Annotated in this window: 53 protein-coding genes (2 of these 53 only partly in view); 30 read left to right on the top strand and 23 right to left on the bottom strand. The window is 71.7% G+C overall.

What is annotated here, in order from left to right:
* Positions 1-101: the 5' portion of an alpha/beta hydrolase gene (locus Sm713_RS19310; RefSeq protein ID WP_212910835.1), read on the bottom strand. Its footprint begins 781 nt before the window's first position; the window shows 101 of its 882 coding nt (coding positions 1-101); the start codon lies at positions 99-101; its stop codon lies beyond the left edge, outside the window.
* A 34-nt stretch (positions 102-135) separates the two neighbouring features.
* Here Sm713_RS19310 and Sm713_RS19305 point away from each other — a divergent pair, with 34 nt between their 5' ends.
* Both Sm713_RS19305 and Sm713_RS19300 read left to right on the top strand, forming a co-directional pair.
* Positions 136-744 carry a TetR/AcrR family transcriptional regulator gene (locus Sm713_RS19305; protein WP_249416390.1) on the top strand — a complete coding sequence of 203 codons (609 nt, stop codon included), beginning with the start codon at positions 136-138 and terminating at the stop codon, positions 742-744.
* Between the two features lie 184 nt (positions 745-928).
* Positions 929-1,699, top strand: coding sequence for an SDR family NAD(P)-dependent oxidoreductase (locus tag Sm713_RS19300; RefSeq protein ID WP_212910834.1), 771 nt, complete (start codon positions 929-931; stop codon positions 1,697-1,699).
* 43 nt (positions 1,700-1,742) lie between these two features.
* Here the strand turns inward: Sm713_RS19300 and Sm713_RS19295 are convergent, their stop codons facing one another.
* Both Sm713_RS19295 and Sm713_RS19290 read right to left on the bottom strand, forming a co-directional pair.
* Positions 1,743-2,909, bottom strand: coding sequence for a hypothetical protein (locus Sm713_RS19295; RefSeq protein WP_212910833.1), 1,167 nt, complete (start codon positions 2,907-2,909; stop codon positions 1,743-1,745).
* Positions 2,910-2,938: 29 nt separating this feature from the next.
* Positions 2,939-3,874: a 5-dehydro-4-deoxyglucarate dehydratase gene (locus tag Sm713_RS19290; protein ID WP_249416389.1), complete on the bottom strand. Its 936-nt coding sequence runs from the start codon at positions 3,872-3,874 to the stop codon at positions 2,939-2,941.
* Positions 3,875-4,114: 240 nt separating this feature from the next.
* On the opposite strand from Sm713_RS19290, the gene Sm713_RS19285 reads away from it, so the two are divergent.
* The 14 genes from Sm713_RS19285 (at position 4,115) to Sm713_RS19220 (ending at position 16,858) form a co-directional block, all read left to right on the top strand.
* A complete protein-coding gene (locus Sm713_RS19285; RefSeq protein WP_212910831.1) occupies positions 4,115-4,939 on the top strand; it encodes an NAD(P)-dependent oxidoreductase in 825 nt (274 codons plus the stop codon).
* A gap of 321 nt (positions 4,940-5,260) precedes the next feature.
* The gene (locus Sm713_RS19280; RefSeq protein WP_212910830.1) at positions 5,261-6,070 is read left to right on the top strand and encodes a DeoR/GlpR family DNA-binding transcription regulator; all 810 of its coding nucleotides are present in this window, start codon (positions 5,261-5,263) and stop codon (positions 6,068-6,070) included.
* Between the two features lie 208 nt (positions 6,071-6,278).
* Positions 6,279-7,649 (top strand): sugar ABC transporter substrate-binding protein, encoded by a 1,371-nt coding sequence (locus Sm713_RS19275; RefSeq protein WP_212910829.1) that lies wholly within the window; start codon positions 6,279-6,281, stop codon positions 7,647-7,649.
* Complete coding sequence (locus Sm713_RS19270) at positions 7,646-8,590, top strand: carbohydrate ABC transporter permease (RefSeq protein WP_212910828.1); 945 nt, start codon at positions 7,646-7,648, stop codon at positions 8,588-8,590. Before Sm713_RS19275 ends, Sm713_RS19270 begins: the two co-directional genes overlap by 4 nt.
* Positions 8,587-9,459 (top strand): carbohydrate ABC transporter permease, encoded by an 873-nt coding sequence (locus tag Sm713_RS19265; protein ID WP_212910827.1) that lies wholly within the window; start codon positions 8,587-8,589, stop codon positions 9,457-9,459. The genes Sm713_RS19270 and Sm713_RS19265 overlap by 4 nt, the downstream gene beginning before the upstream one ends.
* Positions 9,456-10,445: a zinc-dependent alcohol dehydrogenase family protein gene (locus Sm713_RS19260; protein WP_212910826.1), complete on the top strand. Its 990-nt coding sequence runs from the start codon at positions 9,456-9,458 to the stop codon at positions 10,443-10,445. The genes Sm713_RS19265 and Sm713_RS19260 overlap by 4 nt, the downstream gene beginning before the upstream one ends.
* 448 nt (positions 10,446-10,893) lie before the next feature.
* Complete coding sequence (locus tag Sm713_RS19255) at positions 10,894-12,117, top strand: TerD family protein (protein ID WP_212910825.1); 1,224 nt, start codon at positions 10,894-10,896, stop codon at positions 12,115-12,117.
* A gap of 527 nt (positions 12,118-12,644) precedes the next feature.
* Positions 12,645-13,217 (top strand): bifunctional 2-polyprenyl-6-hydroxyphenol methylase/3-demethylubiquinol 3-O-methyltransferase UbiG, encoded by a 573-nt coding sequence (locus tag Sm713_RS19250; protein WP_249416388.1) that lies wholly within the window; start codon positions 12,645-12,647, stop codon positions 13,215-13,217.
* A 122-nt stretch (positions 13,218-13,339) separates the two neighbouring features.
* Positions 13,340-14,665, top strand: a complete 1,326-nt coding sequence (locus Sm713_RS19245; RefSeq protein WP_212910823.1) for an MFS transporter — start codon at positions 13,340-13,342, stop codon at positions 14,663-14,665.
* 195 nt (positions 14,666-14,860) lie between these two features.
* A complete protein-coding gene (locus Sm713_RS19240) occupies positions 14,861-15,085 on the top strand; it encodes a hypothetical protein (protein WP_212910822.1) in 225 nt (74 codons plus the stop codon).
* A 250-nt stretch (positions 15,086-15,335) separates the two neighbouring features.
* Positions 15,336-15,509 (top strand): hypothetical protein, encoded by a 174-nt coding sequence (locus Sm713_RS19235; RefSeq protein ID WP_212910821.1) that lies wholly within the window; start codon positions 15,336-15,338, stop codon positions 15,507-15,509.
* A 165-nt stretch (positions 15,510-15,674) separates the two neighbouring features.
* Positions 15,675-16,121, top strand: a complete 447-nt coding sequence (locus tag Sm713_RS19230) for a hypothetical protein (RefSeq protein ID WP_212910820.1) — start codon at positions 15,675-15,677, stop codon at positions 16,119-16,121.
* A gap of 222 nt (positions 16,122-16,343) precedes the next feature.
* On the top strand, positions 16,344-16,592 hold the full coding sequence (locus Sm713_RS19225; RefSeq protein ID WP_249416387.1) for a hypothetical protein: 249 nt from the start codon (positions 16,344-16,346) through the stop codon (positions 16,590-16,592).
* 95 nt (positions 16,593-16,687) lie between these two features.
* A complete protein-coding gene (locus Sm713_RS19220; RefSeq protein ID WP_212910819.1) occupies positions 16,688-16,858 on the top strand; it encodes a hypothetical protein in 171 nt (56 codons plus the stop codon).
* Positions 16,859-17,098: 240 nt separating this feature from the next.
* On the opposite strand, the gene Sm713_RS19215 is transcribed toward Sm713_RS19220, so the two are convergent.
* Positions 17,099-18,577 (bottom strand): alkaline phosphatase PhoX, encoded by a 1,479-nt coding sequence (locus Sm713_RS19215; protein WP_212910818.1) that lies wholly within the window; start codon positions 18,575-18,577, stop codon positions 17,099-17,101.
* 375 nt (positions 18,578-18,952) lie between these two features.
* Positions 18,953-20,467 carry a hypothetical protein gene (locus Sm713_RS19210; RefSeq protein WP_212910817.1) on the bottom strand — a complete coding sequence of 505 codons (1,515 nt, stop codon included), beginning with the start codon at positions 20,465-20,467 and terminating at the stop codon, positions 18,953-18,955.
* A 706-nt stretch (positions 20,468-21,173) separates the two neighbouring features.
* Here Sm713_RS19210 and Sm713_RS19205 point away from each other — a divergent pair.
* Complete coding sequence (locus Sm713_RS19205; RefSeq protein WP_212910816.1) at positions 21,174-23,042, top strand: endonuclease/exonuclease/phosphatase family protein; 1,869 nt, start codon at positions 21,174-21,176, stop codon at positions 23,040-23,042.
* 310 nt (positions 23,043-23,352) lie between these two features.
* Here Sm713_RS19205 and Sm713_RS19200 read toward each other — a convergent pair whose 3' ends face one another.
* The 4 genes from Sm713_RS19200 to lipB form a co-directional block, all read right to left on the bottom strand.
* On the bottom strand, positions 23,353-24,078 hold the full coding sequence (locus Sm713_RS19200; protein WP_212910815.1) for an SRPBCC domain-containing protein: 726 nt from the start codon (positions 24,076-24,078) through the stop codon (positions 23,353-23,355).
* Positions 24,079-24,178: 100 nt separating this feature from the next.
* Positions 24,179-24,856, bottom strand: a complete 678-nt coding sequence (locus Sm713_RS19195) for a winged helix-turn-helix domain-containing protein (protein WP_212910814.1) — start codon at positions 24,854-24,856, stop codon at positions 24,179-24,181.
* A gap of 286 nt (positions 24,857-25,142) precedes the next feature.
* On the bottom strand, positions 25,143-25,877 hold the full coding sequence (locus Sm713_RS19190) for an antibiotic biosynthesis monooxygenase (RefSeq protein WP_212910813.1): 735 nt from the start codon (positions 25,875-25,877) through the stop codon (positions 25,143-25,145).
* Between the two features lie 152 nt (positions 25,878-26,029).
* Entirely contained in the window at positions 26,030-26,926 is an 897-nt protein-coding gene (lipB, locus tag Sm713_RS40495) for a lipoyl(octanoyl) transferase LipB (RefSeq protein ID WP_249416386.1), read from the bottom strand.
* Between the two features lie 239 nt (positions 26,927-27,165).
* Here lipB and dapA point away from each other — a divergent pair, with 239 nt between their 5' ends.
* From dapA to Sm713_RS19170, 3 genes are all read left to right on the top strand, one after another.
* Entirely contained in the window at positions 27,166-28,155 is a 990-nt protein-coding gene (dapA, locus tag Sm713_RS19180; protein WP_212910812.1) for a 4-hydroxy-tetrahydrodipicolinate synthase, read from the top strand.
* Between the two features lie 120 nt (positions 28,156-28,275).
* Positions 28,276-29,016, top strand: a complete 741-nt coding sequence (locus Sm713_RS19175; protein ID WP_249416385.1) for a hypothetical protein — start codon at positions 28,276-28,278, stop codon at positions 29,014-29,016.
* A gap of 439 nt (positions 29,017-29,455) precedes the next feature.
* Positions 29,456-32,134, top strand: a complete 2,679-nt coding sequence (locus Sm713_RS19170) for a glycoside hydrolase family 2 TIM barrel-domain containing protein (RefSeq protein WP_212910811.1) — start codon at positions 29,456-29,458, stop codon at positions 32,132-32,134.
* A gap of 222 nt (positions 32,135-32,356) precedes the next feature.
* Here the strand turns inward: Sm713_RS19170 and dapD are convergent, their stop codons facing one another.
* The 11 genes from dapD to Sm713_RS19115 form a co-directional block, all read right to left on the bottom strand.
* On the bottom strand, positions 32,357-33,346 hold the full coding sequence (gene dapD, locus Sm713_RS19165; RefSeq protein ID WP_212910810.1) for a 2,3,4,5-tetrahydropyridine-2,6-dicarboxylate N-succinyltransferase: 990 nt from the start codon (positions 33,344-33,346) through the stop codon (positions 32,357-32,359).
* Positions 33,347-33,472: 126 nt separating this feature from the next.
* Complete coding sequence (locus Sm713_RS19160) at positions 33,473-34,018, bottom strand: TetR/AcrR family transcriptional regulator (protein ID WP_212910809.1); 546 nt, start codon at positions 34,016-34,018, stop codon at positions 33,473-33,475.
* Positions 34,018-34,338: a multidrug efflux SMR transporter gene (locus Sm713_RS19155; protein WP_212910808.1), complete on the bottom strand. Its 321-nt coding sequence runs from the start codon at positions 34,336-34,338 to the stop codon at positions 34,018-34,020. Before Sm713_RS19155 ends, Sm713_RS19160 begins: the two co-directional genes overlap by 1 nt.
* A 344-nt stretch (positions 34,339-34,682) precedes the next feature.
* The gene (locus tag Sm713_RS19150; protein ID WP_212910807.1) at positions 34,683-35,018 is read right to left on the bottom strand and encodes a metal-sulfur cluster assembly factor; all 336 of its coding nucleotides are present in this window, start codon (positions 35,016-35,018) and stop codon (positions 34,683-34,685) included.
* Complete coding sequence (sufU, locus tag Sm713_RS19145) at positions 35,015-35,473, bottom strand: Fe-S cluster assembly sulfur transfer protein SufU (protein ID WP_212910806.1); 459 nt, start codon at positions 35,471-35,473, stop codon at positions 35,015-35,017. Before sufU ends, Sm713_RS19150 begins: the two co-directional genes overlap by 4 nt.
* Before the next feature lie 16 nt (positions 35,474-35,489).
* Positions 35,490-36,758, bottom strand: a complete 1,269-nt coding sequence (locus Sm713_RS19140; RefSeq protein WP_212910805.1) for a cysteine desulfurase — start codon at positions 36,756-36,758, stop codon at positions 35,490-35,492.
* The gene (sufC, locus tag Sm713_RS19135; protein ID WP_212910804.1) at positions 36,755-37,519 is read right to left on the bottom strand and encodes a Fe-S cluster assembly ATPase SufC; all 765 of its coding nucleotides are present in this window, start codon (positions 37,517-37,519) and stop codon (positions 36,755-36,757) included. The genes Sm713_RS19140 and sufC overlap by 4 nt, the downstream gene beginning before the upstream one ends.
* 5 nt (positions 37,520-37,524) lie before the next feature.
* Positions 37,525-37,857, bottom strand: coding sequence for a non-heme iron oxygenase ferredoxin subunit (locus Sm713_RS19130; RefSeq protein ID WP_212910803.1), 333 nt, complete (start codon positions 37,855-37,857; stop codon positions 37,525-37,527).
* Entirely contained in the window at positions 37,854-39,089 is a 1,236-nt protein-coding gene (sufD, locus tag Sm713_RS19125) for a Fe-S cluster assembly protein SufD (RefSeq protein ID WP_212910802.1), read from the bottom strand. The genes Sm713_RS19130 and sufD overlap by 4 nt, the downstream gene beginning before the upstream one ends.
* Positions 39,090-39,248: 159 nt before the next feature.
* On the bottom strand, positions 39,249-40,670 hold the full coding sequence (gene sufB / locus Sm713_RS19120) for a Fe-S cluster assembly protein SufB (RefSeq protein ID WP_212910801.1): 1,422 nt from the start codon (positions 40,668-40,670) through the stop codon (positions 39,249-39,251).
* On the bottom strand, positions 40,667-41,467 hold the full coding sequence (locus Sm713_RS19115) for a metalloregulator ArsR/SmtB family transcription factor (protein ID WP_249416384.1): 801 nt from the start codon (positions 41,465-41,467) through the stop codon (positions 40,667-40,669). Before Sm713_RS19115 ends, sufB begins: the two co-directional genes overlap by 4 nt.
* Before the next feature lie 216 nt (positions 41,468-41,683).
* On the opposite strand from Sm713_RS19115, the gene Sm713_RS19110 reads away from it, so the two are divergent.
* The 3 genes from Sm713_RS19110 to Sm713_RS19100 all read left to right on the top strand — a co-directional run bounded on the left by Sm713_RS19110 (position 41,684) and on the right by Sm713_RS19100 (position 44,552).
* The gene (locus Sm713_RS19110) at positions 41,684-42,607 is read left to right on the top strand and encodes an ABC transporter ATP-binding protein (protein WP_212910799.1); all 924 of its coding nucleotides are present in this window, start codon (positions 41,684-41,686) and stop codon (positions 42,605-42,607) included.
* Between the two features lie 112 nt (positions 42,608-42,719).
* Positions 42,720-43,463, top strand: coding sequence for an ABC transporter permease (locus tag Sm713_RS19105; protein WP_212912116.1), 744 nt, complete (start codon positions 42,720-42,722; stop codon positions 43,461-43,463).
* A gap of 84 nt (positions 43,464-43,547) precedes the next feature.
* A complete protein-coding gene (locus Sm713_RS19100) occupies positions 43,548-44,552 on the top strand; it encodes a heme A synthase (protein ID WP_212910798.1) in 1,005 nt (334 codons plus the stop codon).
* 385 nt (positions 44,553-44,937) lie between these two features.
* On the opposite strand, the gene Sm713_RS19095 is transcribed toward Sm713_RS19100, so the two are convergent.
* Both Sm713_RS19095 and Sm713_RS19090 read right to left on the bottom strand, forming a co-directional pair.
* Positions 44,938-45,354 carry a hypothetical protein gene (locus Sm713_RS19095; protein WP_249416383.1) on the bottom strand — a complete coding sequence of 139 codons (417 nt, stop codon included), beginning with the start codon at positions 45,352-45,354 and terminating at the stop codon, positions 44,938-44,940.
* A gap of 79 nt (positions 45,355-45,433) precedes the next feature.
* On the bottom strand, positions 45,434-46,408 hold the full coding sequence (locus tag Sm713_RS19090; RefSeq protein ID WP_374196007.1) for a heme o synthase: 975 nt from the start codon (positions 46,406-46,408) through the stop codon (positions 45,434-45,436).
* A 431-nt stretch (positions 46,409-46,839) separates the two neighbouring features.
* On the opposite strand from Sm713_RS19090, the gene tkt reads away from it, so the two are divergent.
* From tkt to Sm713_RS19060, 6 genes are all read left to right on the top strand, one after another.
* The gene (gene tkt / locus Sm713_RS19085) at positions 46,840-48,927 is read left to right on the top strand and encodes a transketolase (RefSeq protein WP_212910796.1); all 2,088 of its coding nucleotides are present in this window, start codon (positions 46,840-46,842) and stop codon (positions 48,925-48,927) included.
* Between the two features lie 54 nt (positions 48,928-48,981).
* Positions 48,982-50,103, top strand: coding sequence for a transaldolase (tal, locus tag Sm713_RS19080; protein ID WP_212910795.1), 1,122 nt, complete (start codon positions 48,982-48,984; stop codon positions 50,101-50,103).
* A gap of 5 nt (positions 50,104-50,108) precedes the next feature.
* Complete coding sequence (zwf, locus tag Sm713_RS19075) at positions 50,109-51,656, top strand: glucose-6-phosphate dehydrogenase (protein ID WP_249416382.1); 1,548 nt, start codon at positions 50,109-50,111, stop codon at positions 51,654-51,656.
* Entirely contained in the window at positions 51,653-52,732 is a 1,080-nt protein-coding gene (gene opcA / locus Sm713_RS19070; RefSeq protein WP_212910794.1) for a glucose-6-phosphate dehydrogenase assembly protein OpcA, read from the top strand. Before zwf ends, opcA begins: the two co-directional genes overlap by 4 nt.
* Entirely contained in the window at positions 52,729-53,514 is a 786-nt protein-coding gene (pgl, locus tag Sm713_RS19065; RefSeq protein WP_212910793.1) for a 6-phosphogluconolactonase, read from the top strand. Before opcA ends, pgl begins: the two co-directional genes overlap by 4 nt.
* Before the next feature lie 548 nt (positions 53,515-54,062).
* Entirely contained in the window at positions 54,063-54,545 is a 483-nt protein-coding gene (locus Sm713_RS19060; RefSeq protein WP_212910792.1) for a hypothetical protein, read from the top strand.
* 102 nt (positions 54,546-54,647) lie between these two features.
* On the opposite strand, the gene pgi is transcribed toward Sm713_RS19060, so the two are convergent.
* Positions 54,648-56,300 carry a glucose-6-phosphate isomerase gene (gene pgi, locus Sm713_RS19055; RefSeq protein ID WP_212910791.1) on the bottom strand — a complete coding sequence of 551 codons (1,653 nt, stop codon included), beginning with the start codon at positions 56,298-56,300 and terminating at the stop codon, positions 54,648-54,650.
* Between the two features lie 359 nt (positions 56,301-56,659).
* Between pgi and Sm713_RS19050 the strand changes: the two genes are divergently transcribed.
* Positions 56,660-56,986: the start of a chitinase gene (locus Sm713_RS19050; RefSeq protein WP_212910790.1), read on the top strand. It continues 1,203 nt past the right edge of the window; the window shows 327 of its 1,530 coding nt (coding positions 1-327); its start codon is at positions 56,660-56,662; its stop codon lies beyond the right edge, outside the window.

The raw sequence follows: 56,986 nt of genomic DNA, 5'->3' as shown, positions 1-56,986 counted from the left end.
TCGAGGACGATGTTCCTGGCCGATGGGCCTGATGAGCCCCTCCGCTGGATGAGCGTCCTCTTGGGTTCAGCGTCCTCTTCAGATACTATGTAGGTCAGCATACATGTGATGCGGAGAGGATGCATGGGAGGGTGCATGGTGGGAAAGCGAACGGATGCCAAGCAGAAGATGGTGCAGGCCGCCAAGCAGCTGATCCGGCAGCGCGGCTACAACGCGACGGCCTTCTCCGACGTGCTCGAACTCAGCGGCACGTCCCGCGGCTCGGTCTACTTCCACTTCCCCGGCGGCAAGACGCAGCTGGCGATCGAAGCGGCCGAAGCCCACGCGTTCGAGCAGGTCGAGATCATCGACCGGGCCGCCGGCCAGGCCACGTCCGCGGGCCGGCTGATCGAGCTCTACGTCGATCTGGGTCGCGACGGCATGATCGCCAGTGACTACGGGCGCGGCTGCGGGATCGCCCCGCTGATCACCGAGGGCGCTACGCAGGACTCGGCCGAGATCGCCGAGACCGGCCGCCGGGCCTTCTCCGAGATGACCGACAGGCTGGCCTTCCACTTCGTCGCCTTCGGCGTGGAGCGCGCCCCGGCGAGGGTGCTCGCCGAGGCCGTGATCGCGGGCATCGAGGGAGCGATGATCACCTCCCGCGCTCTGCGCAGCCCCGCTCCGTACGAGTCGTTGCGCACCGTGCTGGCCGGTCACGCCGCGAGCGTGTCGCCGAAGGGTGCCGGGCGCGTCCGCACCTGAAGCCTGCCCCACGCGCACCCGGTCCACCACCTAACCCGGCCCGCCGCCCCGCGGGTCGGGCCGCTCGATGCTTGCCGCGTCCCCCCGGATCGCCGGCCCGATCCAGACGTCCTTGACACCCACAAACTATGTATGCTGCCCTACATAGCATCTGTTTGCCGCCAGCGAAAAAGGGGTTCCACCAATGGCTCGCGTACTCATCACCGGGGCGTCCCGGGGCATCGGAAAGGGCACCGCGGCAGCGCTGCACGAACAGGGCCACGAGGTCATCGCCACGGCCCGCGACGTGTCGATGCTCGAAGACCTGCCGGTGGCGCGGAAGCTTCAACTCGACGTCACCGACCAGGCCTCGGTCGACCGGGCACTGGCCGAGGCCGGCCACGTCGACGTCCTGCTCAGCAACGCCGGAGCGACCGTGCGAGCACCGGTCGAGACGATCCCGCTCACCGTGCTGGACGACCTGTTCGAGCTCAACGTGTTCGGGGCCCTGCGGGTCGCGCAGGGCGTCCTGCCCGGGATGCGCCGGCGCGGGACAGGGCAGCTGATCTTCATGTCCAGCATCCAGGGCCGTCTGGTGATCCCGCTGATCGGCGCCTACGGCGCGACCAAGCACGCCCTGGAGGCCCTCGCCGAGGTCCTCGCCATCGAGGCCGGCCGCTTCGGCGTGTCCGTCCACGTCGTGCAGCCGCCCGCGGTGGCCTCCGGGGGTGCCGAGCGCGCCCGGGTCCACCTCGACGACGGCAACCCCTACCGCCCGCTGCTGGACAAGCTCGGCCCGTTCCGCGCGGCACCCGTCTCCGTCGAGGAGGTCGCCGACGTCGTGGCGGCGACGATCGCCGAGGGCGGCAAGGCCCCCTTCCGCATCCCCGTCGGCGAAAGCGCGAAGTCCGTCCTGAGCGCGCGCAAGGCCGCGCCCGACCACACGCCCTTCCTCGCCGCGCACCTGGACTGGTAGCCGCGCCGCGGTCGCCGCTGGGGACCGGTGGCGCCGGCCCCCGTCAGCCCAGCCGCGCCAACCCCGCCCGCACCGCCGCGAGATCCGCGTCGGACGCCAGCCCCGCGTGGTAGAGCCGCAGCTCCGTGGCGCCGAGGCCCGCCGCCCTGGCCGCGTCCTCCGCGAGGGTGCCGGGGCTGCCGCCCATCCCGGAGACCACGGTGAGGTTGGCGGCGAGTACGCCCCGCTCTCCGCGGTGACCGGCGAACGGGGCGAGGAGGCCGGGGCCGCCGGTGCAGGGCACGACCACGCCGTCCGCCGCCGCCAGGATCCGCGCGGGCTCCACGCCGGCGTTGGCGCCGCAGTGGTACGGCACCGGGTCGGCGTGCAGCAGGACCTGGAAGCCGTCCGGCGCCGCGTCCCGCACGGCCGCCACCGCCGCCTCCTGGAGGGAGCCCGCGGTCCCGGTGCGCCAGGCGAGGGTGGCCGCGGCGCGCTCCTCGCCGAGCAGCTTCTCGACCGTGCCCCAGCCCTCGTCGTTCACCTCACCGCGCCACACGGGGTCCAGCGCGTCGCGCACGGCGGCGACGAGCGCCTCGGGGTCCTGCCCGGCGTCCGCGTAACCGCTGCGGCAGGACCCGCAGAAGCAGAGGGACATGAGGTACTGGCCGGCCTCGCCGAGCGGCACGCCGCCGATCTTGTCGTGGGCGTGCAGGTGCGCCAGGCCGTACCAGCCGAGCGACTCCAGCTCGCAGCCGCCGGCGCCCGGCCGCGCTGCGGCCTCGGCCGCGAGGTCGGTCAGGTAGGCGCGGGTCGCGGGCTGGGCGATGCAGGGTGCCCAGGGGTAGCGGTCGCCGTAGGCGTTGACGACGGAGGTGTCCGGGTGCTGGGCGCCGAGCCGGGAGTTGTGCGCGAGCACCACCCAGGTGTGCACGTCGAGCCCGGCGCCGGCGAGCGCCGCCGCGGCCTCGCCCCAGGCGTCGCCGCTCGCCCAGCCGCCGGCCTCGTAGGGGCGCAGGGTGCGGCCCTGCCAGCGTTCGCCGGGCGGGTAGAGCACCGCGGAGTGCTCGGCCGTCACGATGCGGTGGCGGGGGTGGCGCGGGGTGAGCGCACGGGTCGAGTGGTAGGCGGCGGCCAGCGTCACCTGCCGGACGCCGAGGGCGGTCAGGCGTGCGGCGGCGTCGGGATCGCCGACGACGTCCCAGGGGTAGACGAACGCGGAGGTCTTCACCACGGCTCCAGGAAGTCGGTGGGCGGCGGTCAGCCGTCGGCCAGCAGAGCGTAGCCGCGCTCGATCAGCTCGGCGAGCTGCTCGACGTGCTCCGGGGCGCACTCGTGCAGCGGTGGCCGCACCTCCCCGGCGTCCAGGCCGCGCAGCCGCACGCCCGCCTTGACCAGGGCGACGGCGTAGCCCTTGCCCTTGGCGCGCAGTTCGACCAGCGGGCGGTAGAAGCCGTCGAGCAGCCGCTCGACCGTCCTGTCGTCGCCGGAATTGATGGCCTTGTGGAAGGCGAGCGCGATCTCCGGCGCGAAGCAGAAGACGGCGGACGAGTAGAGCGTGACGCCGATGCCGCGGTAGGCGAGGCCGGTGAGCTCCGCGGTGGGCAGGCCGTTGAAGTAGAGGAACTCCGAGGCGCCGGGGCGGTCGGAGGAGCGCACCGCGCTGATGATGCGCTGCATCAGGTCGAGGTCGCCGAGGCCGTCCTTGAGCCCGATGATGCCGTCCGTGGCGGCCAGCTCGACCACGGTCTCGGGGGTGAACACGACGTTGTCGCGCTGGTAGACGATGACGTCCAGGGAAGTGGCGGCGGCCAGCTCGCGGTAGTGCCGCAGCAGGCCCTGCTGGTCGGCGACGACCAGGTACGGCGGCATGGCGAGCAGCCCGTCGGCGCCCGCCTCCTCGGCCAGGGCGGCGAACCGCACGGCGAGCGCGGTGCCGTACCCGGCGCCGGCGACGACCGGCACGCGCCCGCCGGCCTCCTCCACCGCGGCGGCCACGCAGTCCCGGAACTCCTCGGGCGTGAGCGCGTGGAACTCCCCCGTGCCGCAGCAGGCGAAGACGGCCGCCGCGCCCGCCTCGATGCCGCGCCGCACATGGGTGCGGTAGGTGTCGAGGTCGACGGAGCCGTCGGGGCCGTACGCGGTGACGGGGAAGAACAGCAACCCGTCGAGTCGAGCGGCGAGGGGGACTGTCACGGGCTCTCCCTGAGCTAGCACGCAAGCAAGCGTGCACGTTTATGATTCACGTCCATATTTCTGAACAACACCACGCTAAGGCGCCACCCAGGGGCCGGTCAAGCGCAGAAAACAGCATCAGACGGGCGAATTCGTACAGTTCACGGGACACTTGACGGAGCACTCCCGCGATCTCTAGGTTGTCCACGAATGTGAATTCTGTGCATGCATACGTCCCCAGCGCGCCCTGAGGAGACCTGAATGCCCGCTCCCCTCACCATCCTGCTCACCGGCGCAGCCGGGGGCGTCGGTACCCACCTGCGGAAGCTGCTGCCCGACTACGGCTACACGCTGCGGCTGTTCGACGTGGTCCCGATCGAGGGCGAGCCGGACGCGATCACGGCCGACCTCGCCGACCGGGACGCCCTGCGGGAGGCGGTACGCGGAGTGGACGCCGTGATCCACCTGGCGGGCATCTCCCTGGAGTCCACCTTCGAGAAGATCCTCAAGGCGAACATCGAGGGCACCTACAACCTCTACGAGGCCGCACGGGAGGCGGGCGTGCGCCGCGTGCTGTTCGCCTCCTCCAACCACGCGGTCGGGTACACCCCGTTCCCCCAGGGCACTCCCCCGCTGCCCGCGGAGGCGCTGATCCCGGTGGAGACAGCCCGCCGCCCCGACACCTTCTACGGCCTGTCGAAGGGCTTCGGCGAGGACCTGGCGCAGCTGTACTGGGACAAGCACGGCGTCGAGACCGTGTCGGTGCGCATCGGGTCCTGCTTCGAGCGGCCCAGCAACGTGCGGATGCTGTCGATCTGGATGAGCCCGGCCGACTGCGCCCGGCTCTGCCACGCCGCCCTCACCGCCGAGGAGGTCGGGCACACGGTGGTGTACGGCTCGTCCGCCAACACCCGGCTGTGGTGGGACCTGTCCTCCGCACGGGCACTCGGCTACGAGCCGCAGGACGACTCCGAGGCGTTCGCGGCCGAACTGATCGCCGAGTTCGGGGAGTTGGACGCGGCCAAGCCGGAGCAGGGGTACCTGGGCGGCGGTTTCCTCACCAACCCTCCGATCTGGCCGCACTGAGCGCCAACCGCGCGAATCCACCCCGCACCGGCCGGCCGGCACGGCACCACGCCGGCCGCCTCGGACACTCCCGCCACGAGCCCGAACCCCCGCTCCGGACCACACTTCGATACGCGTATGACCGGTGCGGGCAACGGCGCGGGCATCGACCCGGGCAGCGAACGGGCACCCGTGATCCCCGAACGGGCATCGCCCCGCCGGCGTCCGGCCCCGAACGGCAGGTCGTCCCGGACCTCGCCTCGGGTAAACGGGCAGATACGGGCAGACACAGACAGCCAATAAGCCTGGTCAACGCCATCACCCCGCTGTAGAACATCCCCCATGGCCCGAACGGGCACCGCAGGGGACACGGCGAGGAGAGGTGACAGGGTGAGCGCGGAGGAGCGTCAACGGCAGATCGTCCGCGCCGCGCGCCGCGCGGGCTCGGTCGACGTCGCCGCGCTCGCGGCCGAACTGGGCGTCGCCAAGGAGACCGTCCGCCGGGACCTGCGCGCCCTGGAGGACCACGGCCTGATCCGACGCACCCACGGCGGCGCCTACCCCGTGGAGAGCGCGGGGTTCGAGACCACGCTCGCCTTCCGCACCACCATGCACGTCCCCGAGAAGCGCCGGATCGCTACCGCGGCCGCCGAGCTGCTGGGCGACGCGGAGACCGTCTTCGTCGACGAGGGCTTCACCCCCCAGCTCATCGCCCAGGCGCTGCCCAGGGACCGGCCGCTGACCGTCGTCACCGCGTCGCTGGCCACCGCGGGCGCGCTCGCCGAGGCCGGGAACACGACCGTGCTGCTGCTCGGCGGCCGGGTGCGGCACGGCACGCTCGCCACCGTCGACCACTGGACGACGAAGATGCTCTCCGGATTCGTCATCGACCTGGCGTTCATCGGTGCCAACGGCATCTCCCGCGAACACGGCCTGACCACCCCGGATCCCGCCGTCAGCGAGGTGAAGGCACAGGCGATGCGGGCGGCGCGGCGCACCGTGTTCGCCGGCGTGCACACCAAGTTCGGCGCGGTCAGCTTCTGCAGGTTCGCCCGGATCAGCGACCTGGAGACCATCGTCACCAGCACCCAGCTCCCGGCACCGGAGGCGCACCGCTACTCACTCCAGGGCCCCCAGGTCATCAGAGTCTGAGAACCCCCCGACACACGAGGCGACTTCCCCCCCACCCACCCCGAACGGCCGGACGGTCGCCCGCACCTCCGCCGCACCCCATTCATCCTTATTCGTCCTTTGATATTTCTAAACATCCATAAATATCCTCCTGAAGATCCCCCTCGACAGATCCCCTCTCGACCCGGTGATCCCCCCGATCCCCATCCCACCCTCACCAGGAGCACTCATGCGAACCCAGAGCCGACGGAGGCCGCGCGCAGCGTTTGTCGCGGTCGCCGCAGGGGCGCTGCTCACCCCACTGCTCTCCGGCTGCTGGGCCGGAGCCGGAGGCGCCGGTGCCGGCGGCGACTCCATCAACGTCCTGATGGTCAACAACCCCCAGATGGTGGAGTTGCAGAAGCTCACCGCCTCGCACTTCACCAAGCAGACCGGCATCAAGGTGAACTTCACCGTCCTGCCGGAGAACGACGTCCGCGACAAGATCAGCCAGGACTTCGCCAACCAGGCGGGCCAGTACGACGTCGCCACCCTGAGCAACTACGAGATCCCCATCTACGCCAGGAACGGCTGGCTGCACGAGATGAACTCGTACATCTCCAAGGATCCCGGCTTCGACCAGAAGGACATCGTGGCGCCGATGCGCCAGGCCCTCACCGCGGACGACGGCAAGACCTACGGCGAGCCGTTCTACGGTGAGTCGTCCTTCCTGATGTACCGCAAGGACGTGTTCGCCAAGAAGCACCTCACCATGCCCGCGCACCCCACCTGGCAGCAGGTGGCGGACCTCGCGGCCAAGGCGGACGGCGCGCAGCCCGGCATGCGGGGCATCTGCCTGCGCGCGCTGCCCGGCTGGGGCGAGATGGCGGCGCCGCTGACCACCGTGGTGAACACCTTCGGCGGGACCTGGTTCGACAAGGACTACAAGGCCCGACTGACCGACAAGCCGTTCAAGGACGCCGTCAAGTTCTACGTGAACCTGATACGCAAGCACGGGGAGTCCGGCGCCGCGCAGTCCGGGTTCGCCGAGTGCCTGAACACCATGACGCAGGGCAAGACGGCCATGTGGTACGACGCCACCTCCGCGGCCGGGTCCCTGGAGGCGGCCAAGTCGCCCGTCAAGGGCAAGATCGGCTACGCGGCGGCGCCCACCGTGCGCACCAAGTCCTCCGGCTGGCTCTACACCTGGGCGTGGGGCATGCAGAAGGCCTCCCACAACAGCGACAAGGCCTGGAAGTTCATCTCCTGGGCGTCCAGCAAGGACTACGAGAAGCTGGTCGGCAAGGAGTTCGGCTGGGCGGACGTGCCGGCGGGCAAGCGCGTCTCGACGTACTCCATCCCGGAGTACCGCAAGTCGGCCGGGGCCTTCGCGGACGTCACCCAGGCCGCGATCAACAGCGCGCGCCCGAACGATCCCGGGGTGCAGCCCCGGCCCGTGCCCGGCATCCAGTTCGTCGACATCCCCGAGTTCACCGACCTGGGCACCAAGGTCTCCCAGGAGCTGAGCGCCGCCGTCGCGGGCCGGCAGTCGGTCGACACGGCGCTGGAGAAGTCCCAGCAGCTCGCCGAGCCGATCTCGAAGGAGTACGAGGGACGATGACCGCCACCACGACCGCACCGCCCGTCACCGCCGCGCCCCGCTCCGCGCAAGGGGCCCAGCGGCTGCGCGCCTGGGTCACCCGGGCGCCCCTGCTGCCCGCGCTGGTCTTCATGATCATCGTGACGCAGCTGCCGTTCGTGGCCACGCTGGTGATCTCGTTCTTCGACTGGAACGCGCTCTACCCGGCCGCCCGCCGCTTCACCGGCCTCTCCAACTACTCCGACGTCCTCTCCCAGCCCGACCTGCGCAAGTCCGTGCTGACGACGATCGTGCTGACGGTCGCCGTGGTGCTGGTCAGCCTGGTGATCGGGCTGCTCCTGGCGCTGCTGCTGGACCGGAGGTTCCGCGGCCGGGGCTTCGTGCGGACCCTGCTGATCGCCCCGTTCCTGGTGGTTCCCGTGGCCGCCGCGCTGCTGTGGAAGCACGTCCTCTACAACCCCGAGTACGGCCTCCTCAACGGCGTGCTGCACTGGATCGGCGGCAACGGCGCACCCCAGCCCGACTGGGTCTCGAACACCCCGCTGCTCGCCGTCGAGGCCTCGCTCGTCTGGCAGTGGACGCCGTTCATGATGCTGATCCTCCTGGCCGGCCTTCAGAGCCGGGACCCGGAGCTCATCGAGGCGGCCCGGATGGACGGCGCGAGCAACTGGCAGATCTTCCGCCATATGACGCTTCCGCACCTGCGCCGCTACCTGGAGCTGGGCGTCCTGCTCGGGTCCATCTACATCGTGCAGAACTTCGACGCGGTGTTCACCATCACCTCGGGCGGCCTCGGCACCGCCAACCTCCCGTACACCGTGTACCAGACCTTCTACCAGGCCCATGAGAACGGCCTCGCCTCCGCGGCGGGTGTGCTGGTCGTCATCGGCTCGATCATCATCGCGACCTTCGCCCTGCGGGTCGTCTCGTCCCTGTTCCGCGAGGAGGTGTCCCGCGCATGACGACCGTAGCCACCACCGCCGCCGCGCGACCCGCGCCCAAGACCGTGCGCAGGCGCAAGGGCGCCGCCCTGGGCGTCATCGCCTGGGTGGCCGGGATCCTGTTCTTCCTGCCCATCGCCTGGATGGCGCTGACGTCCTTCCACTCGGAGGCCTCCGCGGCGACCAACCCGCCGTCGGTCGCCGCCGCCCTGACACTGGACGGCTACCGCGACTTCTTCGGCGTGGGCGGCGGCGCCAGCCCCTGGCCCGCGCTGATCAACTCCGCCGTGGCGTCCATCGCCTCCACCGTCCTCGTGCTGCTGCTGGCACTGCCCGCGGCGTACGCGCTCTCCATCCGCCGGGTGCGCAAGTGGACGGACGTGCTGTTCTTCTTCCTCTCCACGAAGATGCTCCCGGTCGTCGCCGGCCTGCTGCCGATCTACCTGTTCGCCAAGAACACCGGGATGCTCGACAACATCTGGCTGCTGGTCATCCTGTACACCTCGATGAACCTGCCGATCGCGGTCTGGATGATGCAGTCCTTCCTCGCCGAGGTGCCGGTCGCGGTGATCGAGGCGGCGCAGATCGACGGGGCACGGCTGCCGGTCGTGCTGAGCCGTGTGGTGGCGCCGATCGCCATGCCCGGGATCGCCGCCACCGCACTGATCTGCTTCATCTTCAGCTGGAACGAACTGCTTTTCGCACGGGTACTCACCGGTGTCATCGCCGAGACCGCGCCCGTCTTCCTGACCGGGTTCATCACCAGCCAGGGCCTGTTCCTGGCGAAGGTGTGCGCCGCGTCGCTCGTGATCTCCCTGCCGGTGCTCGCCGCGGGGTTCGCCGCCCAGGACAAGCTGGTCCAGGGCCTGTCGCTGGGAGCCGTGAAATGAAGGCCGCCGTCATCGAGTCCGTGGGCAGCGCCGTGCTGACCGAGGTTCCGGACCCGACGCCAGGGCCGCGCGAGGTCGTCGTCCAGGTCGCCGCGTGCGGCCTGTGCGGCACCGACCTGCACATCCTCCAGGGCGAGTTCGCGCCCAGCCTGCCGATCGTGCCGGGCCACGAGTTCGCCGGGGAGGTCGTCGGTGTCGGCACCGGGGTCACCGAGGTCGCGCTCGGCGACCAGGTGGCCGTCGACCCGTCGCTGTACTGCTACGAGTGCCGCTACTGCCGTGACGGCCACAACAACCTCTGCGAGCGGTGGAACGCCATCGGGGTGACCCGCGCGGGCGGCGCCGCGCAGTACGCCGTCGCGCCGGTCGCGAACTGCGTCAAGCTGCCCGAGCACATCCGCACCCAGGACGCCGCCCTGATCGAGCCGCTGTCCTGCGCGGTGCGCGGCTACGACATCCTGCGGGCCCGGCTCGGCACCCATGTGCTGATCTACGGCTCCGGCACCATGGGCCTGATGATGCTGGAGCTGGCCAAGCTCACCGGTGCCGCCAGCATCGACGTGGTCGACCTCAACCCGGACCGGCTGGAGACCGCTCGCAGGCTCGGTGTCTCCAGCGCGGGCGCCAACCCCGACGAGCTGGACCGGCCGGGCGGCTGGGACCTGGTGATCGACGCCACCGGCAACGCCGCGGCCATCCAGGACGGGCTGGGCCGGGTCGCCAAGGCGGGCACGTTCCTCCAGTTCGGCGTGGCCGACTACGCGACCCGGGTCAAGATCGACCCGTACCGCATCTACAACCAGGAGATCACCATCACCGGCTCGATGGCCGTGCTGCACAGCTACGAGCGGGCGGCGGAGCTGTTCGCGAACGGCGTCCTGGACCCGGACGTGTTCATCAGCGACCGGCTTCCGCTGGACTCCTACCCGCAGGCGCTGGAGCAGTTCGCGGCGGGCACCGGCCGCAAGATCGTGGTCGTGCCGTAGCGGCCGCTCCCGCCCGTGAGGGGCACGGCGGCTCGTAGCCGGCGGACCCGGCGCAACCGTGTGCGCCGGGTCCGCCGAGTGCGGGCCGCCGTGCTGCGTTTCGCCGTGCTGCGTTTCGGGGCCCCGACGGTCGGGGGCTCCGGGGGCCTGCCCCGGGGGGCCGAAGGAGGCGGTGCGGGGAGCCGGGGTGGGGAGCCGGGGTGGGGAGCCGGGGTGGGGAGCCGGGGTGGGGAGCCGGGGTGGGGCGCGCCCGAGCCGGCGCGGGGAGCCCGTGCGGGGCGCGCCCGAGCCGGCGCGGGGGCCCGTGCGAGGCGCGCCCGCTGCCTGGGAGGCTCCCGGTCGGTCCCTGCGCTCCCGGCCGGGGCTCCGGTCGGGCCGGGCCGCCGCCATTCGGGCAGGGTAAGGGAACGGTAAAGCGGGGTCGTTCGTTACGCCTGGCATGACAGCCATGAGCCCTGGTTCGAACATCCCGCTGACCGTCGCCCGAGTGACGGTCGACGTCACAGCTCCCGTGCGGCTCGACGTCTCCGGCCTGCTGCTCACCGCCGACGGCAAGGTCCGCTCCGACGCCGACTTCATCTTCTACAACCAGCCCACAGGCCCCGGGGTCGGCTATGTCTCGGGCGGCGGCCGTGCGCCCGACGCGATCACGGTGGACACGGCCGCCGTGCCCGCCGCCATCGAGAAGATCGTGGTCACGGCGAGCCCGGACGCGCAGGGCCAGACGTTCCAGGGCATCGAGCCCACGGCGACGCTCCGCGACACCGACGGCTCGGCGGTGCTCGGCACCTTCACCCCGCCGGGGCTCGGTGCCGAGACCGCGCTCGTGGTCATCGAGATCTACCGCCGCGGCGACGCGTGGAAGGCCCGCGCGGTGGGCCAGGGCTACGCCAACGGCCTGGCCGGCATCGCCACGGACTTCGGCGTCTCGGTGGAGGAGCCCGCGCAGGCCACGGCCACCCCGGCACCGGCCGCGCCGCCGGCCGCTCCCCCGGCGCCTCCGATGCCGCCGGCGCCCCCGGCGCAGCCGCCCTTGGCCGCGGCCCCCGCACCCCAGGCGGCTCCCGCCCCGCCGGCCCCGGCCCCCGGCGCCGGGAAGATCAATCTGGACAAGGGCCGGGTCAGCCTCCAGAAGAACCAGACGGTGTCCCTGGTCAAGGGCGGCCGCCCGCTGCTCTCCCGGGTCCGGATGGGCCTCGGCTGGGAGCCCGCGTTCCGCGGCGGCGACATCGACCTGGACGCCTCGGTCATCGCCTACGGCGCCCAGCGCAACCACCTGGACAGCTGCTACTTCGGCAAGCTCAGCATCCTGAACGGCGCCATCAAGCACTCCGGTGACAACCTCACCGGCGAGGGCGCGGGCGACGACGAGACCATCGTGGTCGACCTGGGCCGCATCCCCGAGGGCGCCACCGGCCTGGTCTTCACGGTGAACTCCTTCTCGGGCCAGAAGTTCACGGACGTCGCCAAGGCGTACTGCCGCCTCGTCGACGACGCCACCGGCGCCGAGCTGGTCCGCTTCGACCTCACCCACGCCGAGGCCCAGACCGGCGTCCTGATGTGCAAGCTCGTCCGGCAGTTCTCCGGGGAGTGGGACATGACGGCCATCGGCACCTTCGTGAAGGCCCGCACGGTCCGGAACATGGTCGCACCGGGGGCGCAGGCGCTGTAAGAACGCGCAGGTCAGATGGGTACCGAGGTCGATGGGTGAGGTATCCGGCACCTGCACGGCGCTCTTGCGGGCACGAGCTCCGCACGGGGCGGGCTTGGCGAACCCTGCCGCCGCCTCAGCCGCGGTCGGCGCCGGGGTGCTGATCAGCCAGTCATCGGCGGCAGCAGGCTTCGCCGACAAAGCCGACTTCAGTGATGCGGGTGTCCTGGGAAACGCGGGCAACCAACCGGCCCAATACACAAGAGAGGAGAAGACGCCTCGGCGCGTCCGGGTGCCAGGCGGCACGGAGGGCCTTGACCTAAGAATTGACAGTCCTCGGACAAAGCGACTATAGTTATTTAGGAATTATTCTCGCATTGCTCTTCGGTTGCTCTTTGGCGAATTGAACTGTTCAGTGGGGGAAGTTCATGAATCGTGCAGAGTCGAATCGATACAGCGCCGCTGGATCGGGTCCGGGCCCGCTTACTCCGGACGGTTGCCCGGTCGAACTCTACGCGCTCCTTCCTCCGCAAGGCGAGGCGGAGATCGTGCACGCCGCGGTGCCGGACGGCGCGACAATCGTCGAGCTGGGCGCCGGTGCCGGGAGGGTCACCCGCGGGCTGCTCGAACTCGGCCATGAGGTGGTCGCGGTGGACGAGTCGCCGGAGATGCTCGCCCACATCCGGGGCGCGCGGACGATATGCGCTTCGATCGAGACCTTGTCGCTGGCCGAGCGGTTCGACGTCGTACTGCTGGCTTCCTATCTGGTGAACGAGACGAACGACTCGCTGCGGGCTTCCTGGCTCGCGGCCTGTGAGCGACAACTGGCGCCGGACGGCTGCGTGATCGTCCAGCGGCACGGCCTGTCCTGGTTCGACCGGGCCCAGCCTTACGAGCGGGTCACTGGTGGGATCACCCTGCGGCTGCGGGAAGTGTCACGCCCCACGCCGGACCTGCTCGCCGCGACGATGGAGTACGAGCATGACGGCCGGCGCTGGACGCACTCGTACACCCACTGCCGCATGGACGACGACAGGCTTGAGGCCGAACTGGCCCGTGCGGGCCTGCGGGTGGATTCCTACTTGACCGACGACCGCGGCTGGCTGCGCGCCCGGCGGTAGGAGACCGACGGGGCCGGTTCGACCTGCGACGGCCCCTGCATCACACGGCCTGCATCCGCTCCGTCGCGACCACATCGCGAGCAAGCTGGCGTGACAGGCGGGGCCCGACGAATGAGGAGTCCATGAGCGCGGGAGACCAGCACGCTGCGACCACCGAGGGCCGAGCGCCGCATCGCCCTTCAGCAGCGGCGATGTTGACCGCGCTCGGAATCGATTCCCTGGGCAGCGGACTGTATCTCCCGTTGTCCTTGCTCTACTTCACACTGGTGGCCGGCCTGCCATTACGTGGCGTCGGCCTCGCTTTGAGCGCCGCGACGCTGTTCACACTGCCCGTGCCGTTGCTTGCCGGAGCCTGCGCCGACCGGTTCGGAGCGCGCCGGATCGTGATTACCTCCCAGGTGCTGCAGGGCGTGGGATTCTGCGGCTACCTGCTCGTCCACAACATCCCCTCCCTACTCCTCACGGCTCTCCTGGTGGGGGTCGGCGAGCGGACCTACTGGGCCACCATCTTCACCTTCATCGCCGAGACCTCCACCGGCCGGCAACTCGACACCTGGTACGCCCGTATTTCGGTCACCCGGAGCATCGGCCTCGGATCGGGCACGTTGCTCGCAGGCATCGTCGTCGGTTCGGGCAGCCACCTGCTGTATCAGATCGCGATCGTCGCCAACGCCGCGAGTTTCGGGGTGGCCGCGGTGCTGCTGGCGTTGGTCGGCGCCGGGAGCCGTCGGGCGGCCAGGGCCGGGAAGGCCGAGAAGACGGGGAAGGGCGGCTACGGCACCGTGGTGAAGGACCGGCCGTTCCTCGTCTTCACCGTCACCAACTTCGCCTACTCGCTGTGCCTGACGACAGTCACCATCGCCCTTCCGGTGTATGTGGTCAAGGAACTGGCCGGACCGGGCTGGCTTGCGGGAGCCCTGTTCGCTGTCAACACCGGGCTGATCATCCTCGCTCAAGCTCCGGTCACCAAGTCCGTCGCAGCCCACCGCCGCACCAGAGTGCTGGCCGCCGCGGGGGCCCTGTGGATGGTCTGGGCTCTGGCGATGGCCGCCGGTCCCCGCGTGTCGCATGCCGCGCTGATCCCGTTCCTGGTGGGCGGCATGCTCGTGTTCACGGTCGCGGAGATGATGCAGTCGCCCACCTCGACGGCGCTCGCCGCCGCGGCGAGCATCAACGAGCTGCGAGGCCGCTACATGGCTATCTACCAGTACGGCTACCAGATCGCGAAAATCGTCGCCCCTGCCCTGTTCACGCAGCTGTACGCCGTCGGTGCCACACTGCCCTGGCTCGTCCTGGCACTGGTGGCGGCGTGCGCCATTCCCGCTCTGCTGCTGCTGGAAAGGAACCTGCCCGCCAAGGCGGTCCGTCTGGTGGAGGCAGAAGCCGAGGCCGAGCCGGCACCGGCCACGTCGCGCGCCGACACGTCGAAGAAGGGGGTAGCGGAGTGAGCCAGGAGATCGTTTCCCTGACTGTTCCACCGATCCGCTCGGCGGTCCTCCGGATACGAGGTCTGGGACGAGCCCGGCGCTTTTCATGAGCGACTCGTCCAATCCGTGGCCGATTAAGCGGATAGTGCTTCTGCCCCTCGACAACGGCGCTCCGTCGTCGGGCCTGCCGACCGGCCCCCGGGGTAGCAGACCGGAATGGATACCGCCAAACTCGAACTCGCTGTACAGCGCTACCGCGACGCGGAAAAGGCCCTCGACGCCGCCGCCGCCGACGTCCGAGCGGAAATCGTCATCCTCCTGGAGAGTGGCAGCGAACGGGAGGTGCAGGCCCAGGTCGGGCAGGTCACCGGCTGGCCGCCCCGGCAGATCCGGCTGCTCGTGAAAGCGGCACGCAAGCAGGCACGAGCCGGGCGCCGGTGAGGAGACCCCTGCCCTTCCCACGGATGGGCGGCTCTCGCGGCCCTCAGGCTAGGGGCGGCGGCTGGGCCGGGTCCGAACCCTTCGGTGTGCCCTCGCGGATGCTGCCTCCCACGAACACCGTTGGTGGGCACACCGTGGCGACGAAACGGGTGAGCGCATCAGGGTCCCGAGCAGGACCCGCTCGTGACGCTCCCCACCTACGGCCGGTAACCCATAGCTCTTTGTCAGTTCCGCGGCGTAGGCTTCCGCCATGTCCTCGATGTCCGAGTCCGGGCCACGGTCTGCTTCCGAGCTGAACGAGCAGATCCGCGCACTGATGCTCCGCTCCGGCGGCCGGCTCACAGACGGGCAGCGGGCCGAGTACCAGACGCTGCTGCGCGAGTGGGCCGAGGCGGTACACGACACCGTCGTCCGGGCCGCTTGAATCCGCTCGGAACCGGGCCACGGCGGCCCGGAAGCCCCTGAGTACCTGAGACCTCATCTATCCTCCCATTCATCCACTCAGCCGCTGAGCCGCTCAGCCGCTCAGCCGCTCAGGAGGAGTCCCGGGCAGAGGAACCGATCTTCCCCCGGGGATGTCTGGACGGGCATGGCAAGCTTCCTGTTCCTCGCCCTCGCCTTCGGGCCGTTCCTGGCGCCCTTCGTGATCGTGGTCGCCGCGGCGGTGCTCGCCGGGCGGGCGTACAAGCGACCCCCGGGCACCGGGTGGCACCTGCCACGGATCTCGACGTGCGTCTGGGCCGCGGTCATGAGCGGCTCGGCGGCCTTCGGCGCGTACGCGTGGGGTGTGATGTCGGGCTTCTACTTCCTGGACCCGGACCAGATGTGCGCGGCACGGGGCGCACAGGGCGACCACGTCGTGACACGCGCGACGCTGCCGGTCAGCGCGCAGTGCGTCACGACGGGCGGCGTGGGGACCGAACTCGTGCCAGGCTGGGTGAACCCCGTGATCTTCATCGGCCTGACACTGCTCACGCTCGCCGTCGTGGCGGGAGCCTTCGCAGGAGTGTGGCGTCGCCTCTCCCCGCGGTGGTGACCTTCGACGACAGCCGCCCCGCCCCGGGCTTCCCGCCGGGGCGCTGACGCCGGCCTAGAGATCCACCAGCCGCCCGCCACGGCCTTGCAGGCGGACCGAGGCCAGGGTGGCAGCAGATCAACGCAACCCCGGACGTGCCGTCGCCGCGCTCCACAGCGACACGCCGCCCCCCGGTGGCGCGATGACTGGCCCAGAAAATCGAACATGCGATCTAATGGGGGCATGGACGACGCCACCGCATTCCCTCACGACCTCCTGGCCGCCGAGCGCGCTCGCCGTATCGCCTACCAGGCACTCGCCAAGGGCCGTCCGGAGCGGACGACCACGTTGCGACGGCGCCTGCTGCGGCTCTCCGCGGGTGTCTGGTTCCACCCGCACTGGGCGGCCCGCTCGTCCGGAGTCCCGGCGGCCCGGGTGGAGTTGCGCCGTCGGGCCCACGACGACGGCCGGTGCGCGGAGGGCGAGGCATGAGCGGCCGGGAGGAGCCGATGATCGTGACCAAGCCCACTCGCGACCCGGCGCATAATTCACAGGTCTCTGACAGTGCCCCCCTCTACGCTGAGGGCATGCCCGAGACGCCCGACACCAAGCCGTCCGCCGTGGAGCTGAACCAGCGGATCCGTGATCTGATGCTGCGCTCGGGCGGCCGGCTGAGCGGCCAGCAGCGGGCGGAGTACCAGCTGCTGCTGTCCCGGTGGGCCGCGGCCGTGCGCGAGGACATCGTCACCGCCGCCTAGGGTCCGTATAGACGATTCGCGATCGGCTGGTGGCCCGGGTGAGGCGCCATGAGGCCCTTGATCCGGTGAATCCGGATCAAGGAGGCCGGGGAGGCAGGGGCCTGCGGGACAGCCGTCGAACGCGCAGCCGGCGGCGGCCACGGAAAAGCCCGGGCCGTGTGGTGACGGCCCGAGCAGTGTTCCGGAAAGCTTCCGGTGCGGTGGGTCCGGGGCCCGCCGCGCCCTGGCGGGCCCCGGAGGTCAGTGGGAGCGCACGCGACGCCAGGGGCCCGTGATCGCCAGCATGATCCCGGGGGTCTGGATGTTGGCGAACAGCGTCTTGCCGTCGGGCGAGAAGGTCACGCCCGTGAACTCGCTGTACTCCGGCTCCTCGGCGCTGCCGATGTTCAGCTCGTTGCGCGCGATCGGGTAGGTGCGGCCGCTCTCGGTGGCCCCGAAGAGGTGCTGCACGCCCACGCCGTCCTCGGCGATGACCAGACCGCCGTACGGCGAGACGGTGATGTTGTCCGGGCCGTCGAAGGGGCCGTCGACGGACGGGTCCGCGTTCACGGCCAGCAGCACCTTGAGCGTGAGGGTGCGGCGGCTCGGGTTGTAGAACCACACCTGCCCGTCGTGCTGGACCGGGCTCTCCTCACGGGCGAAGGACGAGACGATGTACGCGCCGCCGTCCGCCCACCACATGCCCTCAAGCTTGCGGGCCCGGGTGACCTGGCCGTCCGTGAACTGCTTCCGCACGGAGACGGTGGTGGCGTCCCGGTCGGGCACGTCCACCCAGTCGACTCCGTAGACCGTGCCGATCCGGGTGGCGCGGGACAGGTCGTCCACGAACCGGCCGCCCGAGTCGTAGCACCTCGGGGCCTGGAGCACCCCGGCGTCGTCGGCGAGGGTGCGCAGCCGGCCGCGGCCGTGCCGGAAGCCGCCTGGCGGGGTCCAGCGGTAGAGCAGGCCGTTGGGGCCCGCGGCGTCCTCGGTCAGGTACAGGTGGCCGCGGGCCGGGTCCACCACGACGGCCTCGTGCGCGTACCGGCCGAGCGCCTTGACGGGCTTCGGGGCGCGGTTGGCGCGGCGGTCGGCCGGGTCCACCTCGAAGACGTAGCCGTGGTCCTTGGTCATCTCGTTCTGACCGGCGCGGTCCTCGGTCTCCTCGCAGCTCAGCCACGTGTCCCAAGGGGTCCGGCCGCCCGCGCAGTTGGTGCTGGTGCCGGCCAGGCCGACCCACTCGGCGACCTCGCCGCCGTGGCGCACCTCGACGACCGTGCAGCCGCCGGCCGCGCCCGGGTCGTACACCAGGCCGTCGGTGAGGGGCACCGGGTGGGGCCAGTCGGAACGCGGGCCCGCCAGCTCGTGGTTGTTGACGAGCAGGGTGGTGCCGCGGGGACCGTCGAAGGTGGCCGTGCCGTCGTGGTTCGACGGGGTGGACTCGCCGGTCTCCAGGGTGGTCTCACCGGTGCGGGTGATGACGCGGTACGAGAAGCCGGCGGGCAGCGCGAGGAGGCCGTCCGGGTCGTCGACGAGCGGCCCGTACCCCACGCCGTCGTCGTGGTGGTGGCCATGGCCGTGGTCGTGGCCGTGGTCGTGGCCGTCGTGGTGACCGCGGCCGGTGTCCTGGGCGGCCAGCGCGCCGGGAGCTGTGGCCAGCACACCGGCGCTGCCGACCAGGGCGATACCGGCCCCGGTGGCCGCGGAACGTCTGCTGAACTCCCTGCGGGTGAGCGACATGGCTTCTCCTGAGAGCTTGTGGGCGTCGAGCCGAGAACGTGGAGCATGAGCTGGTGCCCCGGCAGGTGCGTCTGACCGTCGAGGTGCGGCGAGAGTGCGTGCCGGGCGTCGCGACGGGGCGGACGTTGCCTGTTGGGGCACTGGGACCGTGAGGGGCGGTTTCGCTTGTCGCGGGCACACGCTGGCGCGCCCAGGAGAACTCCGGTTGAACAGCTGCCGACGGGTAGGGGCCTGGCGATGGGCGGTCACCATACGAATCCTTTACCCGTGTTTGACTCCGCCTGTACATGGCAGGACCCCGGCGGGGGAACCGACCGGTGGCGCCGCATGGCACCACACGCACGCCCGGCCGGGCCCTCCAGTGGCCCGGAAGCCTCAAGTCCGGGGATGCGAGCGCGCCTTGAAGGCCGCCTTGCGGGCCTCCTTCGCGATCCTCTTGTCGGGGTGCAGCCGGCCCATGGCCTCCAGCACCCGGGTCGTGGCCGGGTGGTCGACGCGCCAGGCGGTGTCGAAGAAGCCGCTGTGCTGCGCGGCGAGCCCCTCCACCAGACCCTGCAACTCGTCGGAGTTGCCCTCGGCGGCGAGCTGCGCCGCGAGCGTGTCGATGGTCAGCCAGAACACCATCGCCTCGGAGGGCGGCGGCACCTGGCGCGCGCCCTTCTCGGTGAGCCAGACCCGGGCCAGGCCGCCCAGTTCGGCGTCGTCCAGCACCTCGCGCAGCGCGGCCTCCGCGTCCAGGCCGACGAGCGAGAGCGCCTGCTGGCAGCGGAGCCGGCGCAGCGGCCCGCCGTCGTCGCCGCCGCGGGCCGCGGCCAGCAGCTCCCGCGCCCCGGCGAGCGGCTCGTGGCGCGCCAGCCACTGGTCGATCTCCTCCTGGGCCGCGGCCTGCGGGTACCCGGCCGTGCCGGACAGCAGGGTGTCGGCGCCCTTGTCCGCGAGGTCGCCGACGACCGGAGCCTCGTACCCGGCGTCCAGCAGCCGGGTGCGCAGCCCGAAGCGGCCCAGCGGGGTGAGGCGGACCATGCCGTACCGGGTGACGTCCCCGTCGTCGGGCTCGCCGGTGCGGGCCGCACCCGCGCCGGACGCGGCACCGGCCCCGTCGCCGGAACGGGCGGCACCGGCCGCCAGCCCGGAGCCCTGCGCCGCCTCGCCCTCGCCTTCGCCCTCTTCCTCTTCCTCGGCCTCCGCCAGCAACGCCGGGTCGACCGGCTGGAACTCCACGAGACCCACCGGCTCCAGCATCCGGAACTGCTCGTCGAGCCGCACCATCGCCTGCGACACCTGCTCCAGGACGTCGTCGGTCGGCTCGGGCATGTCCTCGGGCACGATCATGGACGCGGCGAGTGCGGGCAGCGGCACGGGGCCGTCGTCCGGCTCCTCCCCGCCCACGGAGAGCAGGTAGAGGTTGCCGAGCACGCCGTCGAGGAACTCGGCCTCGGCCGCACGCTCCGCGGCCCCCGCCCCCGGTGCGCCTGAGTCCTCCAGGCCGTCTGGACCGGTCACGGCGGCCTCGGCGACGACGGTGTCCAGGGCACCCAGCCAGAGCCGCAGCACGTCCTGGGGCGAGCCGGACGTCAGCAGCGCCAGCTCGGCGCCGGCGCGGGCACCTCCCGCGTCCTCGGCGACGTCCACGAGGCCGACGCCGACGGCGACGCGCCAGGCCTCGCCCGCGTCGCTGAGGCCATCGGCGTCCGCGTCCAGCCCCAGCTCGGTGGCGGCGGCCGGAAGCTGCTCGTCGAGCAGTTCGCCGTCGGCTCCGACGCGCGTGTCGGGGCCCGCCCAGCGGGCGAGCCGGACGGCCCGGGAGAGCACCGGGACGGCGAGTGCGTCACGGGCCAGCTCCGCTTCCGTGCGCAGCCGTACCGGGGGCAGGGGGGAACTGTCTGACATCGGTTGGTTCTCCTCGGAACGGACGGGTCGCCCCGCTCAGCCTAGACGGCTCCGGGCCTTTCTCCCGCGCACATCGCTCCCGGGCCGGACGCGCGGCGGTAAGGGGACCCTACGCGGCGCCCGGCACGGGGCCACAGACGGCGCACGATGCTCGGCACGGCGCTTGGACGGTACGCGATACCCGCCGCCCGGCCTCGGACGGTACGCGACACCCGCCACCGGCCCCGGACGGTACGCGACACCCGCCGCCCGGCCTCGGACGGTACGCGACACCCGCCGCCCGGCCTCGGACGGTAAGCGAGATCCGCCTCGGCCTCCGGACGGTACGCGACAGCCGCCACGGGCTCCGGACGGTACCCGACACCCGCCACCGGCCCCGGACGGTACGCGACACCCGCCACCGGCCCATACCGGCTCGCGCTCAGGGGCACCCTCTCGGCGGCGGGACTGCGGGCAGCCGCAGGGGTCACTCCATGGCGGCCCGTGACGGCCGATCGCGGCCGCCGAAGCCCCCGTGATCACGGGCACCCGGGCCCCGATTCACGCACCCGTCGCCGCCCGTACACCCCCTCGCGCCTTGACAACTCCCCCTCCACAGAAGAGATTGACGCGCGTAGACGATCCTTTCTCCATGAAACCGGGCGCTTGTCCCACCCGGGTCCGTCCGCGCCGCCCCGACGCCGTCCCACCTCCCCGGAGGCACACCTTGCCGAGCAAGAAGTCCTCGCGGCTCGCCGCGCTCACCGTCGCCGCCGTCTGCTCCACCGCGACCGGCGTGGTCGTCACCTCGCCCGCGGGCGCGGCGGCCCCCTCCGCCGCGGCGCCCGCGGACGGCCAGGTCCGCATCCACGACGTCCAGGGCGGCACACGGATATCCCCGCTGGCGGGGCAGCAGGTCACGGACGTGCCGGGCATCGTCACGGGAGTGCGGACGTACGGCTCCTCGAAGGGCTTCTGGTTCCAGGACCGGCAGCCGGACCGGGACCCGGCCACCAGCGAGGGCGTCTTCGTCTACACCGGCTCGGCGCCCAAGGTCGCCGTCGGCGACGACGCCCGGGTCTCGGGGACCGTCTCCGAGTACGTGCCCGGCGGCACCGCCTCGGGGAACCAGTCGGTGACCGAGATCGGCAAGCCGACGGTGACCGTGGTGTCCTCAGGCAACCCGCTGCCGAAGGCCGTCACCCTCGACGCCCGCTCCGTGCCGGACGCGTACGCCCCGGCGGGCGACCCGGCCGCCGGGGGCTCTATCTCCGCGCTGCCGCTGCGCCCCTCGCGCTACGCGCTCGACGCGTACGAGTCGCTGGAGGGGATGAACGTCCGGATCGGCTCCTCGCGCGTGGTCACCGGCACCGACCCGTACGCCGAGCTGTGGGTGACGGTGAAGCCGCACGAGCACGCCGACCACCGCGGTGGCACCGTCTACGGCTCGTACGGCTCGCAGAACACCGGACGGCTCCAGGTCCAGTCCCTGATCCCGACCGCCGAGCAGCCCTTCCCCACCGCCGACGTGGGCCAGGTGCTGAGCGGCAGCACCGAAGGCCCCCTGGACTACAACGAGTTCGGCGGCTACACGCTTCTCGCCCGCACCCTCGGCACCGTCACCGGCGCCAGCCCGGCCCGGGAGGTCACGCGCCCGGGGCGCGCCGGCGAGCTGGCCGTGGCCACGTACAACGTGGAGAACCTGGCCGCCACCGACCCGCAGGAGAAGTTCGACCGCCTCGCGGACGGCGTGGTGAACCACCTCTCGTCGCCGGACGTCGTGGCGCTTGAGGAGATCCAGGACAACAACGGCACCAAGGACGACGGGACGGTCGCCGCCGACCAGACGGTGCGCCGGTTCGTGGACGCCGTGGCGGCGGCGGGCGGGCCGCACTACGAGTGGCGCTCGATCGACCCGGTCGACAAGGCGGACGGCGGCGCTCCGGGCGGCAACATCCGCCAGGGCTTCCTCTTCGACCCGGACCGGGTGTCGTTCACCGACCGGCCGGGCGGCGACGCGACGACCGCGGTCGGGGTGACGAGGACGGCGGACGGCGCACCGGCGCTGACGGCCTCCCCGGGGCGCGTCGACCCGGGCAGCAGCGCGTGGCAGGACAGCCGCAAGCCGCTGGCGGGCGAGTTCGTCTTCCGGGGCCGGACGGTCTTCGTGATCGCCAACCACTTCGTGTCCAAGGGCGGCGACCAGGCGCTCAGCTCGGGGTACCAGCCGCCCACGCGCAGCTCCGAGACCGAGCGGCACCAGCAGGCGGACGAGGTGAACGCCTTCGTCAAGCGGCTCCTGGCGATCCGGAAGGACGCGGACGTCCTGGCGATCGGCGACATCAACGACTTCGAGTTCTCCGACACGGCACACCGCCTGGAGGCCGGCGGGGCACTCTGGTCGGCGATCAAGTCCCTGCCGCCGCAGGAGCGCTACACCTACGACTACCAGGGCAACAGCCAGGTGCTCGACCAGATCCTGATCAGCCCCGCGGTGCGCAGGGGCCCGTTCTCGTACGACAGCGTGCACGTCAACGCGGAGTTCGCGGACCAGAACAGCGACCACGACCCGCAGGTGCTGCGCTTCAGGCCCTGAGGGGCGGACGGCGAGCGATCCGGGTTCCGGGTCCCCGGTTCCGGCTTCCGGCTTCCGGCTTCCGGCTTCCGGCTTCCAGCTTCCGGCTTTCAGCTTCCGGCTTCCGGCTTCCAGCTTCCGGCTTCCAGCTTCCGGCTTCCGGCTTCCAGCTTCCGGCTTCCGGCTTCCGGCTTCCGGCGGCAGGTCAGGACGCGGGGGGCGGGAGGGGACGGGCCGTGGGCGCTGAGCGCCCGGCTCTCCCCGCCGCGTCCCCGCGCCCCGCGCCCCGGCCTTCGGCACCCGGCCCGCGCCCGGCTCGGATCGTCCCGCACTACGCGAAGACGCCCCCGAGCCAGGCCTCCCACGCGGCGCCGTTGCGCTCACCGTCGGCGCCGGCCGCGAAGTTGTGGACGGTGACGCCGACCGGGGCACCCCAGTGGTTGCGGCCGAAGAAGCGGTAGAGCGCGGTGCCGGTGCGCAGCCCGATGAAGTGCGGGGTGCGGTAGTCCACGACGGCGTCGAGCGGCTCGGGTCCGCGGGCGAGCACTTTGGTGCCCGCGACCGCGTCGTCGGCGAGCCCCAGGGCCCGGCCGACCGCCGCGAAGGCGTCCGGCGCGGCGGACGCCGCGGGGGCGTCCACCATGGCGAACGTGACCGGGCGGCCGGAGAAGTGCGCCAGGTACTGGCGCAGCGTGTGGAGGTAGAAGTCGGTGTGCTTGTCGGCGCCGTCGTACTGGTTGTCCCAGTCGTCGGTGAAGATGCCGCTGTGCACGTAGCGCACCCAGGAGCGCCGCCCCTCGTCGCGCGCCTCGATGGTGTGGTCGAGCCCGTTCTGCGTCTGGCCCGAGACGCCTTCCGGGTCCTCCACCCGGGCGGTGAACCGGTGCGGCGGGTCCCAGCGGGTGATGGTGCCGCCGAAGGGCGCGGCGCCGCCCTCCCGCGGCTCGTACTCCATCGGCCACAACCAGCCGCCCGTTCCGGTGGTGATGGCCTCCCACACCTCCTGGGGCGGGGTGTCGACCTCGAACTCACGGGCGATCTCGAATTCTCTGGCCATGGTGTGCGCTCCTCGCGTTGCGTTATCGACGGGTGGTCCCGGGGCTCGGCTGATGGCCTCGGGTCGGTCTCCTGCTCGGCGGCAGCTGATGCCGGCCGGTTCAGGCCTCGGGTTCCGGCTCGGGCTCGGGTCGGGGCTCGGGCTCGGGTCGGGTGACGGCGGCCGCAGCGGCCGGCAGCCGCCCGTCGGCCGGGTCTTCCTTGACGGTGGGGTGGAGGGCCACGACCACCCGGTGCTCGCGGCCGCCCTCCGCCGTACCGTCGTGGTACTTGCGGACGAGCGCGCTGACACCCTGGGTCAGCTCCTCGGCGAAGGCCGCGCGGTCGGCGGCCGAGGCGAACCGCACCTCGGCGTCGAGCGCGAAGGTCGCCAGCCGTCTGCGCGCCCTGCCGGCGCCCACGATGAGCGTCCCGACATCCCGGACCAGGCGCGCGGCGACCGAGAGCAGCCAGCGCGCCGAGAACTGGTCACGGGCCCGGCCCGGGTCCGGCTGCACCGCGCCCAGCGCGATCGGCGAGATCACGTACGACGCCGCGGTGGCCTGCATCAGCCGCTCGGTGACGTTGCCCTTGCGCCGCTCGCCCGCCAGCTCCACCAGGCCGTGCCGCTCCAGCGTCCTCAGGTGGTAGTTCACCTTCTGCCGGGGGACGCCGACGCGTGCCGCGAGCATGGCGGCCGAGGCCGGGCCCGCCGCCAGCTCCGCCAGCAGCCGGACCCGGGTCGGGTCCAGCGAGACGGCGGCCGCCGCGGGGTCCTCGATGACTGTCACATCCAGCATGGCTCCACCCCCGCACCGAAAATTTTATTTGTCCAGTCGACTGAACTTGTCGGTTCGAGGGAGCTCGGTTCATCGGGGGAGCTCGGTTCCGGGGACAACCGCTGTTCGAGGGACAACGGCCGTTCAGGGGACAACAGCCGACGCCGCCGCAGATCAGGCGACGCGCGACAGATCGGGGCCGGTCCACAACCGATCGGGACAAATACACAAACCGATCAGGGCCGGCCCACAAACCGAACGGGCCGGCCCGCAACAGATCAGGCCGGCCCACAGCGGATCCGACCGCCTACGCGCGGCCCTCCGCGTCGTCCGGTGCGAAGGACGCGGCGAGCCGGTAGCGGCGCACGGTCGAGCCGGTGACGCCGGGGAAGTTCTGCACCCGCCGCCACTCGGGTGTGGCCGGGCCGATGCCGTCGCCGGGAGCGGCGAGCGCGTCGATGTGGGCCTGCTCGCTCTCCCACTCCGCGTAGTTGACGACCCGGGTGCCGTCCGTCGCCAGGTGGAAGTGCCCCGAGATGCCGCCGGGCGGCACCGGGGCGGAGGCCAGCGCGTCGAACACGGCGTCCACCCAGGCCCGCTGCCGCTCGGGGTCGGGCCCGTCGAAGCGCACGTCCACGATCACGACCACCCCGGGGAGCCTGCCGCCGCCGTCGCCGCCCGAGATGCCGCCGCCGCGGTACCGGCGGGTGCGGGCCAGGCCCTGCCGCTCGATGCCGGGGACGGCGCGGTCGATGTCGGCGTTGCGCTGGTCACGCCCGTTGCGGGTGCCGGCGACGAACGCGGCGTGGGACTCCTCGTCGCGCCACTGCGAGTGGTGCAGCAGGGTCGCGCCGTCCGTGCCGGCGTACACGGTGTACGAGAGCAGGCCCGCGTGCGGCCACGGCCGGCTCTGCCAGGCGCCGGCGATCGCCGCGACGGTGGCTTCCTGGCGTTCGGGCGTGCCGACGTGCCAGGTGCTGAAGAGCGCGAGCCCGACGTCGGGCCGGGCGGGGTCGGGAAAGGTGTCGGTGCGCAGGGTCATGGCCGCCTCCAAAGGGCGATGCGTGATCGGCGTGTCCACCCTCCGACTTGAACCTTGGTGGAGGTCAAGGGCGGACGGAACCGGGGGAGGTCACGCAACCGGGGGTCACACGACCGGAGGTCGAACAACCGGACCTCACACCCCCGGAGGTCTCACGCCGCCCCGAGCGCCGCCGCCACCGCGTCCCTGACCGCGCGGTCGGACGGCACCGGGCGGCCCTGCGCGGCGGCCAGCTCCGCAAGGGACGTCATCGCCACGTCCGGCAGCCCGCAGGCGGTGAACTTCGCGAACTCCGCGAGGTCCGAGGTGACGTTCAGCGCGAAGCCGTGGCTGGTGATGCCGCCCCGGATGCGCATGCCGATGGACGCCACCTTCTCGCCCCGGGGCGTCCACAGCCCGACCAGGCTCTGCGCCCCCTTGGGCGTGTCCCGCCGCACCGTCTCGAAGCCGAGCGAGGCGCACGCCTCGATCAGCCCGTCCTCCAGCCAGCGCACGATGTCGGCCGGGCCGCGCTCGCGGAGGTTCAGCACCAGGTAGCCGACGAGCTGGCCGGGGCCGTGGTAGGTGGCCTGACCGCCGCGGTCGACGGGGACCATCGGGATCGGCGAGTCCACGGGCAGCTCGGCCCGGGGCGTCCGGGAACCGTAGGTGATCACCGGCGGGTGGGTGAGGAGCGTCAGCCGGTCGGGGGTCTCCCCCGCGCGCCGCCTGGCCACCCATTCCGCCATGGCCGTCAGGGCCTCGGGGTACGGCACCTCGCCCAGGTCCACGCGCTCGATCCCGGGGGACCCGGCCTGACCGGCGCCCCCACTGGGCGCGGTCCCATCCACCGCCCTGCTGTCCGGCGTGGAGGCGTCGCCTGTGCGGCCGCTGTCCGGCGTGGGGACCCGGCCTGCGCGGTCACCGGCGGCCGACGGGCCGAAGGGCACGAGCCGCTCCGTTCCGGCCGGGCCATGCGTGGCGCCGGTCGTGGTTCCCGCCGCGGTCCGGGTCGTCTTTCCCGCCGCGGTCCGGGCCGTGCTCCGGTCCTGTGTCCTCTGCTCGGCCATCCCGCCGCCTTCTTCCGGGCGCGTGCGCGCGACGTTCCATCCGTCGGAGCAACCCACCGCGGTCACGGCGCATTCCGCCCGTTCCGGCCCCGGGCCCGTGCAGGCGGCGCAGGGCGGGGCCCGGGGCCGGTGAACGAGGCCGGGACCATCCGGGGCTCGGGCTCGTCGTAGCAGGCCTGAGGGGCACCCCGTAGCAGAATTAAGTGGTGCTCCACGGGGACCGAGTCGACACTCCTGATATGACCTCCGAACCCCGCTGGGAGCCCCCTTTGCACCGTCCCGCCGTCGGGGCGGGGGGACGTGCCGCGCCGTTCGGGCGCGCCCTGTGCGCCATGGTCACGCCGTTCACGCCCGAAGGGGTGCTGGATCTCGACGGTGCCCAGCACCTGGCCGAGCGGCTGGTGGCCGGGGGCTGCGACGGCCTGGTCCTCTCCGGTACCACCGGCGAGTCGCCCACGACCACGGACGCCGAGAAGACCGCTCTGGTGCGCGCCGTGACCGAGGCGGTCGGCGAGCGGGCCTCGGTGGTCGCGGGCGTCGGCAGCGCGGACACGCTGCACACCGTCGAGCTGGCGCGGGCGGCGGAGAAGGCGGGGGCGGACGGCCTGCTGGTGGTCACGCCGTACTACAGCCGACCCCCGCAGGACGCGGTGGAGGCCCACTTCCGCGACATCGCCGACACCTGCGGGCTGCCGCTGATGCTCTACGACATCCCCGGCCGCACCGGCACCCGGATCGCGCCCGACACCATGCTCCGGCTGGCGGACCACCCCCGCATCGTCGCCGTCAAGGACTGCGCCTACGACCTCCTCGGCACCCAGAAGGTCATGGCCCGCACCGAGCTGGCGTGCTACACGGGCTGCGAGGAGTTCATCCTGCCGCTCTACGCGGTCGGCGGGGCGGGCTACGTCTCGACGGTCGCCAACGTCGCCCCGGCGGAGCTCCGCCACGTCCTGGACGCGTTCGACGCGGGCGACACCGCGTCCGCCGCCGCGGCGCAGCGCCGCGCCATCCCGCTGATCGAGACGATGATGGCCGCCGGCCTCCCCGGCACGGTCACCGCCAAGGCCCTGCTCAGCGCGCTGTCGCTGCCCTCGGGCCCGGTGCGGGCGCCGCTGCGGCCCGCCGGCCCCGAGGCCACGGACGCGCTGCTCACCTCGTACGCGGAGCTGACGCACGGCGGCAGCGGGGACCCCGGCGCCGGCATCCGTGCGGCGGTGGCCTCCTGACCCTCGGCCCATCCGGGGCCGCGACGGCACCGGGCTGCTTGACCGGCGGCGAGGCGCGCCGGGCTCCGGCGGGCCGGAATTCGGGGGCGGCGGCCGCCCGCACGTTGATACGGTCCCGGTATGACCGGTTCGGGAGAGAGCGTGACCACCGCGGGCGGGGCACCGTTCGGGCCCGTGACCGCGGACGACCTGGACATGGCCGTGCGGCTGGCCGTCGAGGCGCTCGGCGAGGCACGGGGCAGCGACTTCCACGGCACCGCCCGGTCCCTGGAGTGGGATCGCTGGGAGACGGTGGAGCACATCGGCGACGCGTGCTTCTACTACGCCGTCCAGCTGGGCTCCGAGGCGCTGTCCCTCTCCGGCCCCCTCCCGTTCGACTGGCACACGCTGCGCCCGGACGGGCCGCACAACATCATCTTCGCGGACCGCACCGCGGGCACCGAAGGACTGCAGGGAGTGCTCCAGGCCTGTGCGGCGCTGCTGATCTCGACGCTGCGGACGACGCCTGAGGAGAAGCGCGCGTACCACGTGTACGGGCTTTCGGACCCCGAGGGCTTCGCCGCGATGGGCGTCGTGGAGACGCTGGTGCACATGTACGACGTCACCGAGGGCCTGATGGTCCCGTGGACCCCGCCCGCCGAGCTGTGCGCCCGCGTCCTCCACCGGCTCTTCCCGCAGGTGCCGGCCGGCATCGCCGAGCCGTGGCCCGCCCTGCTGTGGGCCTCCGGACGCATCGCCCTGCCCGACCGGGCCCGCCAGTCCGACTGGCGCTGGTACTCGGCGCCCGCGGCGGAGCGGGCGGCGGACGGCACGGCTGCCGCGGGCGGCGCGGACGGCACAACCGACACGTCCACGGCCTGACACTCACGTCCCACGCGCACGCCCGCCACCGGGCGTGCACGCGGAAACCGCGAACACCCTTGACACCGCTGCGCGTTGCTCCATACTCCCGCCTGGCACCAGCGCCGACATTTCGAGCGACGTTCGAGATATCGATAGGCCGGGAGGCGGAAGACACATGAGACCGCAGCAGGACGGACAGGGGCCCGGTGACGACGGGCAGGCGTCCGATTGCGACGGGCAGAGGGCCGGTCGCGACGAACAGCCACGGAGCGAGAACGGGCAGGGGCGGGGGCAGGACGAACAGCCGCGGAGCGAGAACGGGCAGGAGCCGGGCCAGGACGGACAGCCACGGAGCGGGGACGGGCAGGGGCCGAGCCAGGGCGGACGGGGCCACCGGGACGCGCACACGGCACACGAGGGCGGCACCCCGCGGCAGACGTCCGACGCGGAAGGCGGCGTGACCCGGCGTCAGGCACTGCGGATGAGTGCCGCGGCGGGCGCCACGGCAGGCATCGCGGCCGGCGGCTCCGCGGTCCTCGCGGCAACCCCCGCCACGGCCGCCGCCCCCGCGGACTCGGAGGCGCACCCGGCCCCGCTGCCCGCCGGAGCCCGACGCGAGCGCTCGTTCGACGAAGGGTGGCGCTTCTTCCGGGGCGACGCGGACGGGGCCGAGCAGCCGTCGTTCGACGACGCCTCGTGGCGCGCGCTCGACCTCCCGCACGACTGGAGCATCGAGGACCTCCCCTACGCCACCTCCGACGACGGCGCGGCGACGAGCGACCCGTCCCTGCTGGTGCGGAAGGACCCCGGCCCCGGCACGCCGGACACCCCCCAGGTCATCGGCCCGTTCGACACCCGGGGCAGTGCGGGCGGCGGCTCGACCGGCTACACGGTCGGCGGGGTCGGCTGGTACCGCAAGACGTTCGGCTCCCCGGACCCGCTCGGCGGTGCCGCGGGCCCGGCGGCCGGCGAGACCCGCGCCGAGCTGCGGTTCGACGGCGTGTACCAGAACGCGGACGTCTGGCTGAACGGCGTCCACCTGGGCTTCCACCCGTACGGCTACACGTCGTTCGCCTACGACCTGACCCCGCATCTGAACCAGACCGGCCCGAACGTGCTCGCGGTGCGGGTCGACAACAGCGGCCAGAACAGCCGCTGGTACGCGGGCTCCGGGATCTACCGGCACACCTGGCTGACGGTCACCGGGCCGGTGCGGATCCCGCTGTGGGGGGTGTCCGTGACGACGCCCGTGGTGGGCGAGCAGCACGCCGTCGCCCGCGTCGACGTCTCCGTCGCGGGCCTCGCCGCCTCTTCCACCGGCGCGCGGATCCGCGTCACGGTGCTGGATCCGCGAGGGCGGGCGGTGGGGTCGCGGACGGCGCCCGTGCCGGCGGCCGGGGCGGACGGCACGGTGGTCGCGTCGGTGGACGTGCCGGTCGGGCATCCGGCGCTGTGGTCGCCGGACTCGCCGAACCTGTGCACGGCACAGGCCGAGGTGCTGCTGCGGGGCAGGGCCGTCGACACGGCCCGTACCCGGTTCGGGTTCCGCTCGCTGGCGTGGGACGGCACGGAGGGGTTCCTGCTCAACGGCGAGCGGATCACGATGCGCGGCGGGTGCGTCCACCACGACCACGGCCCGATGGGCTCCGTCGCGCTGGACCGCTCGGAGGAACGGCGGGTCGAGATCCTGAAAGCGGCCGGCTTCAACGCGATACGCACCGCCCACAATCCCCCGACGCCCGCCCTCCTCGACGCCTGCGACCGGCTGGGCATGCTCGTGATGGACGAGTTCGTGGACATGTGGGACACCGGCAAGAACCCGCAGGACTACTCGGTGCACTTCGCGCAGTGGTGGCAGCGGGACCTGACCGCGATGGCGCTCCGGGACCGCAACCACCCGAGCGTGGTGATCTGGTCGCTCGGCAACGAGATCACGGACAGGACCGGCGGGCAGCGCGGGGCGGAGATGGCGGCCCTGCTCCGCACCCTCGACCGCACCCGCCCGATCACCCTCGGCGGCGGCTCGACCCCCGGGGCGGGCGATCCGTCCTGGGACTACGTGGACATCGGCGATGTGCACTACAACGCCAACGGTCAGGGCTACGGCGGGATCCACGACGTCCACCCCGAGAAACCGATGGCGCAGAGCGAGGGCTTCCCCGCCACGGTCTGGGAGGACGAGACGTTCGTCGGCGAGCACGCCTTCGCCGTCGGCAACTGGGTGTGGGCCGCGTGGGACTACCTCGGGGAGTCCGGCCTCGGCAAGACGCCGGTGGCCGACGCGGGGACGGCGACGACGATCGGCGACCCGAGCGTCAACCCCGGCTGGGGGATCGCCCGGACGCTGTACCGCGCGTACGGCGGCTACGGCTACCCGTACCCGTTCTTCCAGGCGAACTGCGGCGACGTCGACCTGATCGGGCAGCGCAAGCCGCAGAGCCACTGGCGCGCGGCGGTGCTGGGCCTCAGCCCCGTGGAGATGCTGGTGCAGCGGCCGGTGCCGGAGGGCGCCGAGCAGCTGGCGGTGTGGTGGGGGTACTACGACGAGCTGGAGAGCTGGACGTGGGACGTGCCGTCCGGCCGCCCGATGACGGTGCACGTGTACACGGCCGGCGACAGCGTCCGGCTGCAGCTGAACGGCGCGGAGTTCGCGGGCGGCGCCGCGCGGGCGCCCGAGCGGGGCACGGCCGCCTTCACCGTGCCGTACGCGGCCGGCGAGCTGACGGCGGTCGCGGGGCGGAACGGCAGGGAGATCGGGCGTACGACGCTGCGGACGGTGGGCGCGCCGGCGGCGCTGCGGCTCACCCCGGACGTCCGGGCCCTCACCACCGGCCGGGACGACCTCGCCCACGTGCTCGTCACGGTGGTCGACAGCCGGGGCCGGGCGGTTCCGGACGCCGTGGTCAAGGTGTCGTTCCTGGTCGACGGGGCCGGCGAGCTCGCCGCCGCCGGCAACGGCAACCCGCACAACGTCGACAGCTTCCGGCGCCCCCGCCGCCACACGTGGCACGGCAAGGCCCTTGCCATCCTCCGCCCCGGCAAACGCCCCGGGGTCCTCCGCCTCACCGCGAGCGCACCCGGACTGCGGCCGGCAACGGTGGCGCTCCCGGTCGGTCCGGCCGGGGGCACCACCTGAGCGGACCGGGGAACCGCTTGGGCGGCCCCGGGCAGGTCCTGACCGGCCCGGGGCACGTCACGGATCCCCGCCCGGGGCACGTCGCGAATCCCCGCGCGGGCATGTCGCGAATCCCCGCGCGGGCATGTCGCGAATCCCCCGCGCGGGCATGTCGCGAATCCCCCGCCGGGGGCGCGTCACGAACCGGCCCCGGGCACGCCCGCGGGCGAGCGCCCGCTACCGCTAGTTGTGCTGGTGGAGGACCTCGTTGAGCCCGCCCCACACCGCGTTGTTCGGGCGGGCCTCGATCGCACCCGTCACCGAGTGCCGGCGGAAGAGGATGTTGGAGGCGCCGGAGAGCTCGCGGGCCTTGACGATCTGCCCGTCCGGCAGGCTGACCCGGCTGCCGGCGGTGAGGTAGAGGCCCGCCTCGATCACGCACTCGTCGCCGAGGGCGATGCCGACGCCCGCCTCGGCCCCGATGAGGCACCGCTCGCCGATGGTGATGACGACGCTGCCGCCGCCGGAGAGCGTGCCCATCGTGGAGGCGCCGCCGCCGATGTCCGAGCCGTCGCCCACGACGACGCCCGCGGAGATACGGCCCTCGACCATGGAGGACCCGAGGGTGCCGGCGTTGAAGTTCACGAAGCCCTCGTGCATCACGGTGGTGCCCTCGGCGAGGTGCGCGCCGAGCCGCACCCGGTCGGCGTCACCGATGCGGACGCCCTTGGGCGCGACGTAGTCCGTCATCCGGGGGAACTTGTCCACGGACGTCACCTGGAGGTGCAGGCCCTCGGCGCGCGCGTTCAGGCGGACCTTCTCCAGGTCGGCCACGGCGACCGGGCCGAGCGAGGTCCACGCGACGTTGGCGAGCAGGCCGAACATGCCCTCCAGGTTCTGGCCGTGCGGCTTGACCAGGCGGTGGCTGAGCAGGTGCAGCCGCAGGTACAGGTCGTGCGTGTCGAGCGGCTTGTCGTCCAGGGAGGCGATGACCGTGCGGACGGCGACGACCTCCACCCCGCGGCGCGCGTCGGGCCCGACGGCCTTCGCGGCGCCGTCGCCCAGCAGCTCCACGGCCCGCTCGGCGGTCAGCCGCTCCGTGCCGGCCGGTCCGGGCTCGGCGACGAGTCCGGGAGCGGGGAACCAGGTGTCGAGGACGGTGCCATCGGCGGCGACGGTGGCCAGGCCCGCGGCAACGGCGCCCGTGGTGCGAGGAGCAGTCGTGTCGGTCATGGTCGCAACTTAGCTGGTGCGGCACCGAGGAGGCGAACCCATCCGGCCTGCGTCTCAGGGTCCGGGCAGCAGTGCGGAGGGGCCGCTTCCGCGGGAAGGCCGGGCCGGGGCGGCGGGGGCGCGGGATCAGCCGTCCGTGCGCAGCAGCCTGCCGAGCGCGGTCCGCGCGTAGTGCTCGTCGTAGGGGCGGTCGGTCAGCAGGACCTGGAGGCAGATGCCCTCCATGAGCGCGGTCAGCGCGCTGGCGGTGTCGGGGTCCGTGCGCTCCGCGAGGAGGCCGGCGAAGCCCTCGGCCCACTCCGCGGCGACCGGCCTGAGGGCGGGCCGGCGCAGGGCGGCCAGGTACAGCTCGTACTCCAGCTCCGCGCCGGCGCGGTCGCCGGAGAGCCACTCCCCCATCATCCCGGCGAGCTCCTCGGCGAGGTCGGTGCGCGGGTCGCCGAGCGCCCCACGGCTGTGCATCACCTTGGCGAAGCCCTCGTTGGTCTGGCGCAGCGCGGCGACGAGGAGCTCGTCGAGGGTGGCGAAGTGGTAGGTGGTGGAGCCGAGCGGGACATCCGCCTCGGCGGCGGCGGTGCGGTGGCTGAGGCCCGCGATGCCCTTCCTGCCGACCACGCGGATCGCCGCGTCGATGATGCGCTGCCTGCGCTCGGGGTCGTGGCGCCTCGCCATCAGTGCGCCCCGCCGGTGTTGAGGAGCACCACGCCCCCGATGACGAGCACGATCCCGGCGAGTTTGGCCGCGTTCACGGCCTCGCCGAGGAAGAGCATGCCGATCGAGGCGATGGTGGCCGTGCCGATCCCGGCCCAGATGGCGTAGGCGGTGCCGACCTCGATGGTCTTCAGCGTCTGCGCGAGCAGGTAGAACGCGACGAGGTAGCCGACGACGGTGACGAGCGAGGGGACGAGCTTGCTGAACCCCTCGCTGTACTTCATCGCCGTCGTGCCGGCGACCTCGGCGGCGATCGCTCCTGCGAGCAGCAGATATCCCATGCGTACGAGCGTACACATCCGCTCACAGGACGCGCCGGGTGCCCCAGCAGGGGCGCGGGGAACTGCGCGACCAGCCCTGACTGGCCGATGGCCAGGCGTAGGACCGCAAGGGGCTGGACCCGGTGGCCCCTCCCCCACTGCCTGAAAGGCGTGGGAGGTACCCCAAGGCGAATCGTGACTGGTCGCGCCATTCCCCGCGCCCCTGGGGGCCGGAACGAAGCCTTACAGGATGTCGCCGCTCCACGCACCCAGGAAGCGCCCACGCGGCGGAGCAGCACATCGAACACAGCCCCGCACCGCTTCGGGGCGCACCCGTACAGCCGACGTGCCGTCGGCCACGGTTCCTACACGTTGAAGCCAAGGGCACGCAACTGCTCGCGCCCATCGTCGGTGATCTTGTCCGGGCCCCACGGCGGCATCCAGACCCAGTTGATCTTCAGCTCGTTGACGATGCCGTCGGTGGCCGCCTGCGCCTGGTCCTCGATGACGTCCGTCAGCGGACAGGCCGCCGACGTCAGCGTCATGTCGACCGTGGCGACGTTCGTCTCGTCGATGTGGATGCCGTAGATCAGGCCGAGATTGACGACGTCGATGCCCAGCTCGGGGTCGACGACGTCCATCAGCGCCTCGCGGAGCTCCTCCTCCGAGGCCGGCTTGGCCAGCGTGTCGTTCTCGCTCATGCGGTCTTCGCCTCCTCCGCGAACGCCTGGGCCGTGGCGTCCTTCCATGCCATCCAGCTGAGCAGCGCGCACTTCACGCGAGCCGGGTACTTCGAGACGCCGGCGAACGCGACCGCGTCCTCCAGCACCTCCTCCATCGTGTCGTCCGGCTCGATCCTGCCCTTGGACTGCATCAGCTCCAGGAAGACGCCCTGGATCCGCTGCGCCTCGGCCAGGTCCTTGCCGACCAGCAGTTCGTTCAGCACGGACGCGCTGGCCTGGCTGATGGAGCAGCCCTGGCCCTCGTACGAGACGTCCGCGATCCGCTCACCGTCATACCTCACCCGGAGCGTGATCTCGTCTCCGCACGTCGGGTTGACGTGGTGGACCTCGGCGTCGCCGTCCCGCAGACCTCGCCCGTGCGGGTTCTTGTAGTGGTCCAGGATGACGTCCTGGTACATGGAATCGAGCTTCACCGTGGCAGCCAGCCTCTCAGCCGAAGAAGTTCCGTACGTGCTCCAGGCCGTCGACCAGGGCGTCGATCTCCGCCGGCGTGGAGTACAGATAGAACGACGCTCGGGTGGTCGCAGGAATTCCGTATCGCAGGCACACCGGCCGGGCGCAGTGGTGGCCCACGCGGACGGCGACGCCCAGCTCGTCGAGGACCTGGCCCACGTCGTGCGGGTGGATGTCGCCGAGCGTGAAGGAGATCGCGGCGCCGCGGTCCTCGGCCGTGGTGGGGCCGACGATCCTGAGGCCGGGGACGTCCCGCAGCCGCTCCACCGCGTACCGGGTGAGGGCGTGCTCGTGCTGCGCGATCCTGTCCATGCCGATCGCGCTCAGGTAGTCCACCGCCGCGCCCAGGCCCACGGCCTCGGCGATCGGGGGCGTGCCTGCCTCGAACTTGTGCGGCGCGGGGGCGTAGGTGGACGAGTGCATCGAGACCGTCTCGATCATCTCGCCGCCGCCCAGGAACGGAGGCAGGTCCTCCAGCAGCTCCTGGCGGCCCCAGAGCACTCCGATGCCGGTCGGGCCGAGCATCTTGTGGCCGGTGAAGGCCACGAAGTCGGCGCCCAGCGCCTGGACGTCCAGGGGCATGTGCGGGGCGGCCTGCGAGGCGTCGATCATGACCAGCGCGCCGACCTCCTGGGCGCGGCGCACGATCTGCTCGATCGGGTTGACCGTGCCCAGGATGTTGGAGACCAGCACGAAGGACACGATCTTCGTCTTCTCGGTGATGATCTCGTCGATCGCCGAGAGGTCGAGACGGCCGTCGTCGGTCAGGCCGAACCACTTCAGCTTCGCGCCGGTGCGCTGCGACAGCAGCTGCCACGGAACGATGTTGGAGTGGTGCTCCATCTCGGTGATGACGATCTCGGTGTCGCTGTCGACGCGGTAGGGCTCCTCGGCCCAGCCGAGCATGTTCGCCACGAGGTTCAGCGACTCCGAGGCGTTCTTGGTGAAGACGACCTCGTCGCGGCTGGGGGCGTTGATGAACGAGGCGATCTTGTCGCGGGCGCCCTCGTAGAGCGCGGTGGCCTCCTCGGCGAGGACGTGCACACCGCGGTGGACGTTGGCGTTGTGCTGCTCGTAGTACTCGTTGAGCACGTCGAGGACCTGGCGCGGGGTCTGCGAGGTCGCGGCGTTGTCCAGGTAGACGAGCTTCCGGTCGTCGTGGACCAGCCGGTCCAGGATGGGGAAGTCCTTGCGGATCGCCTCGGTGTCGAGGAGACCGGTAAGCCCCGTGCGGGCCTCTGTCACGCCGACACGCCTCCCTTCACGTATGCCTCGTAGCCCTCGTTCTCCAGCTTGTCGGCGAGCTCGGCGCCGCCGGACTCGACGACCCGGCCACCGGCGAAGACGTGCACGTGGTCGGGCTTGATGTAGCGCAGGATGCGCGTGTAGTGGGTGATCAGCAGGGTGCCCACCTCGCCGGTCTCGCGGACGCGGTTGACGCCCTCGGAGACCACACGCAGCGCGTCGACGTCCAGGCCGGAGTCGGTCTCGTCGAGGATCGCGATCCCCGGCTTGAGGAGCTCCAGCTGGAGGATCTCGTGGCGCTTCTTCTCACCGCCGGAGAAGCCCTCGTTCACGTTGCGCTCGGCGAAGGCCGGGTCGATCTGGAGGCGTTCCATCGTCTCCTTGACCTCCTTCACCCAGGTGCGCAGCTTGGGGGCCTCGCCGCGGATGGCGGTGGCGGAGGTGCGCAGGAAGTTGGAGACGGAGACGCCGGGGACCTCGACGGGGTACTGCATCGCGAGGAACAGGCCCGCGCGGGCGCGCTCGTCGACGCTCATCGCGAGGACGTCCTCGCCGTCCAGGGTGACGGTTCCGCCGGTGACGGTGTACTTCGGGTGACCCGCGAGCGAGTACGCCAGGGTGGACTTGCCGGAGCCGTTCGGGCCCATGATGGCGTGCGTCTCGCCCTGCTTCACGGTGAGGTCGACGCCTTTGAGGATCTCCTTCGTGGCGTTCTCGGCCTCGACGGTGACGTGCAGGTCTCGGATTTCAAGCGTTGCCATGGCCTTCAGGACTCCTGGGTGAGGGAGACGAGCACAGCGGCGGCTTCGCCGTCTCCTTCGATCTTTACGGGGTATACGGGGACGGGACGGGTGGCGGGCAGGCTGGAGGGCTTGCCGGTGCGCAGGTCGAAGCAGGAGCCGTGCAGCCAGCACTCGATCTGGCCGTCCTCCACCTCGCCCTCGGCGAGTGAGACGTTCGCGTGCGAGCAGATGTCGTAGATCGCGAACACCTCTTCCTCGGTGCGCACGACGGCGACCGGCGTGCCCTCGATCTCCACCCGCTTGGGGGTGTCGACCTCCAGCTCGCCGAGTTCGCAGACTCGGACGAATGCGGTCATGCGACGGACGCCTCCAGCTCCTCTTCGATCCGGGCGATCAGGCGCTCCTCGACGTCCGGCAGGCCGATCTGCTGGACCAGCTCGGCGAAGAAGCCGCGCACCACGAGGCGGCGCGCCTCGTACTCCGGGATGCCGCGCGCCATGAGGTAGAACAGCTGCTCGTCGTCGAAGCGGCCGGTCGCCGAGGCGTGACCGGCGCCGACGATCTCACCGGTCTCGATCTCCAGGTTGGGCACGGAGTCGACGCGCGCACCGTCCGTGAGGACGAGGTTGCGGTTCATCTCGTAGGTGTCGGTGCCCTCGGCGGCGGCCTCGATGAGCACGTCGCCGATCCACACGGCGTGCGCGTCCTCGCCCTGGAGCGCGCCCTTGTAGACGACGTTGGACTTGCAGTGCGGGGCGTTGTGGTCGACGAAGAGGCGGTGCTCCTGGTGCTGGCCCCGGTCGGTGAAGTAGAGCCCGAACAGCTCGGCCTGACCGCCCGGCCCGCCATAGGTGACCCGGGGGTGCAGCCGGACCAGGTCGCCGCCGAAGGTGACGGCGACGGACTTGAAGGAGGCGTCGCGGCCGATCAGGGCGTTGTGCTGGCCGACGTGCACCGCTTTGTCGTCCCAGTCCTGCACGGAGACCACGGTGAGCTTGGCGCCGTCGCCGAGGACGTAGTCGACGTTGGCGGCGAGCACCGCGTCACCGGTGTGGTCGAGGACGACGACCGCCTCGGCGAAGGCGCCCAGCTCGATGACGAGCTGGCCGTAGACCGTGGCCGCAGCGCCGTCCAGGGCCTCTCCGTGGACGCTGATGCGGACGGGCTCGGCGAGCACCGTCTCCTTGGGGACGGTGACGACGGACGCCTTCTCGAACGAGGAGTAGGCCTGGGCGGCCACGCGGTCCACGGGGACGCCGGCCCTGCCGAGCCGCTCGTCGTCCCGGCCCACGGTCTCGACGGTGACTCCGTCCGGCGCGCCGACCTCCAGCTTCACGCCCGACCCGGTGGCCTTGGCCGTGCCGTCGTGCAGCCCGCGCAGCCGCTGGAGCGGGGTGAAGCGCCATTCCTCCTCGCGGCCGTGCGGCACGGGGAAGTCCGCCACGTCGAAGGACGGGCGTGCGCTCATCCGCGTGGCGACGGTGGATTCTCCGGCCACCGCGATGGCGCCCGTCGTGGTGGAGCCCACCGGTGCGGTGCTCCCCTGCGGGGCCTCGCGCGGGTCCCTGGAGTTCTGGGCCTCAGCCATGGCTGTCGTCTTGCTCTCTTTCTGCCTCATCGTGCTCGTCCGCCCGGGGGCGGCTGGGGCGGGGCCGCCCGGTGGCGGCCCTCCCGTGGGGGCCGCTCCCGGCGGCGCTCGCGGGGCTCAGCGACTGAGCCCGGGGTTGTCGTGCGGGTCGCGGGGGCGTCAGCCCACCGCGCCCTCCATCTGGAGCTCGATCAGCCGGTTGAGCTCCAGGGCGTACTCCATGGGCAGCTCCTTGGCGATCGGCTCGACGAAGCCGCGGACGATCATCGCCATCGCCTCGTCCTCGGAGAGACCGCGGCTCATCAGGTAGAAGAGCTGGTCCTCGGAGACCTTGGAGACGGTCGCCTCGTGGCCCATGGAGACGTCGTCCTCGCGGACGTCGACGTAGGGGTACGTGTCGGAGCGGGAGATCGTGTCGACGAGCAGGGCGTCGCAGAGCACGTTGGACTTGGCGCCCGGGGCGCCCTCGCCGATCTCGATCAGGCCGCGGTAGGAGGTACGGCCGCCGCCCCGCGCCACCGACTTGGAGACGATGTTCGAGGAGGTGTTCGGCGCCAGGTGGACCATCTTGGCGCCCGCGTCCTGGTGCTGGCCCTCGCCCGCGAAGGCGATGGAGAGCGTCTCGCCCTTGGCGTGCTCGCCCATCAGGTAGACCGCGGGGTACTTCATGGTCACCTTGGAGCCGATGTTGCCGTCCACCCACTCCATGGTCGCGCCCTCGTAGGCCACCGCGCGCTTGGTGACCAGGTTGTAGACGTTGTTCGACCAGTTCTGGATGGTGGTGTACCGGCAGCGGGCGCCCTTCTTGACGATGATCTCGACGACCGCGGAGTGCAGGGAGTCCGACTTGTAGATCGGAGCCGTGCAGCCCTCGACGTAGTGGACGTAGGCGTCCTCGTCGACGACGATCAGCGTCCGCTCGAACTGGCCCATGTTCTCCGTGTTGATGCGGAAGTAGGCCTGGAGCGGGATCTCCACGTGCACGCCCTTCGGCACGTAGATGAAGGAGCCGCCGGACCAGACGGCGGTGTTGAGCGCGGCGAACTTGTTGTCGCCGGCCGGGATGACCGTGCCGAAGTACTCCTTGAAGAGCTCCGGGTGCTCCCGCAGGGCGGTGTCCGTGTCCAGGAAGATGACGCCCTGCTCCTCCAGGTCCTCACGGATCTGGTGGTAGACGACCTCGGACTCGTACTGGGCGGCGACGCCCGCGACCAGGCGCTGCTTCTCCGCCTCCGGGATGCCGAGCTTGTCGTACGTGGCCTTGATGTCGGCGGGCAGGTCCTCCCAGCTCTCCGCCTGCTTCTCGGTCGACCGCACGAAGTACTTGATGTTGTCGAAGTCGATACCGGAGAGGTCGGAGCCCCAGTTCGGCATGGGCTTCTTCTCGAAGAGGCGGAGGCCCTTGAGGCGGAGCTTGGTCATCCACTCGGGCTCGGACTTCTTGCCGGAGATGTCCCGGACGACGTCCTCGTTCAGGCCGCGCTTGGCGGCGGCACCGGCGACGTCGGAGTCGGCCCAGCCGTATTCGTAAGTGCCCAGGCCTTCCAGCTCGGGGTGGGCGGTCTCCGTGGGGAGAGTCATGCGGGGTTCCTCCCGGCCGTGCTTTCGGATGAGTGATCTTGTTGCTTCGGGGCGTACTGCTGCGGCGGGGCGGGCGCCTGGCCGGGGTCGCCCGGGATGAACGTCGTGCAGACCCCGTCGCCGTGGGCGATCGTGGCCAGCCGCTGCACATGGGTACCCAGCAGGCGCGAGAACACCTCGGTCTCCGCCTCGCAGAGCTGCGGGTACTGCTCGGCCACATGGGCGACCGGGCAGTGGTGCTGGCACAGTTGCTCGCCCTGGCTCCGGCCGGGTGCGCTGCGCGCCGTAGCAGCGTACCCGTCGGCGCTCAGCGCTCTGGCCAGCGCCATGGTGCGCTCCTCGGGCGCAGCGGCCTCGATCGCCGCGCGGTACGCCTGCGCCAGCGACTCGATGCGGTCGCGCGCGAAGGCCGCCACGGCTGCCTGCCCGGCGGCGCCGCCGCCGGCGCTCCGCGCGATCCAGCGCAGGGCTTCCGCGGCGAGCTTGTCGTAGGACTGGTCGAAGGCGTCCCGGCCGCAGTCGGTCAGCGCGAACACCTTGGCGGGGCGGCCGCGGCCGCGCGCGCCGTACACCCGCTGCTCGCGGGGCTGCACGACGTCGTCGGCGACCAGTGCGTCCAGGTGCCTTCGGACGGCCGCCTGGGTGAGGCCCAGACGGCCGGCCAGGTCGGCCACGGTCGACGGGCCGTGGTCCAGGATGGAGCGCGCGACTCGGTCGCGTGTGGACAGGTCCGCACGCAACCCAGCCGCGAGCTCCTCCTGCGGGGGACCCGCCTGCCAGTCGGCACCGTTTTTCACAACGCTATTGTTGCGTAATTCTTCAGAGGCTGACAACCCGGTGATCGGCCGATCGGGGTGCCCTGCGTCACTTAGGTTTGCCTAACCCGATCATGCCCACGACCTGGGAGAACGGCAGGCCGGACGGCACGGCGCCGAGCGGCGCGTGCCCCGGCGGGTGCGATCGCGCACCGCCCCGCCGGTTCCTTTCCGAGGGGTCCTCCCTAGACTTCCGCCATGCAAAGTGAGCCGGTGGTCCATGTGCACGGCCTGGTCAAGCGCTACGGCACCAAGACCGCTGTCGACGGTCTCGACCTCACCACGGCTCCCGGCATCACCGCTGTCCTCGGCCCCAACGGCGCCGGCAAGACCACCACCGTCGAGTGCTGCGAGGGCTACCGCAGGCCGGACGCGGGCACGGTGCGCGTCCTCGGCCTCGACCCGCGCCGCCAGGCCCGCGAACTGCGCCCCCGGATCGGGGTGATGCTCCAGTCCGGCGGCGTCTACTCGGGCGCACGCGCGGACGAGATGCTGCGCCACGTGGCGGGCCTGCACGCGCACCCGCTGGACGTCGACGCCCTCATCGAGCGCCTGGGGCTCGCCGCCTGCGGCCGCACCACCTACCGGCGGCTGTCCGGCGGGTTGCAGCAGCGCCTGGCGCTCGCCATGGCCGTGGTCGGCCGGCCCGAGCTGGTCTTCCTCGACGAGCCCAGCGCCGGCCTGGACCCGCAGGCCAGGCACGCCACCTGGGACCTGGTGCGCGAGCTGCGCGCGGACGGGGTGAGCGTCATCCTCACCACCCACTACATGGACGAGGCCGAGCAGCTCGCCGACGACGTCGCGATCATCGACGCCGGACGGGTGATAGCGCACGGCTCCCCCGACGAGCTGTGCCGCGGAGGAGCCGAGAACACGTTGCGCTTCCTCGGCCGCCCCGGGCTCGACGTGGCGTCCCTCCTCAAGGCGCTGCCCGCCGACTCCGGCGCCGAGGAGCTCACCCCCGGCTCGTACCGGGTGAGCGGCAAGGTCAACCCCCAGATGCTGGCCACCGTCACCTCCTGGTGCGCCCAGCACGGCGTGATGCCGGAGAAGATCTCCGTCGAGCGCCACACCCTGGAGGACGTCTTCCTGGAACTCACGGGCAAGGAGCTGCGCGGGTGAACGGGTACGGAACGCCGTCGGGCCGGGGGTCCGGGGGCCGTCCCCCGGGAGAGCACGGCCTGGGACTCACGGGCAAGGAGCTGCGCGGGTGAGTGCCGGTACGTACACGCCGATGCCCGGGGCGGCGCCGCTGCACCGGATGATCGTCTCGCAGGCGGTGCTGGAGACGAAGATGCTGCTCCGCAACGGCGAGCAGCTCCTGCTGACCGTGGTGATCCCGACCCTGCTGCTGGTGCTCTTCAGCTCCGTGGACATCGTGGACACCGGAGCGGCCAGCCCGGTGGACTTCCTCGCGCCCGGCATCCTCGCCCTCGCGGTGCTGTCCACGGCGTTCACCGGCCAGGCGATCGCCACCGGCTACGAACGGCGGTACGGCGTGCTGAAGCGGCTGGGCACCTCGCCCCTGCCCCGCTGGGGCCTGATGACGGCGAAGACGCTGTCGGTGCTGGTCACCGAGGTGCTCCAGGTCGTGCTGCTCACGCTCATCGCGCTCACCCTGGGCTGGTCGCCGCACGGCGGGGTGGCGGCCGTCGTCCTGCTGCTGGTGCTGGGCACCGCGGCCTGCTCGGGGCTCGGCCTGCTGATGGCGGGCACGCTCAAGGCGGAGGCCACGCTGGCCGCGGCCAACCTGGTCTTCCTGCTCCTGCTGGCCGGCGGCGGCGTGCTCGTGCCGCTGGACCGGTTCCCGGACGCGGCGCAGGCGGTGCTCGGCCTGCTGCCGCTGTCGGCCCTCTCGGACGGCCTGCGGGACGTGCTCCAGCACGGTGCCTCGATGCCCTGGGGCGACCTCGGGATCCTCGGGGTGTGGGCCGTACTGGGGCTGGGAGCGGCGGCGGCGCTCTTCCGCTGGGAGTGACCGGGGCCCACTGGGAGTAACCGAGCGCGGCCGGCGCCGCGGAACCGGGCCCTCGTGAAGGCGTGCACAAGCGACCGGCCTACGATGGTGCCCGTGCCGAAAGTGACCCGAGACGACGCACTTCGCGCCGTGCGCAATCCGCTCGCCCTCATCGCCGACCGGTGGACCCCGTCCACCAGGACCGTGCAGCGGGTCGCCCTCGCCGCCCTCGTCATGGCGGTGGTCATCGTGTGCACCGGCGGAGCGGTACGGCTGACGGGCTCCGGCCTCGGCTGCCCGACCTGGCCCGAGTGCACCGACGGATCGCTGACCACCACGCGCGCGATGGGCATCCACGGCGCGATCGAGTTCGGCAACCGGATGCTCACCTACGTGCTGTGCGCCGCCGTCGGCTGGGCGATCATCGCCGCGCGCGCGGCCAAGCCCCGGCGGCGGAGCCTGACCCGGCTGGGCTGGGCGCAGTTCTGGCTGGTCATGGGCAACGCCGTGCTCGGCGGATTCGTCGTCCTGGTGGGCCTCAACCCGTACACGGTCGCCTGCCACTTCCTGCTCACCTCGGCCCTGATCGCGGTGGCCGCGCTGATGTGGCAGCGCACCCGCGAGGGCGACGCCCCGCCGCGTCCGCTGGTCGGCAAGGCCGTGGCCCAGCTCGTGAAGGTCCTCGTGGCGGCCACGGTGCTGCTGATCGCGATGGGCACGGTGGTGACCGGGGCGGGGCCGCACGCCGGGGACTCCAGCGACGTGTACCGGATGCCGATCAGCTGGGAGGCCGTCAGCAAGGTGCACGCCGTCCTGGCGTGGGTCGTGGTGACGCTGACCTTCGCGCTGTGGTTCGTCCTCAAGGCGGTCGACGCGCCCGTGGGGCCGCTGCACCGCACCCGTGAGCTGTTCCTGGTGCTGCTCGCCCAGGGCGTCATCGGTTACACGCAGTACTTCCTGGACCTGCCCGAGGCGCTGGTGGGACTGCACATGCTGGGCTCCGCACTGGTGTGGATCGCGGTGCTGCGCGTCCTGTTCTCGCTCCGCGAGCGCCCCGCCGTGGTGGCCGCGGTGCCGGCGCAGCAGGATGTGCGGTTGTCGGCGGTGTGAGGGCCGCTCTGCGAGCGGTTCGGACCGCTTCAGGGGGTGCCCTGAACAAGGGAGTGCCCCTACAGGGGCGCGGGGAACTGCGCGAGCAACCCCCGCCGACAGGGTGGTCCGTCGACGACAGAAACTGCCCCTCCGGGACGGTGACGACCTGACGTCCCCCACTGCCTGAAGGGCGTGGGAGCTGCCCCCAGTCATGGCTGGTCGCGCCCACGCGGCGGAGCCGCACATCCACAGCCCCCCGCACCCCTGATCCGGGGCGTAGCCCCGCCTAGTAGGGGCGCGGGGCGCGAACAACCCACCGGCCGGTGGTCCGGACACGGCGGAAACCACCCCACCGAGCCGGTGACGACCCGACGGTCTCGCCGTGGCAGAGAGCCCCGCGCCCCTAGCGGGGCGCAGGCCCGCCCAGCTGGATCCCCGCCATCCGGGACCACTCGTACGGGCCGGTGGACACCCTGGCCGCCAACTCGCCGTCGAAGGCCTCGTGGACGGTGAGGTCGGACTTCTCCGCCGCCTGCCGCGCCAGCACCTCGCTCGGGGCCACCAGATCGCCCCAGCGGCCGTCGGCCCCCACCAGCACGACCCGAGCACCCTTGCGGCCCAGGTAGGCGATGTGGCCGTCCGCGCCGCCGTGCGCACGGGCGAAGGTACCGATCTCCCGGGCGAGCCGGGTCACCGTCCGGGCGTCCCGTGCGGCCCGCCGTCCCTCGGCGCTCCAGCGCCCGCCGTCCCGGCCGGTGGCGCCGCCGGCCGTACCGTCGTCGTCGGGACCGCCGCCGTCCACCTGCTCTGTGTCTGCCATGGGCAGGATGCTACCGGCGAGTTAACAAACGCACGATGGGCGGGATCACACCACCGCATCGGCCCGCCCCTGCGAGGCCTCAGCGCAGGAACGGGTCCACGGCCACCGCGACGAAGAGCAGCGAGACGTAGGTGATCGACCAGTGGAAGAGCCGCATCTCCTTGAGCTTCGCGCCCACCTGGCCCGCCTTCGCGCGGTTCAGCAGGCCGTGCGCCTCCCAGAGCCACAGGCCGCCGGTGACCAGCGCCACGGAGGTGTAGAACCAGCCCGTGTAGCCGAGCGGCGTCAGCGCGAGGGAGACGAGGACCATCACCCAGCTGTAGAGGACGATCTGCCGCGCGACGACCCGGTTGGAGGCGAGCACGGGGAGCATCGGCACGCCCACGCGCGCGTAGTCGTCCTTCACCCGCATCGACAGCGGCCAGTAGTGCGGCGGCGTCCAGAAGAACATCACCAGGAAGAGGATGACCGCGGCCCAGGAGAGCGAACCGGTCACCGAGGACCAGCCGATGAAGACGGGCATGCAGCCGGCGATGCCGCCCCAGACGATGTTCTGGGAGGTGCGCCGCTTGAGGATCATCGTGTAGACGACGACGTAGAAGAGCAGCGCGCCCAGGGCCAGCCACGCCGACAGCCAGTTGACGAGGAAGCCGAACCAGAGGGTGGACACGACCGCGAGCGCCAGGCCGAAGACCAGTCCCTCTCGGGGCGAGACCATGCCGGTGACGAGCGGGCGCTGTGCCGTGCGTGTCATCAGGGCGTCGATGTCGCGGTCGATGTACATATTGAGGGCGTTGGCACCGCCCGCGGAGAGGTACCCGCCGATGCACGTGGTGAGCACGAGCCAGAGGTCGGGCACGCCCTGCGCGGCGAGGAACATCACCGGCACCGTGGTGATCAGCAGAAGCTCGATGATCCGCGGCTTGGTCAGCGCCACGAAGGCCTTGAGCCTGGCCCCGAACGGCCGGTGGACCGGAGTCGGTCCCAGCTCCTCCGCACCCTTCACGGCATGGGAGGAGGTCCCATCCGGTGAACGGGATTCAACGGCCGTCACGCACACCCCTGACAGAGACATCCCAGCAAGCCTCTGGGCTTGTGATGTCCCGGTGAAGGCTCGCGCGTACCACGCCACTGTAGACGTTGCCCCTTGCGCGCCCTTCGCGGGGGTCCGTCGTGTTGACACGGCGACGACCACCGGCGATGCCGTCCGCGCCACACGGCCGGAACCGCCCCCGCACCCCGGACGGCACCGCCCGCGCAGCCGCCCGGGCACCCCGCCGCGGCTGCCTCCACGACTTCCGGCCCGGCTCCCCGCGAGCACGCGCCGCGCCGCGGGTCGAGGGGCACCTCACGGGCCGGTTGCGGCCGTTGCCGCCGCGCTCTGATGAGGCGAAATCCGGGCCCTGCCCCCGGGGTAGGCTCGACTGCGGCCGGCGCCCGTGAAGTGGGCCGGCACTCGACATGTGGAGAGGAGCCCTGACCAGGGTGAGCAGCAAGCCGACCACCACAGACCTCGAGTGGACCGAGGTGGACCAACGAGCCGTGGACACGGTCCGTGTCCTGGCCGCCGACGCCGTACAGAAGGTCGGCAACGGCCATCCTGGTACGGCCATGAGCCTGGCACCGGCCGCGTACACCCTTTTCCAGAAGGTGATGCGGCACGACCCGGCGGATCCCGGCTGGACCGGCCGTGACCGTTTCGTCCTGTCCGCGGGCCACTCTTCCCTGACCCTCTACATCCAGCTCTACCTGGCGGGGTTCGGGCTGGAACTGGACGACCTCAAGGCGTTCCGCACCTGGGGCTCGAAGACCCCGGGGCACCCCGAGTACGGGCACACGGCCGGGGTCGAGACGACCACGGGCCCGCTGGGCCAGGGTGTCGCCAACGCCGTGGGCATGGCGATGGCCGCGCGCTACGAGCGCGGTCTCTTCGACCCCGCGGCCCCGGCCGGGACCTCCCCCTTCGACCACCATGTCTTCGTCGTCGCCGGCGACGGCTGCCTCCAGGAGGGCATCTCCTCCGAGGCCTCCTCGCTCGCCGGCCACCAGAAGCTGGGCAATCTGATACTGCTCTGGGACGACAACCACATCTCCATCGAGGGCGACACCGAGGCCGCGGTCTCCGAGGACACCGTCAGGCGGTACGAGGCGTACGGGTGGCACGTCCAGCGTGTCGAGCCCAAGGAGAACGGCGACCTGGACCCGGAGGCCCTCTACGCCGCCCTCCAGGCGGCGAAGGCGGAGACCGAGCGTCCGTCGTTCATCGCGATGCGCTCGATCATCGCCTGGCCCGCGCCGAACGCCCAGAACACCGGCGCCGCGCACGGCTCCGCCCTCGGCGCCGACGAGGTCGCGGCCACCAAGCGCGTGCTGGGCTTCGACCCGGAGAAGTCGTTCGAGGTGCCCGACGAGGTCATCACGCACACCCGGGGCGCCCTCGACCGCGGCCGTGAGGCCAGGGCCGAGTGGGACAAGCAGCTCGCCGCATGGCGCACCGCGAACCCCGAGAACGCCGCGGAGTTCGACCGCATCTCCGCGGGCGAGCTGCCGGCCGGCTGGGAGACCCACCTTCCCGTCTTCGAGCCCGGCAGCTCGCTGGCGACCCGGGCCGCCTCCGGCAAGCTGCTCCAGGCGCTGGGCGGTGTCGTCCCCGAGCTGTGGGGCGGCTCGGCGGACCTCGCGGGGTCGAACAACACCACGTTCGACAAGAACTCCTCGTTCCTGCCCGAGGGCAACCCGCTGCCGAACGCCGATCCGTACGGCCGCACGATCCACTTCGGCATCCGCGAGCACGCGATGGCCGCGGCGATGAACGGCATCGCGCTGCACGGCAACACCCGTATCTACGGCGGCACCTTCCTGGTGTTCTCCGACTACATGCGCAACGCCGTGCGGCTCTCGGCGCTGATGCACCTGCCGGTGACGTACGTGTGGACGCACGACTCGATCGGCCTCGGCGAGGACGGCCCCACGCACCAGCCGGTGGAGCACCTGGCGGCGCTGCGCGCCATCCCCGGCCTCAACGTCGTCCGGCCCGCCGACGCCAACGAGACCGCGATCGCCTGGCGCGAGATCCTGCGCCGGTACACCAAGGTGTTCGGCAAGGGCGCCCCGCACGGCCTGGCGCTGACCCGCCAGGGCGTGCCGGTGTACGAGCCGAACGAGGACACGGTGCGCGGCGGCTACGTGCTGCTGGACGCCGACGGCGGCGCCCCCCAGGTGGTGCTGATCGCCACCGGTTCCGAGGTCCAGGTCGCCGTGGCGGCCCGCGAGGAGCTGCAGGCCGCGGGCGTGCCGACCCGGGTCGTCTCGATGCCCTGCGTCGAGTGGTTCGAGGAGCAGGACCAGGGGTACCGGGATCGGGTACTGCCCCCGTCGGTGAAGGCAAGGGTGGCCGTCGAGGCGGGCACCGCGTGGACGTGGTACCGCTACGTCGGCGACGCGGGCCGGATCGTCTCGCTGGAGCACTTCGGCGCCTCCGCGGACGCGAAGACGCTGTTCCGCGAGTACGGATTCACGGCCGAGGCGGTAGCCACCGCGGCACGGGAATCCCTTGCCGCCGCCCAGCGCTGACGCTGGTGTAACCCGAGATATCGAAGAAATCTCAGACCAGGAGATGCAGATTCCATGACAGACGCACTCAAGCGCCTCTCCGACGAAGGCGTGGCGATCTGGCTGGACGACCTGTCGCGCCAGCGCATCACGTCCGGCAACCTCGCCGAGCTGATCGACCAGCAGCATGTCGTGGGCGTCACCACGAACCCGACGATCTTCCAGAAGGCGATCTCCTCCGGTGACGGGTACGAGCAGCAGCTCGCCGACCTCGCCGTACGGCGGGTCACCGTCGAGGAGGCCGTCCGGATGATCACCACCGCGGACGTCCGGGACGCCGCGGACATCCTGCGGCCGGTCTTCGACGCCACCGGCGGTCAGGACGGCCGGGTGTCGATCGAGGTCGACCCGCGGCTCGCGCACAACACCCCCGCGACCATCGCCGAGGCCAAGCAGCTGGCCTGGCTGGTGGACCGGCCGAACACCTTCATCAAGATCCCGGCGACCGAGGCGGGCCTGCCGGCGATCACCGAGACCATCGGCCGCGGCATCAGCGTCAACGTCACGCTGATCTTCTCGCTGGACCGCTACCGCGCGGTGATGGACGCCTTCATGGCGGGCCTGGAGAAGGCGAACGCCGCCGGGCTCGACCTGTCCAAGATCCGCTCCGTGGCGTCGTTCTTCGTGTCCCGCGTGGACACCGAGGTCGACAAGCGCCTGGAGAAGCTCGGCACCGACGACGCCAAGGCGCTGCGCGGCAAGGCCGCCGTCGCCAACGCCCGGCTGGCCTACCAGGCCTACGAGGAGGCCTTCGGCTCGGACCGCTGGTCCGTCCTGGAGCGGGTCGGCGCCAACCGCCAGCGTCCGCTGTGGGCCTCCACCGGCGTGAAGAACCCGGACTACCCGGACACGCTGTACGTGGCCGGACTGATCGCGCCCGGCACGGTGAACACCATGCCGGAGCCCACCCTGGACGCCGTCGCGCACCACGGCGACGACATCAACGGCAACGCCGTGGCCGGCTCCTACGAGCAGGCCCGGGCGGACCTCGACGCCATCGAGAATCTGGGCATCTCGTACGACGACGTGGTCAAGGTCCTGGAGGACGAGGGCGTCGAGAAGTTCGCCGCGTCCTGGACCGACCTCCTCAAGTCCACGGAGGCGGAGCTGAAGCGCCTCACCCCCGCGGAGGGCTGAGCACGGTGTCCAGCGCTACCGACACCCAGGTCACCGGGGCGAACCCGCTCCGTGACCCTGCCGACCGGCGGCTCCCGCGCATCGCGGGGCCGTCCGGCCTGGTGATCTTCGGGGTCACGGGCGACCTGTCCCGCAAGAAGCTGATGCCGGCCGTGTACGACCTCGCCAACCGCGGCCTGCTGCCCCCGGGCTTCTCCCTGGTGGGCTTCGCGCGCCGCGAGTGGCAGCACGAGGACTTCGCCCAGGAGGTCCACGACGCGGTCAAGGAGCACTCCCGCACGCCGTTCCGCGAGGAGGTCTGGCAGCAGCTCAGCCAGGGCATGCGCTTCGTCCAGGGCACGTTCGACGACGACGCCGCCTTCGAGCAGCTGCGCGACACCATCAAGGAGCTCGACGAGGCCCAGGGCACCGGCGGCAACTTCGCCTTCTACCTCTCGGTCCCGCCGAAGTTCTTCCCCAAGGTCGTGCAGCAGCTGAAGAAGCACGGCCTCGCCGACCAGGCGGACGGATCGTGGCGGCGGGCCGTCATCGAGAAGCCCTTCGGGCACGACCTGACCTCGGCGCAGGACCTGAACGCCATCGTGCACGAGGTCTTCGCGCCCGACCAGGTCTTCCGCATCGACCACTACCTCGGCAAGGAGACCGTCCAGAACATCCTGGCGCTCCGCTTCGCCAACACGCTCTTCGAGCCGATCTGGAACCGCAGCTACGTCGACCACGTGCAGATCACCATGGCCGAGGACATCGGCATCGGTGGCCGCGCCGGTTACTACGACGGGATCGGCGCCGCACGCGACGTCATCCAGAACCACCTGCTCCAGCTGCTGGCGCTGACCGCCATGGAGGAGCCCGCCTCCTTCGACGCGCAGGCGCTGGCCGCCGAGAAGACCAAGGTCCTCGGCGCCGTGCGGCTCCCCAAGGAGCTCGGCAAGGACACGGTGCTGGCGCAGTACGCGGCCGGCTGGCAGGGCGGCGAGAAGGTGATCGGCTACCTGCAGGAGGAGGGCATCGACCCGCACTCCAGCACCGACACCTACGCCGCGGTCAAGCTGGCCATCGACAACCGCCGCTGGGCGGGCGTGCCGTTCTACCTGCGCACCGGCAAGCGCCTGGGCCGGCGCGTCACCGAGATCGCGGTGGTCTTCCAGCGCGCCCCGCACTCCCCCTTCGACCACACCGCGACGGAGGAGCTGACCCAGAACGCCCTGGTCATCCGGGTGCAGCCGGACGAGGGCGTGACGATGAGGTTCGGCTCGAAGGTGCCGGGCACCTCGATGGAGGTGCGGGACGTGTCGATGGACTTCGCCTACGGCGAGTCCTTCACCGAGTCCAGCCCCGAGGCGTACGAGCGGCTCATCCTGGACGTCCTGCTCGGCGACGCCAACCTCTTCCCGCGCACCGAGGAGGTCGAGCTCTCCTGGAGGATCCTCGACCCGGTCGAGCGGTACTGGGCGAAGAACGGCAAGCCGCCGCAGTATCCCGCGGGCACCTGGGGACCCGTCGAGGCGGACGAAATGCTCGAACGAGACGGACGGAGCTGGCGTCGGCCATGAACATCGACCTGACGAACACCACGGCCAGCGACATCAACAAAGCCCTGGTGCGGGGCCGCCGCGCGATCGGCAGTCCGGCCGTCGGCATGGTGCTCACCCTGGTCATCGTCACCGACGAGGAGAACGCCTACGACTCGCTGAAGGCGGCGAGCGAGGCGTCCCATGAGCACCCGTCCCGCACGCTCGTCGTCGTCAAGCGCGTCTCCCGCTCGCCCCGTGACCGCACGAACTCCCGCCTGGACGCGGAGGTCCGGGTGGGCGCGGACGCGGGCACCGGCGAGACGGTCGTGCTGCGGCTGTACGGCGAGGTGGTCAACCACGCCCAGTCGGTGGTGCTGCCGCTGCTGCTGCCGGACGCCCCCGTGGTCGTCTGGTGGCCGGTGAACGCCCCGCTCGACCCCGCGAAGGACCCGCTCGGCGCGCTGGCCCAGCGCAGGGTCACGGACACCTACGCCGCCGAGGCTCCGCTGGAGGAGCTGGGCGCCAGGGCCGAGGCCTACACCCCGGGCGACACGGACCTGGCGTGGACCCGCATCACGCCCTGGCGCTCGATGCTGGCCGCCGCCCTCGACCAGGTCACGTGCCGGGTCACCAGCGCGGAGGTGGACGGCGAGGAGTTCAACCCGAGCGTGGAGCTGCTGGCGATGTGGCTGGCGGACCGCCTGGACGTGCCGGTGCGGCGGGCGCTGTCCACGGGGCCCGGGCTGACCGGTGTCCGGATGGAGACCACCAGCGGCCCCATCGTCCTGCACCGCGCCAACGGCTCGCTGGCGAGCCTGTCCATCCAGGGCCAGCCGGACCGCGCGGTGGCGCTCCAGCGGCGTGAGACGTCGGAGCTGATCGCGGAGGAGCTGCGCAGGCTCGACCCCGACGACATCTACGCGTCCGCGCTGCGGTACGGCGTGGACCGGCTCACCGAGCCCGAGGACGCCTCTGAGGGCGGCAACCCCGGTAGGCGGGCGTCGGCGTCCTCGGAGGGCTCCTCGGAGCCCGTGGCGCGGGCGGAGGAGCCGGCCAAGGGTCCGGCGAAGAAGACCTCGGCCAAGGCCGAGGCCAAGAAGGCGCCGGCCAAGTGAGCACGGCACCGCAGCTCGTCGTCCACCGTGACAAGGAGCTGATGGCCCAGGCCGCGGCGGCCCGGCTCATCACCAGGATCGTGGACGCCCAGTCCGCCCGCGGCACGGCCTCGGTCGTGCTCACGGGCGGGCGCAACGGCAACGGCCTGCTGGCCGCGCTCGCCGCCGCGCCCGCCCGGGACGCGGTGGACTGGGCCCGCCTCGACCTGTGGTGGGGCGACGAGCGGTTCCTGCCGGAGGGCGACCCGGAGCGCAACGTCACGCAGGCCCGCCAGGCCCTGCTCGACTCGGTGCCGCTGGACCCGGCGCGGGTGCACGCGATGCCGGTCTCGGACGGCCCGTACGGCAAGGACGCCGACGCGGCGGCCGCGGCCTACGCCGAGGAGCTGGCCGCCGCGGCCGGCCCCGAGGACCACGGCCCGGTGCCCGGTTTCGACGTGCTGATGCTGGGCGTCGGTCCCGACACGCATGTGGCGTCGCTGTTCCCCGAGCTTCCCGCGGTCCGCGAGACGGAGCGCACGGTGGTCGGCGTGCACGGCGCGCCCAAGCCCCCGCCCACCCGTATCTCCCTGACCCTCCCCGCGATCCGCGCGGCCCGTGAGGTCTGGCTGCTGGCGGCGGGCGAGGACAAGGCACGGGCGGCGGAGATCGCGCTGTCCGGGGCGGGCGAGGTGCAGGCGCCCGCCGCGGGCGCGTACGGCAGGTCGCGCACGCTGTGGCTGCTGGACCGGGCGGCTGCGGGCCGGCTGCCGCGGAGCCTGTATCCGCCGGCATCCGCGTGAGGCGGTGAAGGACAGCTTCGGCCGCGAGCGCTGAGGGGCGGTGGCGCGCGGCGCCACCGCCCCTCAGCCGTGCGCTGCACAACTCCGGCGTCGCAAAAGCAGTTTCAGCGGCCACACCCGCGGAGAATTCACAGAGATCACCGCTGACGTCAATTGGCGCGCGAACGCGGTCCCGATGGCACGCGAACGCGACCCCGATAAACAAGGTCGGTGTGATACTCCGGCCGCCTTGCCGCCCGCTCGGCCCGCCAGGTCGGCGTGGTGTCCGGCTGCTCCCGGGTCGCGAGGGGCACCTCTTCGACGGATAACGAGCAGGTCGGAGGGGTGGAAGGGACGGAAGTGACGGACGGCGGCTGACCCGGAATCACATAGACAAGCGACGCGGCATAAGGGTTGTGCGGGAGAAGGAAGTATTTCCAAGTCGCAGCATTCACCATGAATTTGTGGCAGAGTGGCGGCGGTTTTCGCTGTTCCGGCGTGATAGTTTTTCAATCAGCCACCGAAAAGGGGCTGATCGCTTTGGTAAACGGGGTACGGAGACACACTTCATGTTCAGGAACCGCATAATCCGCCGGACCGCACTCACGGTCGGCATCACGGCCGCCGCGCTGCCGCTCGCCGTCGCCACGCCCGCGCTGGCCGCCGGCGCCGGCGCGCACCAGGCGCCGACCAGCGTGGCCGCGGCCCACACCGCGACGGTGGGCGCCGTGCAGCGCGTCGACACGTTCTACAACGCGTACATCGACGCCGTACGCAGCGAGGACTTCACGACGGCCGACAAGCTGGTCGCCGAGTACCTCTCCAGCAGGGCGCAGGCGGACGTCGAGAGCTGGCAGGAGGCCAACCACGCGAACGGCATCCTGCACGCGCAGAACGTGCCCGACAGCGCCACGGCCGTCTACGAGGAGACCGCCGCCGGCACCGTCTACCTCCACGTCGACCTGCAGTGGGGCAGCGGCACCAGCACGGTCGAGGTGCGCTACAGCAACGTCGAGGGCGTCATCACCGGCATCTCCGACCCGGTGAGCTGACGCACCGGCGGCACCTCGCACGCGGCGTCCGCCGCACGTCACGACGGCCCGGAGCGGCGATGCGCTCCGGGCCGTCGTGCGTGCGTGGCGGTACCGCCGGGCTCAGCGCCCGCGCAGCTCCCGGTACTTGCCGACCAGGGCCTTGGTGGACGGGTCCAGGCCCGGCACCTCGGCGCCCTCCGTGAGGGCCGGCTCCACCCGCTTGGCGAGGACCTTGCCCAGTTCCACGCCCCACTGGTCGAACGAGTCGATGTTCCAGACCGCACCCTGGACGAACACCTTGTGCTCGTAGAGCGCGATGAGCTGGCCGAGGACCGAGGGGGTCAGTTCCTTCGCGAGGATGGTCGTGGTGGGCCGGTTCCCCTTGAAGGTCTTGTGCGGCACCAGCTCCTCGGCGACGCCCTCGGCGCGCACCTCCTCCGGGCTCTTGCCGAAGGCCAGGGCCTGGGTCTGGGCGAAGAAGTTGGCCATCAGCAGGTCGTGCTGTGCGGCGAACTCGGGCGACAGCTCGGGCACGGGCTGGGCGAAGCCGATGAAGTCGGCGGGGATCAGCTTGGTGCCCTGGTGGATGAGCTGGTAGTAGGCGTGCTGGCCGTTGGTGCCGGGCGTGCCCCAGACGACGGGCCCGGTCCCCCAGTCCACGTCGTTGCCGTCGCGGTCCACGTGCTTGCCGTTCGACTCCATGTCGAGCTGCTGGAGGTACGCCGTGAACTTGGACAGGTAGTGCGAGTACGGCAGTACCGCGTGGGACTGCGCGTCGTGGAAGTTGCCGTACCAGATGCCCAGCAGGCCCAGCAGGAAGGGGGCGTTGTGCTCGGGCGGGGCGGCGTGGAAGTGCCGGTCGACCAGGTGGAAGCCGTCCAGCATCTCCCGGAAGCGATCGGGGCCGATGGCGACCATCAGGGAGAGGCCGATGGCCGAGTCGTACGAGTAGCGGCCGCCGACCCAGTCCCAGAACTCGAACATGTTCTCCGTGTCGATGCCGAACTCGGAGACCTTGCCGGCGTTGGTCGACAGCGCCACGAAGTGCTTGGCGACGGCCTCCTGGCCGGCGCCCAGCTCGGACAGCAGCCACTGGCGGGCCGAGGTGGCGTTGGTGACCGTCTCGATGGTGGTGAACGTCTTCGAGGCGATGATGAACAGCGTCTCGGCGGCGTCCAGGTCGCGCACCGCCTCGTGCAGGTCGGCGCCGTCGACGTTGGAGACGAAACGGACCGTCAGGTCGCGGTCGGCGAAGGTCCGCAGCGCCTCGTAGGCCATGGCGGGGCCGAGGTCGGAGCCGCCGATGCCGATGTTGACGACGTTCTTGATGCGCTTTCCGGTGTGCCCGGTCCAGGCGCCGGAGCGGATCCGGTCGGCGAAGTCCGTCATCTTGTCGAGCACGGCGTGCACCTTGGGGACGACGTTCTCCCCGTCGACCTCGATGACGGTGTCGCTCGGCGCGCGCAGTGCGAGGTGCAGGACGGCGCGGTCCTCGGTGGTGTTGATCTTCTCGCCGCGGAACATGGCGTCGCGCAGGCCGGCCACGTCGGTGGCGGCGGCGAGCTCCCGCAGCAGCCGGAGGGTCTCGTCGGTCACAAGGTGCTTGGAGTAGTCGATGTGCAGATCGCCGACCTGGAGGGTGTACCGGGTGGCGCGGTCGGGGTCCGCGTCGAACAGCTCGCGCAGCCGCACCTCCCCCAGCTCCTCCAGGTGCTTGCCCAGAGCCGTCCACTGGGGCAGCTGGTTCAGCCTGGCTCGGCTATCAGCGTTCATGTGGGACTTCAGCCTTCTCTCGTACCAGCCGTACGTAACCTTGCTCCGCCCGTCCGAGACCCTGCAGCCGGCCGTCTCCCGCCGTCTGTCGGCTGTCTCCAGGCCAAAACACTATAGGTGTCGCAGGTGTGGCAATCGGTGCGCGGCGTGGCACGGGCACCTCGCCGGTCCACACCCGGGGTCTGACCCGCGCGGACGCGCTGCCTGCGGGGTTTCCTGAGACCCGGAGCACGGAATTGGTCTAGTCCTGATTTGGTGCGGCCCATTGACGCGGCGTCAGAGCGGGGGCTACTCCGTTGTTCGTCCCTTCATGCCGCGACGGAGCCGACGGCTCCCGTCACCTCCCACCAAGGACACCCATGAGACGTATCCGCTCGCTCAGAGCCCTGCTCACGGCGGCCGCGGTCGCCCTGGCCGGTGCGGGCCTGTCCGCGCTGGGCGCGGGCCCCGCCGAGGCCGCCACGCCTCTGCCCTCCCATGTCTTCGCCCCCTACTTCGAGGCGTGGACCGGCGAGAGCCCGGCCGCGCTCAGCGCGCAGTCCGGTGCCAAGCACCTGACCATGGCGTTCATCCAGACGCAGTCACCCGGGTCCTGCACCCCGTACTGGAACGGTGACAGCGGCTCACCGATCGCCCAGAGCACCTTCGGCGCCGACATCAGGACCATCCAGGCCGCCGGCGGCGAC

The sequence above is a fragment of the Streptomyces sp. TS71-3 genome (genome assembly GCF_018327685.1).
In the GTDB taxonomy this organism is placed as follows: Bacteria; Actinomycetota; Actinomycetes; order Streptomycetales; family Streptomycetaceae; genus Streptomyces.
The sequence above is the reverse complement of the archived record's forward strand: the minus strand, read 5'-3'. Positions and strand labels throughout refer to the sequence as shown.

Coding starts and splice junctions, on each gene's coding strand:
- Sm713_RS19190 (WP_212910813.1), bottom strand. CDS start 25,877: ATGACCCTGCGCACCGACACCTTTCCCGACCCCGCCCGGCCCGACGTC.
- Sm713_RS19110 (WP_212910799.1), top strand. CDS start 41,684: ATGCAAAGTGAGCCGGTGGTCCATGTGCACGGCCTGGTCAAGCGCTAC.
- sufB (WP_212910801.1), bottom strand. CDS start 40,670: ATGACTCTCCCCACGGAGACCGCCCACCCCGAGCTGGAAGGCCTGGGC.
- Sm713_RS19095 (WP_249416383.1), bottom strand. CDS start 45,354: ATGGCAGACACAGAGCAGGTGGACGGCGGCGGTCCCGACGACGACGGT.
- lipB (WP_249416386.1), bottom strand. CDS start 26,926: ATGGCCGAGCAGAGGACACAGGACCGGAGCACGGCCCGGACCGCGGCG.
- dapA (WP_212910812.1), top strand. CDS start 27,166: ATGACCTCCGAACCCCGCTGGGAGCCCCCTTTGCACCGTCCCGCCGTC.
- Sm713_RS19225 (WP_249416387.1), top strand. CDS start 16,344: ATGGACGACGCCACCGCATTCCCTCACGACCTCCTGGCCGCCGAGCGC.
- Sm713_RS19230 (WP_212910820.1), top strand. CDS start 15,675: ATGGCAAGCTTCCTGTTCCTCGCCCTCGCCTTCGGGCCGTTCCTGGCG.
- opcA (WP_212910794.1), top strand. CDS start 51,653: ATGAACATCGACCTGACGAACACCACGGCCAGCGACATCAACAAAGCC.
- Sm713_RS19235 (WP_212910821.1), top strand. CDS start 15,336: ATGTCCTCGATGTCCGAGTCCGGGCCACGGTCTGCTTCCGAGCTGAAC.
- Sm713_RS19215 (WP_212910818.1), bottom strand. CDS start 18,577: ATGTCGCTCACCCGCAGGGAGTTCAGCAGACGTTCCGCGGCCACCGGG.
- Sm713_RS19265 (WP_212910827.1), top strand. CDS start 8,587: ATGACGACCGTAGCCACCACCGCCGCCGCGCGACCCGCGCCCAAGACC.
- Sm713_RS19260 (WP_212910826.1), top strand. CDS start 9,456: ATGAAGGCCGCCGTCATCGAGTCCGTGGGCAGCGCCGTGCTGACCGAG.
- Sm713_RS19245 (WP_212910823.1), top strand. CDS start 13,340: ATGAGCGCGGGAGACCAGCACGCTGCGACCACCGAGGGCCGAGCGCCG.
- Sm713_RS19255 (WP_212910825.1), top strand. CDS start 10,894: ATGAGCCCTGGTTCGAACATCCCGCTGACCGTCGCCCGAGTGACGGTC.
- Sm713_RS19150 (WP_212910807.1), bottom strand. CDS start 35,018: ATGAGCGAGAACGACACGCTGGCCAAGCCGGCCTCGGAGGAGGAGCTC.
- sufC (WP_212910804.1), bottom strand. CDS start 37,519: ATGGCAACGCTTGAAATCCGAGACCTGCACGTCACCGTCGAGGCCGAG.
- Sm713_RS19160 (WP_212910809.1), bottom strand. CDS start 34,018: ATGGCGAGGCGCCACGACCCCGAGCGCAGGCAGCGCATCATCGACGCG.
- Sm713_RS19210 (WP_212910817.1), bottom strand. CDS start 20,467: ATGTCAGACAGTTCCCCCCTGCCCCCGGTACGGCTGCGCACGGAAGCG.
- sufD (WP_212910802.1), bottom strand. CDS start 39,089: ATGGCTGAGGCCCAGAACTCCAGGGACCCGCGCGAGGCCCCGCAGGGG.
- Sm713_RS19220 (WP_212910819.1), top strand. CDS start 16,688: ATGCCCGAGACGCCCGACACCAAGCCGTCCGCCGTGGAGCTGAACCAG.
- Sm713_RS19155 (WP_212910808.1), bottom strand. CDS start 34,338: ATGGGATATCTGCTGCTCGCAGGAGCGATCGCCGCCGAGGTCGCCGGC.
- Sm713_RS19305 (WP_249416390.1), top strand. CDS start 136: ATGGTGGGAAAGCGAACGGATGCCAAGCAGAAGATGGTGCAGGCCGCC.
- Sm713_RS19195 (WP_212910814.1), bottom strand. CDS start 24,856: ATGCTGGATGTGACAGTCATCGAGGACCCCGCGGCGGCCGCCGTCTCG.
- Sm713_RS19280 (WP_212910830.1), top strand. CDS start 5,261: ATGGCCCGAACGGGCACCGCAGGGGACACGGCGAGGAGAGGTGACAGG.
- Sm713_RS19275 (WP_212910829.1), top strand. CDS start 6,279: ATGCGAACCCAGAGCCGACGGAGGCCGCGCGCAGCGTTTGTCGCGGTC.
- Sm713_RS19175 (WP_249416385.1), top strand. CDS start 28,276: ATGACCGGTTCGGGAGAGAGCGTGACCACCGCGGGCGGGGCACCGTTC.
- Sm713_RS19130 (WP_212910803.1), bottom strand. CDS start 37,857: ATGACCGCATTCGTCCGAGTCTGCGAACTCGGCGAGCTGGAGGTCGAC.
- dapD (WP_212910810.1), bottom strand. CDS start 33,346: ATGACCGACACGACTGCTCCTCGCACCACGGGCGCCGTTGCCGCGGGC.
- Sm713_RS19240 (WP_212910822.1), top strand. CDS start 14,861: ATGGATACCGCCAAACTCGAACTCGCTGTACAGCGCTACCGCGACGCG.
- Sm713_RS19300 (WP_212910834.1), top strand. CDS start 929: ATGGCTCGCGTACTCATCACCGGGGCGTCCCGGGGCATCGGAAAGGGC.
- Sm713_RS19200 (WP_212910815.1), bottom strand. CDS start 24,078: ATGGCCAGAGAATTCGAGATCGCCCGTGAGTTCGAGGTCGACACCCCG.
- Sm713_RS19105 (WP_212912116.1), top strand. CDS start 42,720: ATGCCCGGGGCGGCGCCGCTGCACCGGATGATCGTCTCGCAGGCGGTG.
- Sm713_RS19060 (WP_212910792.1), top strand. CDS start 54,063: ATGTTCAGGAACCGCATAATCCGCCGGACCGCACTCACGGTCGGCATC.
- pgi (WP_212910791.1), bottom strand. CDS start 56,300: ATGAACGCTGATAGCCGAGCCAGGCTGAACCAGCTGCCCCAGTGGACG.
- Sm713_RS19100 (WP_212910798.1), top strand. CDS start 43,548: ATGGTGCCCGTGCCGAAAGTGACCCGAGACGACGCACTTCGCGCCGTG.
- Sm713_RS19285 (WP_212910831.1), top strand. CDS start 4,115: ATGCCCGCTCCCCTCACCATCCTGCTCACCGGCGCAGCCGGGGGCGTC.
- Sm713_RS19270 (WP_212910828.1), top strand. CDS start 7,646: ATGACCGCCACCACGACCGCACCGCCCGTCACCGCCGCGCCCCGCTCC.
- tal (WP_212910795.1), top strand. CDS start 48,982: ATGACAGACGCACTCAAGCGCCTCTCCGACGAAGGCGTGGCGATCTGG.